Origin of the sequence: Streptomyces globisporus (assembly GCF_003501885.1) — a bacterium.
GTDB lineage: Bacteria > Actinomycetota > Actinomycetes > Streptomycetales > Streptomycetaceae > Streptomyces > Streptomyces globisporus_D.
This window is the reverse complement of record NZ_QWFA01000022.1, coordinates 1-43,041: the sequence shown is the minus strand read 5'-3', so window position 1 is coordinate 43,041 and position 43,041 is coordinate 1. Positions and strand designations below refer to the sequence as shown.

Here is a 43,041-nt window from a genome sequence, read left to right as displayed (position 1 = left end):
GGGGAGGGACACGGTGGGCTCCTCGGATGGCGGCGGGCGGCGCGGCACAACAGGACGGGCTGCGAGAGGGGTGTCTCGGTGCCAGTCCTTGCCGGGCCCGCACCGGCCGAACCCGAACCGGGGCCATCCGGCTGTACCACGTCGCCCGGCCGTCTCCGGCGCTCGCGGCTATGCAACGAAACAGCCCCCGATCGGGTGATCGGGGGCTGTTTCACGTGAAACATCCGTAGAGCGGGACCGTACGGACTACTTGTCGGCGGGCTTCTCCGACGCGCCCTTCGCGGCGACCGGCTTGCGCAGCTGGATGTTCAGCTCGCGCAGGCGGGTCTCGTCCAGCTCGGTCGGGGCGCCCATCATCAGGTCCTGGGCGTTGCCGTTGAGCGGGAAGGCGATGGTCTCGCGGATGTTCGGCTCGTCCGCGAGCAGCATGACGATGCGGTCGACGCCGGGGGCGATGCCGCCGTGCGGCGGGGCGCCGAGGCGGAACGCGCGGAGCATGCCCGCGAACTCGTGCTCGACGGTCTCGCGGTCGTAACCGGCGATCTCGAAGGCCTTGAGCATCAGCTCGGGCTCGTGGTTACGGATGGCACCCGAGGACAGCTCGATGCCGTTGCAGACGATGTCGTACTGCCAGGCGAGGATGTCCAGCGGGTCCTTCTCCTCCAGGTCGGCGAGGCCGCCCTGAGGCATCGAGAAGGGGTTGTGCGAGAAGTCGATCTTGCCGGTCTCCTCGTCCCGCTCGTACATCGGGAAGTCGACGATCCAGCAGAACCGGAAGACGCCCTCCTCGAAGTGGCCGGCGCGCTTGGCGGCCTCGACCCGGACCGCCGACATGATCTTGGAGACCTCGTCGAACTCGCCCGCGCCGAAGAAGACGGCGTGGCCGGGGACCAGCGAGAGGCGCTCGGTGAGCGTCTTGACGTCGGTCTCGGTGAGGAACTTGGCGATCGGTCCTGCCAGCGTGCCGTCCTCGCCCACGCGTACCCAGGCCAGGCCCTTGGCGCCGTGCTCGACGGCGTACTCACCGAGGCCGTCGAAGAACTTCCGGGACTGGCCCGCGGTGTCCGGGACCGGCAGCGCGCGGACGTGCTTGCCGGCGAACGCCTTGAAGCCGGAGTCGGCGAAGACGTCGGAGATGTCGACGAGCTCCAGCTTGGCGCGCAGGTCCGGCTTGTCGTTGCCGTACTTCAGCATCGACTCGCGGAACGGGATGCGCGGGAACGGCGAGGTGACCTCGCGGCCGTTGCCGAACTCGGTGAAGAGCTCGGTCATCAGCTTCTCGATCGGCTGGAAGACGTCCTCCTGCTCGACGAAGGACATCTCGACGTCGAGCTGGTAGAACTCGCCAGGCGAGCGGTCCGCGCGGGCGTCTTCGTCGCGGAAGCAGGGCGCGATCTGGAAGTAGCGGTCGAAGCCCGAGATCATCAGCAACTGCTTGAACTGCTGCGGGGCCTGCGGCAGCGCGTAGAACTTGCCGGGGTTCAGCCGCGACGGGACGACGAAGTCACGGGCACCCTCGGGGGAGGTCGCGGTGAGGATCGGGGTCGCCATCTCGTTGAAGCCGAGGGCCACCATCTTGGAGCGGATGGAGGCGATCACGGCCGAGCGCAGCATGATGTTGCGGTGCATGCGCTCGCGCCGCAGGTCGAGGAAGCGGTACTCAAGGCGCCGCTCCTCGTTGACGCCGTCCTCGGTGTTGATCGTGAAGGGCAGCGGCGCGGCCTCGCCGAGCACCTCGACCTCGGAGACCTCGATCTCGATCTCGCCGGTCGGCAGCTCGGGGTTGACGTTGTCCGCGCCGCGTGCGGAGACCTTGCCGTCGATCCGGACGACGGTCTCCTTGGTGAGCTTCGCCAGGGCCTCGTTGCCGGGGGTGCCGGGGCGGGCGACGAGCTGCACCAGACCGTAGTGGTCGCGCAGATCGATGAAGAGGATGCCGCCCAGGTCTCGGCGATTGTGCAGCCAGCCGCTCAGCCGGACGTCGGTGCCGACGTCAGAGGCGCGGAGCTCGCCGCAGGTGTGGGACCTGTACCGATGCATCGTCGTTCATCCAGTCTTCGCGGTTAGGTGGGGATTGAGCCTCCCCAGGCTACCGCCCGGGGCCGGGAGGCTTCATTTCCCTTTGCGCCGCCGCACCCGCCGCCCCCTGGGCAGGTGGCGGCCTCTCGGTGGCGTCCACCGAGCACATCTTCCTAAAGTGGGGCAATGCGCACCGAGGAAGTCCTGGCCGCGATCGCGACGGGCCTGTGGCGCTGGGACAACGCAGCCGGCACGGTCACGCTCGACGCGGAGGCGGCCCGGCTGCTCGGCCTGCCTCCCGAGCCCGGCAGCTACCGGGAGTCGGCGGTGCGCTCCCGTTTCCACCCGGTCGACTGGAACGAGATCTACGGGGTGGTGAACCTCGCGGTCGCCGAGGGCAGCCTCGCCGAAGCGCGGCTGCGGATCGTGGACGAGCGCGGTCAGGTCCTGCGTACCGTGCGCAGCCGCTCCAAGCCGGTCTTCCGGACGGACGAGGAGGCCGACAGCGAGGCCTATGTCCTCTACGGCACGCTCCAGGAGGTCGCCGAGCCGCAGCCCGGCTCCACCGACGCCGCCCACACGCCGATCACCGGTGACTGGCGGCGGTCCCGGGAGGCGTTCCTGCTGGACGCCGGGCGCGCGCTGGCCGAGGCCCGGTCCACCGCGGAGGTACTGCGGGTCGCCGGGTCCCTGTCCATGCCCGGCTTCTCCCCGGACGGCCTCGCGGTCTTCGGCTCCGCCGGGGAACGGCTGACGATCATCGGGCACCACGGGCACAACATCGGGGACGAGGAACCCTTCACCGACATGCCCCTGGACACCGACTACCCGGCCGCCGAGGTCGTCCGCACCGGCCGCGCGATCTACCTCCCCTCCCCCGACGAGTACCGCCGCCGTTATCCGGCCACCTGGCCGCTCGCCCGGCGCTTCGGGCGGCAGTCCTGGGCCTTCCTGCCCCTGGTGTCCTCCGGCCGCACCATGGGCGCCTGGATGGCCGGGTTCCAGCACCCGGTGGGCTTCTCCCCGGACGAGCGCGCGGTGCTCTCGACGGTCGCCCGGATGCTCGCCCAGGCTCTGGCCCGCGCCGGGGCCGCCGAGACGGAACGCGAGCTGTCGCTGGGGCTCCAGCGCTCGATGATGCCGACCCTGGGCCCGCAGATCCCCGGGATGACGGTGGCCGCGCGGTACGTGCCGACCGGTGGCGGGCTCCAGGTGGGCGGCGACTGGTACGACATGATCCCGCTGCCCAACGGCCGGATCGCCCTGGTCATCGGCGACGTCCAGGGCCATGACGTGCGGGCCGCCGGGCTGATGGGCCAGCTCCGGATCGCCCTGCGCGCCTACGCGTCCGAGGGGCACCGCCCGGACGCCGTGCTCGCCCGGGCCTCGCGCTTCCTGTCCGGGCTCACCGACGCGTACGAGAGCGTCGAGGGCGACGAGGAGCCCGCCGCTCCGCGCTTCGCGACCTGCCTGTACGCCGAGGTCGACCCGGAGGCCGGGACCCTGGACATCGCCCGCGCGGGCCACCCCGACCCGGTGGTGATCAGCGCCGACGGGACCGCGGTGATCCGGCAGACGGCCGGTGGGCTGCCGCTCGGGATCGAGGCGGACTCCGACTACCCCACCACCCGGGTGGTCCTGGAGCCCGGCGAGACGATCATGCTGTGCACGGACGGCCTCATCGAGACCGGCGGGCACGACATGGCGACCGGCTGGACCCGGTTGCGCCCGGTCCTGGAGAAGCCGGTGGAGGACCTGGAGCAGCTCGCCGACGCCCTGGTCCAGGCCGTGCACGGGCCGACCTCGCACTACACGACCGGGCCGCTCGCGGACCGGCGGGAGGACGACATCGCGGTCCTGGTGCTGCGACGTGAGAGCGCCCCGGCCCCGGAGACGGCGGCCCGCCGCAGCGTCCTGACCATCGCGCAGGCCGAGCCGGAGCGGATCTCGGTGGGGCGGCAGCTCGTGCGGGAGCTGCTGCACGACTGGAGCGATCCCGAGCAGGTGGACTCGGCGGTCCTGATGGTCTCCGAGATGGCGACCAACGTGCTCGTCCACACGGACGGGGACGCGCTGATGGTGGCGGAGGTCTCCGGGGAACAGGGTGAGCGGCGGCTGCGGGTCGAGGTCGCCGACGCGAGCGACGAGCTGCCGCACAAGCGGCGGCCGGGGGAGATGGCGTCCAGCGGGCGGGGGCTTGTGCTCATGGAGATGCTGGCGGATGCGTGGGGGGTGGATCCGCGGGGGGAGGGGAAGTCGATCTGGTTCGAGCTGTACGAGTCGGATGAACCGGGGGTCTTTTGAGCGGGTGAGGGACCCCGGGCCCTGGCTCTCCGAGAGCTCGGGTCCACCACCGCAAGGGTTCCGTCCTCAAGCGCCGGACGGGCTGGGGTGGGCGCCGCCCGACGGGCCTGGGCCGCTGTCCGGCGGGCTGGAATGGCCGCCCCCGCGCAGTTCGCCCAGGACGCCGAAAGCCGCCGCGCACAGCGGGACCGCCAGCAGCATGCCCAGGAGGCCGGCCACGCTGGCTCCCGCCGTCAGGGCGATCATGATCATCGCGGGGTGCATCTGGACCGTACGGCTCTGGATCATCGGCTGGAGCACATGGCCCTCCAGCACCTGGACCGCGAGCACCACCCCCAGCGCCCACAGGGCGATCACGAACCCCCGGTCGGCCAGCGCGACCAGCACCGACACCGCGCCGGAGAGGAACGCCCCCAGGTACGGGATGTACGCGCCGACGAAGACCAGCGCGCCGAGCCCCACCGCCCCCGGCACGTCCAGGATCAGCAGGCCCACCGTGATGCACACGGCGTCGATCAGGGCGATGAACGTGGTGCCCCGCATGAAGCCCTCGACGGCCTCGAACGCGCGCCGCCCCATGGCCTCCACCAGGTCCCCCGTGCCGCGCGGGGCCACCGTGTGGGCCAGGTTCACCGCCCGGTCCGAGTCGCGCAGGAAGAAGAACGTCAGCAGCAGGGCCAACACACTGGTCGCCACCAGCGAACCGATCAGGCTGATGCCGCTGAGCAGACCGCCCGCCGCGCTCGCCCCGAACTTCTCGACCAGGCTCTTCGCGTTGTCGGCCAGATCGTCGACGTCCGTGGCCCCGGCGATGTCGAAGTGGTCGACGACCCACTGGCCCGCGTCCTTCAGCGAGGCGACGATCTGGTCGCCCGAGTCGACGAGGGCGGTGACGACGATGTACCCGGCCCCGCCGACCACCGCGACGAGGGCGGCGCAGGTCAGCCCCGCGGCCAGCGAACGGTTGAGGCGGCGCGCGATGAGCCAGCGGTGGACGGGTCCGAGCAGTGCCGTGCCGAGGAGGGCCAGCAGCACCGGGGTGACTGCGGTCTTGAGGACGACGACCAGCCAGATCGCGACGGCGGCGACGCCCACGACGAGCAGGACCGCACCGCACCAGGCCGCGGCGCGGCGGGCGCTGTCGGGCAGGAGGGGCGTGGATGCGGGCACCCTCCCAGCCGATCACGGGGTGCGCCGGCGAGCCCGCCGGCGCACCCCGTACGGGTGAGGGTGCGTCACATGCCGTGGACCGCGGGGACCGTGCCCAGGCGGCCGGCCTGGAAGTCCTCGAAGGCCTGCTTCAGTTCGGCCTGACTGTTCATCACGAACGGTCCGTAGTGGGCCATCGGCTCCCGGATCGGGCGGCCACCGAGGAGGACGACCTCCAGGTCCGGGGTGTTGCCGTCCTGCCGCTCGTCCGCGCGCACGGTCAGCGAACCGCCGGCGCCGAACACCGCGGTCTGGCCCATCGCGATCGGGCGGCGCTCCGCGCCCACCGTGCCGCGCCCGGCCAGGACGTACGCGAGGCCGTTGAAGTCCTCGCGCCACGGCAGGGTCACCTCGGCGCCGGGCCGGACGGTGGCGTGGATCATCGAGATCGGGGTGTGGGTGATGCCCGGGCCCTCGTGGCCGTCGAGTTCACCGGCGATGACGCGGAGCAGCGCGCCGCCGTCGGGGGAGGCGAGGAGCTGGACCTCGCCGCCGCGGATGTCCTGGTAGCGCGGGTTCATCATCTTGTCGGCCTTGGGCAGGTTCACCCAGAGTTGGAGGCCGTGGAAGAGGCCGCCGGACAGGACGAGGGACTCCGGCGGGGCCTCGATGTGCAGCAGGCCCGAGCCGGCGGTCATCCACTGCGTGTCGCCGTTCTCGATGGTGCCGCCGCCACCGTTGGAGTCCTGGTGGACGAAGGTCCCGTCGATCAGGTACGTGACCGTCTCGAAGCCGCGGTGCGGGTGCCAGGGGGTGCCCTTCGGCTCCCCTGCCGCGTACTCCACCTCACCCATCTGGTCCATCATGATGAACGGGTCGAGGTGCCGGTAGTTGATCCCCGCGAACGCACGGCGGACGGGGAAGCCCTCGCCCTCGAAGCCGCTGGGCGCGGTCGTGACGGCGAGCACGGGACGAGCCACGGCGTCACCCGAAGCGGCCACCTTGGGCAGGGTCAGCGGGTTGTCGACAGTCACTGCGGGCATGGAAGCCACCTCCGGGCGAGTGTTCTGGAATCAATTTAGTTGAATGATGAACATCCCGCAAGGCGTCGCGCATTCCCGGCGGGCGGCCGCGACAGGGCGAGGGCCCGCGCCATCTCGGCGCGGGCCCTCGCCCGACAGAAGAAACCGCAGGTCAGCGACGCACGGTCACCGAATCCCTACCCGTACATACGGCGCATCGCGAAGTCGACCATCTGCTCGACGGCCTTGGCGTCGAAGACCATCCGGTGGTCGCCCTCCATGTCCAGGACGAAGCCGTACCCCGTCGGCAGCAGGTCGATCACCTCGGCCCCGGTGATCACGAAGTACTTCGACTCCTTGCCCGCGTACCGCCGCAGCTCCTTGAGCGTCGTGAACATCGGGATCACCGGCTGCTGCGTGTTGTGCAGCGCCAGGAAGCCGGGGTTGTCGCCGCGCGGGCAGTAGACCTTCGACGTCGCGAAGATCTGCTGGAAGTCCTCGGCGGAGAGGGAGCCGGTGGTGAAGGCCCGGACCGCGTCGGCCAGGGAGGGCGGCGACGGTTCGGGATACAGCGGCTGCTCCCCGTAGCCGCCGCCCATCTGACCCATCTGGCCCATCTGACCCATCTGCTGCTGAGCACCAGGGTTCTGGTCGTAGCCGTACATGCTGCAAAGAGTAATCGGACACATCTACGGCTTGAGGGGTTGCGCCTTATTACTGACGGGTAGCATCATCGGAGAGGTCAGCTGATAGACCTACGCCTGCCTGTCGCCCGACCCGCATCACTCCCCGGGGCGCTGTGGCGCCACTGCTATTGATTACGGAGCCTTCCCATGGGGCACTACAAGTCGAATCTCCGCGACATCGAGTTCAACCTGTTCGAGGTCCTCGGGCGCGACAAGGTGTACGGCACCGGTCCGTTCGGTGAGATGGACGTCGACACCGCGAAGAGCATCCTGGACGAGATCGCCCGCCTCGCGGAGAACGAGCTCGCCGACTCCTTCGCCGACGCCGACCGCAACCCGCCGGTCTTCGACCCGGAGACCAAGACCGCTCCGGTCCCGGCGAGCTTCAAGAAGTCGTACCAGGCATTCATGGACTCCGAGTACTGGCGTCTGGGCCTGCCCGAGGAGATCGGCGGCACCACCTCCCCGCGCTCCCTGATCTGGGGCTACGCGGAGCTGCTGCTCGGCTCGAACCCGGCCGTGTGGATGTACTCCTCCGGCCCGGCCTTCGCCGGCATCCTCTTCGAGGAGGGCAACGAGGAGCAGAAGAAGATCGCGGAGATCGCCGTCGAGAAGCAGTGGGGCTCGACGATGGTGCTGACCGAGCCGGACGCCGGCTCGGACGTCGGCGCCGGCCGGACGAAGGCCGTGCAGCAGGAGGACGGCTCCTGGCACATCGAGGGCGTGAAGCGCTTCATCACCTCGGGCGAGCACGACATGTCCGAGAACATCATCCACTACGTGCTGGCCCGCCCCGAGGGCGCAGGACCGGGCACCAAGGGCCTCTCGCTCTTCATGGTCCCGAAGTTCCACTTCGACTGGACGACCGGCGAGCTGGGCGAGCGCAACGGCGTGTACGCGACGAACGTCGAGCACAAGATGGGCCTCAAGGCGTCCAACACCTGCGAGATGACGTTCGGCGACCAGCACCCCGCCAAGGGCTGGCTGATCGGCGACAAGCACGACGGCATCCGCCAGATGTTCCGCATCATCGAGTTCGCCCGCATGATGGTCGGCACGAAGGCCATCGCCACCCTCTCCACGGGCTACCTGAACGCCCTGGAGTACGCCAAGGAGCGCGTCCAGGGTCCCGACCTGGCGAACTTCATGGACAAGACGGCGCCCAAGGTCACCATCACGCACCACCCCGACGTGCGCCGCTCGCTCATGACGCAGAAGGCGTACGCCGAGGGCATGCGCTCCCTCGTGCTGTACACCGCCTCCGTCCAGGACGCGATCCAGGAACAGGAGGCCGCGGGTGAGGACGCCAAGGCGCTGAACGGCCTCAACGACCTGCTGCTGCCGATCGTGAAGGGCTACGGCTCCGAGAAGTCCTACGAGCAGCTCGCGCAGTCGCTCCAGACCTTCGGCGGCTCCGGCTACCTCCAGGAGTACCCGGTCGAGCAGTACATCCGGGACGCCAAGATCGACACCCTCTACGAGGGCACCACCGCGATCCAGGGCCAGGACTTCTTCTTCCGGAAGATCGTCCGCGACCAGGGCGCCTCGCTCAACACGCTCTCCGAGGAGATCAAGAAGTTCCTCGCGGGCGCCCAGGGCAACGAGGAGCTGGCCCCGGCGCTGGACTCCCTCGCCAAGGCCGCCGTGGACCTGGAGGCGATCGTCGGCACGATGATCACCGACCTCACCGCGACCGGCGAGGACGTCAAGAACATCTACAAGGTCGGCCTCAACACGACCCGCCTGCTGATGGCCTCCGGCGACGTCGTCGTCGGTTACCTGCTGCTCAAGGGCGCGGCCGTGGCGGCCGAGAAGCTGCCGACCGCCTCCGCGAAGGACGTGCCCTTCTACCAGGGCAAGATCGCCGCCGCGAAGTTCTTCGCCGCGAACGTCCTGCCGGGCGTCTCGACCGAGCGCGCGCTCGCCGAGTCGATCGACAACTCGCTGATGGAGCTGGACGAGGCCGCCTTCTAGGACCTCGCAGCCGCTCAGCACATCCGACAGCGCCGCCGCCCGGAGACCGTCCGGGCGGCGGCGCTGTCGCACGATCGGCGGACCTGGGAGCGACGGGGCGGCCGATCTCGCGGTCACCGGATACCGGACCCCGGGTCCTCGTTACAGTGAAGAACATGAGTTCCCCTCTCCGGTTCGACCGTGCGCACACCGATGACCTGATGACCTTCCTGGCGGCCAGCCCGTCCCCGTACCACGCCGTGGCCAACGCCGCCGCCCGGCTGGAGGAGGCCGGCTTCCGGCAGGTCGAGGAGACCGCCGCCTGGGACGGCTCGGCGGGCGGGAAGTACGTGCTGCGCGGCGGGGCGATCGTCGCCTGGTACGTACCGGAGGGCGCCGAGGCGCACACCCCGTTCCGGATCGCGGGGGCGCACACCGACTCCCCCAACCTCCGGGTGAAGCCGCTGCCCGACACCGGCGCGCACGGCTGGCGCCAGATCGCCGTCGAGGTCTACGGCGGCACCCTGCTCAACACCTGGCTCGACCGGGATCTGGGCCTGGCCGGGCGGATCTCGCTGCGCGACGGCACGCACCGGCTGGTCAACATCGACCGGGCGCTGCTGCGGGTGCCGCAGTTGGCCGTCCACCTGGACCGCTCGGCCAACACCGAGGGGCTCAAACTCGACCGTCAGAAGCACATGCAGCCGATCTGGGGACTCGGCGATGTGGAGGAGGGCGACCTGATCCGCTTCGTCGCCGAGGAGGCGGGGGTCGACGCGGAGGACGTCACCGGCTGGGACCTGATGCCGCACGCCATCGAGCCGCCCTCCTACCTCGGCCGGGACCGCGAGCTGGTGGCCGGGCCCCGGATGGACAACCTCCTCTCGGTGCACGCCGCGACCGCCGCCCTGGCCGCCGTCGCCGGACTTGCCGACGCCGACATCCCGTACATCCCGGTGTTCGCGGCCTTCGACCACGAGGAGAACGGCTCGCAGTCCGACACCGGCGCCGACGGGCCGCTGCTGGGCTCGGTGCTGGAGCGCTCGGTGTTCGCGCGCGGCGGCACGTACGAGGACCGCGCCCGCGCCTTCGCCGGAACCGTCTGCCTCTCCTCCGACACCGGCCACGCCGTGCACCCCAACTACGCGGAGCGGCACGACCCGACGCACCACCCGGTCGCCAACGGCGGGCCGATCCTCAAGGTGAACGTCAACATGCGGTACGCCACCGACGGCAGCGGCCGTGCGGTGTTCGCCGCGGCCTGCGAGAAGGCGGGCGTGCCGTGGCAGAGCTTCGTGTCCAACAACGCGATGCCCTGCGGCACGACCATCGGGCCGATCACCGCCGCCCGGCACGGCATCCAGACAGTGGACATCGGCGTGGCGATCCTCTCGATGCACAGCGCCCGTGAGCTGTGCGGCGCTGAGGACCCGTATCTGCTGGCGAACGCGCTCACCGCGTTCCTGGCCGGCTGACCGCAAGACGCCCAACCAACCCCGTGCACATGGTTGTTGCCGGGCCGGGTACGCGAGTCGTACACCGGCCCGGACGCACCGGGTGGTCGAGGAGGCGGAATTCATGGGACTCGGAGGATGCATTCTCCTGATCGGTGCGGGCGCGATCCTGGCGTTCGCCACCGACTGGAAGATGGACACCGTCAACGTCGACCTGGTCGGCTGGATCATGATGCTCGTCGGTCTCGTCGGGGTCTTCGTCTATATGAGCATCGCGCGGCGCCGCCGGATGGTCGTGCCGCCCAGCACCACCGTCGTCCAGGACGACGAGCAGCGCTACCGCTGACGACCTGCGGCGACGACCCTGCGGGGGCCCCGATATTCTGGGACGGATCCCGCGCCCCCACCGTGGGCGCGCACCGCCCGGAAGAGGAGCCGTCCGTGGAGTTCCGGCTGCTCGGCACGGTCTCCGTCGAAACGCTCACGGGGCCGCTGCCGCTGGGGCCCGCCAAGCGCCGCAGTCTGCTCGCCGCCCTGCTGCTGTCCGCCAACACCCCGGTCTCCGTGGCCCGTCTGTCGGACTCCCTCTGGGACGACACACCGCCGCTGCAGGCCCGCGGGGTGATCCAGGGACATGTGTCGCGGCTGCGCGCCCTGTTGGTGGGCGCGGACGCGGAGGCGTACGGGGTCGAGCTGGCCACGCTCGGCGACGCGTACGTCCTGCGGGTGCCGGAGACACTGATCGACGCGCAGCGGTTCGAGGAACTGCTGATGCTGGCGCGGGAACAGCGCGGCCCGGCGGACACCGTGCTGATGCTGAAGGAGGCCCTGTCGCTGTGGCAGGGCCCGGCTCTCAGCGGGGCGTTCACCGGGCCGCCGCTCCGGGCGGCCGCGCACTCCCTGGAGGAGTCGCGGCTGGCGACGGTCGAGCACCTGGCCCGTACGTACGGGATGCTCGGCGAACACCACCGGGCCGCGGCTCTGCTGGCGGCGGAGACCGCAGCCCATCCGCTGCGCGAGTCGCTGGCCGCGGAGCTGGTGCTGGCGCTGTACCGGGCGGGACGCCAGTCGGAGGCGCTGGACCGATTCCACCGTACGAGGCGGCTCCTCGCCGACGAGCTGGGCATCGACCCGGGCCACGAACTGGCCGACGCGTACGCGCTGATCCTGCGGGGTGACGCGGGGAGCGGCGAGCCGAGACCGAGGCCCGTGGTGGCTCCGGCCGGTGTCCGGACCCCGCCCCCGACCCGTCCGGCGGCCTCGGTCGGCGCCGCGCCCCCGTCCGGTGCGGCGTCCCCGGACCCGGCCTCCGCCGGTCCATCCGGTGCCGCCGGTGACGTGCCCGCGCGCGGTCGCGGTGCGGTGGCGTCCCGCGCCGCGCTGCGCCCGTCGGCTGCCGCGCCCGCGCCGCACCCCGGAGAACCGCTCCCCGTCGACCTGCTCCCCCGGGCCCCGCGCGGCTTCCACGGGCGGGGCGCCGAACTGGCCGCGCTCACGCGGGCGGCGGCGGGCGAGGCGCCCGTCTGTCTGGTCACGGGCCCGGCCGGGGTCGGCAAGACCGCGCTGGCGCTCCAGTGGGCGCACCGCAGCGGCGCGCTCTTCCCGGACGGCCGTCTCTTCGCCGATCTGCGCGGGTTCAGCGAGGCTGGCGAGAGCGCGCTCATCGACGTCCTGCGGGAGTTCCTGCTCGCGCTCGGCGTCGCGCCGCGCCGGGTCCCGGAGTCCGCCCCGGCAGCCGCCGCGCTCTTCCGCTCCCTGACCGACCGGCGCCGGGTGCTGGTCGTCCTCGACAACGCCCGTGACTCCGCCACCGTCCGTGCGCTGCTGCCGGGCGGCAGCGACTGCGTCACGCTGGTCACCAGCCGGCACCGGCTGGAGGGGCTCATCGCCTCGGACGCCGCCCGGCCCGTCCCGCTCGACACGCTGGAGGCCGACGACGGCACGGCACTGCTCGCGGGGGTGCTGGGGGAGGAGCGGGTGCTCGCGGAACCGGTGGCGGCCCGCCGCCTCGCCGAACTCTGCGGCGGGCTGCCCCTCGCGCTGCGCGTCACCGCGGCCCGGCTGGCTGGACGGCCGCGCTGGACGCTGGCCGCCTTCGCCGACGAACTGGCCGACGAGCGGGGCCGGCTGGCGTATCTCGACGTGGACGACACAGGCGTCGCGGCCTCGCTGCGGCTGACCGTCCAGCACCTGCCACCGGAGGCCGTCCACCAGTTCGCGCGGCTCGGGCACCATCCCGGCGGCCATTTCGACCCGTACGCGGCCGCCGCGCTCGCGGGGACGGATCCGGTCGCCGCGGCGGCTGCGCTGGAGCGCCTCGCCGCCGCCCACCTCGTCACCGAGACCGCTCCGGGCCGGTGGGTCCTGCACGACCTGGTGCGCCTGTACGCGCGCGGCCTCGACCCGGCGTCCGCGCACGACGCTCTCACCGGGGTGCTCGACCACTGCATCGCCACCGCGCTGGCGGCCGCCGACACGGCGGAGCCCGGCGGCGAGCCGTGCTTCGTGCTCCCGGACGGTTACCGCCGGCCCGTCGCCGTACGGGACTTCGCCGACCGCGCGGAGGCGATGCGCTGGCTGGCGGCCGAGCGCGAGAACCTGGCCCTGGCCGCCGTGGCGGCGCGGGAGGCGGGGCTGGCGGACCGGACCTGGCGGATCATCCTGCTCCAGTGGCCGCAGGTGGTGTGGCGGGTACGGGACAACTGGGCGCCCGTGCTGGAGCTGGCCCTGGAAGCGGCTCGCGCCGGGAAGGACGCGTACGCCGAGTCGCGGGTGCTCACCCTGCTGGGCTGGGTGCTGACGGAGGAGGGCCGGACATCGGAGGCCGCCGCCGTGCTGGAGCGCTCACCGGTGCTCGCCCGCGAGGCCGGCGACCCGCTGGGCGAGGCGACCGCGCTGATCAACCTGGCCGTCGTCCAGGCCGAACTGGGCGAGCCGGCCACCGCGACGGAGAACTGCACCGGTGCCGTGGAGCTGGCCCGCGAGGAGGAGGACCGGCACACCGAGATGCTCGCGCTCCAGCACCTGGCACGGATGCAGCTCACCGCGCACCGCCCGCGGGAGGCGCTGGCCTGTGCGCGGACCGCGCTCGATCTGGGCCCCGAGCACGAAGAGGCGGTGCGCCGGTCGCTGCTGCTGGCGGTCTGCGGCGAGGCGCACCTCGCGCTGGGCGAGGAGGAGGACGGCATCCGGCTGCTGGACCGGGCCGCGCGGGAGGCGGAGGAGGCCGGTTACGACGACGGGGCCGTACGGGCGCTGGAGGCGCTGCTGCGGGTGTCGGCGCGGACGGAGTACCGCCGGCGGTACGACGAGGCGCTCCGACGGCTCACTGCCGAGGGCTGACCGGCTGACCTGCGGTTTGTCGTCGCCGCGCCGGGCATCAGCCGTACGTCAGCGGGACGGCAGCGATACGTGAGCGGCGGCGGGCAGAGTCGTTCCCGTCAGCACTTCGCGGGCAGGGCGCCTCGACCGGGCGTCCGCCTCACCGTCTCCCCGGGGGAATTTCCATGCGTACCTTCCGCAACCGCACCACCGTCCTGGCCGCCGCGACCACGGCCGCCCTCGCGCTCACCCTCACCGCCTGCGGCGACAACGGCTCCGGCACCCGCTCGGAGGGGGTGGCCGACAGCTCCGCGACCACCGCCGCGTCGACCTCCGGGTCCGGGAAGGACGCCGGATCCGAGAAGGCCGCCGACGACGCGGCGGTGACCGGCACCAAGGGCTCCACCGGCACCGCTCAGCCCGCGGGCGCGGCCAAGGGCTCCGGCGGTTCCGGAACCACCGGCGGCACGTCCGACAAGGCCGCCGTCGCCCTCTGCACGGCGAAGGGCCTGAACATCACCGCCGAGCGTCAGGACGGCCCGCCCTACACCCACCTCACGCTCTCCGCGAAGAACACCTCCGGCGCGAGCTGCGAGATGAAGGAGTACCCGCACATCCACTTCCTGGACAACGCGCGGGGCATCGTCCCGCCCGTCGCCAAGAGCAAGCCGCAGGCCCCGGTGATCCTGGAGCCCGGCCAGTCCGCCTATGTCGCGGTGCGCATGTCCGAGGGCGGCCGGAAGGAGATCACCGAGACCGTGAAGGAGTTCACGGTCACGCTGAAGGCCAACGGCGGCGGCACGGTGGTCGTGAAGTCGCCCGCCGCCGAGGGCCTCGCCGTCAACCCGCAGAAGTGGGCCACCGGTTACTGGACCACCGAACTGCGCAACGGCGCCGACGAGTTCTGATCCGTCAAGCGGTCACGAGGGGCTGTCCATCCCGGCGAGCACCAGTGCCAGCCGGGATTCGCCCTCCGCGGTGACGCGGACCGGCACCCCCCAGTCCTGCTGGTGCACATGGCAGGCCGGGTACTCGTTGGCCGGGTCGTCGTCGCAGGACGCCGCCATCGCGGAGACGTGCAGCACGCCCTCGGTGACCCCGTCCGCGAGGACCAGATCGCGCCCGAGGTCGGTCCCCGCGCCGGAGCCGTCCGCCAGCAGCTCGGGCGGGGTGGCCGAGACCAGGAGCCGGGTCGAGGGCCCGTAGCGGGTGTCCAGCTTCTGCCCCGCGGGCGCCTGGAAGACCACGTCGAGGCGGAGGGTGCCCGGGGCGATGCCGGTCGCGGTCCGCTGGGTGCGGTGCGCCTGGTCGGCGACCTGGACCGCCTCCTCGGGCAGCCGGAGGCGGGTCAGCCGGTGGCGGGCCGACTCGACGACGACGAGATCGCCGTCGACCAGCACCGCGTCGCTGGGCTCGCGGACATCGGTGGCCAGCGTGGTGACCTCGTCGGACGCCGGGTCGTACCGGCGCAGGGCGTGGTTGTACGTGTCGCTGATCGCGACGGACCCGTCGGGCAGCGCGGTCACGCCGATCGGGTGCTGCAGGAGCGCCTGGTCGGCCGCCCCGTCCCGGTGGCCGAAGTCGAAGAGGCCGGTGCCGACGGCGGTGTGGACGTGCTCGTCGCGGTCGACCCAGCGCAGCGCGGAGGTCTCCGAGTCGGCGACCCAGAGCCGCTCCCCGTCGGCGGAGACGGCGAGCCCGGACGGCTGGGCGAACCAGGCCTCGGCGGCCGGTCCGTCGACCAGGCCCTCGTTGGTGGTCCCGGCGGCGACGCGTACGGTCGCACTCTGCGGGTCGTACGTCCACAGCTGGTGCACGCCCGCCATGGCGATCCACAGCCGGTCACCGAACCAGGCGACGTCCCACGGCGAGGAGAGGTCCACCTCGCGCGCCGGGCCGCTGGTCGGGGTCCCCTGCCACCACTGGCGGCCGGTCCCGGCGAGGGTGCTGGTCACCCCGGTCGTCAGGTCAAGGGCGCGGATCGCGTGGTTGACGGTGTCCGCGACGGCGATGCGGCCGTCCGGGAGCACGGCGAGCCCCTGGGGTTCGCTGAACCGGGCCTCGTCGGGGCCGCCGTCGCTCAACCCGCGTTCGCCGGTGCCGAAGTGGCGGCGTACGGTCTCGCCGTCGGCGTCCAGCTCGACCAGGCGGTGCCGGGTGGTGTCGGAGACGAGGAAGCCGCCGTCCGGCAGGAGCAGCGCCTTGCCGGGGAAGCGCAGATGCGTGGCGACGGGCTCGGGCGCGACGTAGGGGCCGTCGCCCCGACGGAGCGTGCCCTTGGCCCCGTGCTCGGCCTCCAGCTCCTCGACGAGCTTCTCGATGGCGTGCGCGTGGCCCTCGCCCGCGTGCTGGGCGACGACATACCCCTCGGGGTCGATCACGACGAGCGTCGGCCAGGCGCGGACGGCGTACTGCTTCCAGGTGGCCAGCTCGGGGTCGTCGAGGACGGGGTGGTGGACCTCGTAGCGCTCGACGGCGTCGACGACTGCCTGGTGCTCGGCCTCGTGGACGAACTTGGGCGAGTGGACGCCGATGATCACCACGGTGTCGCGGTGCTTCTCCTCCAGCTCGCGCAGCTCGTCCAGGACATGCAGACAGTTCACACAGCAGAACGTCCAGAAGTCGAGGATGACGATGCGCCCTCGCAGGTCAGCGAGGGTGTACTGCTGGTCGCCTGTATTGAGCCAGCCGCCCTTGCCGATGAGTTCGGGGGCGCGAACGCGTGCACGTGTTGCCATGTCACCAGTCAACACCGTCCCGGCCTGCGCGCATTCCGCCGGGCCCCGGGGGAACCTGTGCCCCATGAGACTTCTCGTACGTGAGCGGCTGTTCGCCATCGGCGACGACTACTGGATCGAGGACGACGGGGGCCGGAAGGTCTTCCTGGTCGACGGCAAGGCGATGCGGCTGCGCGACACCTTCGAGCTGAAGGACGCCGACGGCCGGGTTCTGGTCGAGCTGCGACAGAAGCTGGTCAGCCTGCGCGACACGATGCTCATCGAGCGCGGCGGCGAGGAGCTGGCCAAGGTCAAGCGCAAGCGGCTGTCACTGCTCCGCAACCACTACCGGGTGACGCTGGTGGACGGTACGGAACTGGATGTCAGCGGCAAGATCCTGGACCGCGAGTTCGCCATCGAGTACGACGGCGAGCTGCTGGCCCAGATCTCGCGCCGCTGGCTGACCCTCCGGGACACCTACGGCATCGACGTCGTCCGGGACGACGCGGACACCGCGCTGCTCATCGCCGTGGCGATGTGCGTGATCGTCCTGGCGGACAAGGAGAACGAGGGCTGAGCCCCGCCCCGGCGCTGCGGCCCGTTGTTTCACGTGAAACGTGGACGGAGGCCGCCGGGGTTCCTCGGACGACGCCGGGGTGCCCTCTCAGCGCCGCCGCGGCGCCATCAGAGCGGTGACGGGAGCCCCAGGCGGCGGTCCTTCAAGGCCGGGAACTGGTCCCGGGTCGCGCGTACCTTGTCCGGGTCCAGCTCGACGGTCAGGACCTCCTCGTCCGCGCCCGCCTGTGCCAGCACCTCGCCCCAGGGGTCGACGACGATGCTGTGGCCGGCCTGCTGGATGTCGCCGTGGGTGCCCGCCGTGCCGACGGCGAGCACGTACGCCTGGTTCTCCACGGCGCGGGCCTGCGCCAGGAGCGTCCAGTGGGAGCGGCGGCGCTCGGGCCAGCCCGCCGCGACGACGAGCGTCTCGGCGCCCGCATCGACAAGCCCCCGGAACTGCTCGGGGAAACGGAGGTCGTAACAGGTGGCGAGGCCCAGGGTGGTGTCCGGCAGGGCGACGGTCACCAGCTCATCGCCCGCGCCCATCATCACCGCCTCGCCCTGGTCGAAGCCGAAGCGGTGGATCTTGCGGTAGGCGGCCGAGCGCTCGCCCTCGGGCGAGAAGACCAGGCTGGTGTTGTAGAGGGTGCCGTCATCCGCGCGCTCGACGAAGGAGCCCGCGTGGAGCCAGACACCGGCCTCGGCCGCCGCCTTCGCCATCGCCTCGTGCGTGGGGCCCTCCAGCGGCTCGGCCTCCGCCTCGAAGGCGGTGTAGGCGAACGCCCCGACCGGCCAGAGTTCGGGAAGAACCACCAGGTCGGCGCCGCGCTGGGCGACCACCAGGGACGCCGCTCGGACCCTGCGGGCCTCGACGGATTCGTCCGGGTCTACTGCGATCTGGATGAGGGAGGCGCGCACACTACCACCGTCCTGGCATTCAAGCCGTCAACACGGGCCTACGATCGTCACACGAAAGCACTGCCGGGGTGCCTGCTCGCAGCGTAACTTAGCCACCGAACCTCCCACGCAGCTCGCCGACAGTGCCGTCAGAGCCGGCCCACCCGCCAGCACTTCCTGCTCTCTCCAGCCCATGCACCGCAGAACCGCACGAGGGGTCCCGTGACCGTCCATCCCAGCCTCCAGCCCTACACCGACGCCGCGACCCACTCCATCGAGGCGATAGCCGAGCTGGTGAAGCCCCTCGCCGAGAGCGAGTGGAACCGCCGCACGCCCTGCCCGGGGTGGTCGGTGCGCGACATCGTGTCGCACGTCATCGGCATGGAGTGCGAGATGCTCGGCGATCCCCGGCCGATCCACACCCTGCCGCGCGACCTCTACCACGTGCAGAGCGACTTCGCCCGCTACATGGAGATGCAGGTCGACGTCCGGCGGCACCACACCTCCCCGGAGATCACCGCCGAGCTGGAGTACGTCCTCATCCGCCGGGCCCGCCAGATCCGCAATGAGTCGCGCAGCCCCGAGACCAAGGTCCGCGCGCCGCTGGGCGCCGAGCAGACCCTCGAAACGGCGCTGAATCTGCGGGCCTTCGACGTGTGGGTGCACGAACAGGATCTGCGCACCACGCTCGGCCAGCCGGGCAACCTGGACTCCCCCGGCGCCCTGATCACCCGGGACCTGCTGCTCCTCGGGCTGCCGAAGGTCGTCGCCAAGGGCGCGGGCGCCCCGGCCAACTCGGCGGTCGTCTTCGACGTGCACGGCCCGGTGGAGTTCCTGCGGACGGTCCGGGTCGACGCGGAGGGCCGCGGTTCGATCGACGGCGCGCCGTCGCTGGGCCCCGCCGTGACGCTGTCGCTGGACTGGGAGACGTACGTCCGCCTCGCCTGCGGCCGGGTCCGTCACGCGGCCGTCGCCGACCGGATCAAGGTCGAGGGCGACCAGGAGCTGGCCACCGCGATCCTGGACAACTTCGCCGTGACCCCGTGACCCGGTTACCGCTTCACGGGCACGTGCCCGCGCCCCGCAGTGAGGGCTACGCGGGCACGTGCACGGCCTCGACGCGGCTGACCACGTGGTGCTCGCGCTCCCTGAGGGCCGCCCGTCGGCGCAGCCGCAGGATCTGGGCGGCGCCGAACGCCTCCAGGACGAAGACCGAGGCGAACGCGATCCGGTAGTTGTCGCCGGTGGCGTCCAGCAGGACCCCGACGGCCAGCAGGGTGGTCATCGAGGCGACGAACCCGCCCATGTTGACGATGCCGGAGGCGGTGCCCTGGCGCTCGGGCGGATTGGCCGGGCGGGCGAAGTCGAAGCCGACCATCGAGGCCGGCCCGCAGGCGCCCAGCACCAGGCACAGGACGATCAGCAGCCACATCGGCGTGTGATCGGCCGGGTAGAAGATCGCGGACGCCCAGAGCAGGGCCGTCGTCGCCACCGTGCCGAGCGCGATCGGGGTCCGCGCCTCGTGGTGGCGGGCGATGATCTGCCCGTAGACGAGCCCCACCACCATGTTGGACAGCACGACCAGGGTGAGCAGCATGCCCGCCGTGCCGCGGCTCAACTCCTGCGCCTCGACCAGGAACGGCATCCCCCACAGCAGCAGGAACACCATCGCCGGAAACTGCGTGGTGAAGTGCACCCACATCCCGAGCCGGGTCCCCGGCTCCCGCCAGGCGGCGGCGATCTGCCGGCGGACGTACGCGGCCCCGGCGTGCTCGGCGGGCGGCGGCTCGTGACCCTCGGGGTGGTCCTTCAGGAAGAGCAGGAGCAGCACCAGCACCACGACGCCCGCCAGCGAACTGCCCACGAACGTCGTGGTCCAGCCGTAGCTGTGCAGCGCCCGCGCGATGAACAGCGTCGAGACGAGGTTGCCCGCCATCCCGAACAGCGCGGCGACCTGCCCGATCAGCGGTCCGCGCCGGGCCGGGAACCAGCGGCTGCCGAGCCGCAGCACGCTGATGAACGTCATCGCGTCGCCGCAGCCGAGCAGGGCGCGTGCGGCCAGCGCCATCCCGTACGAGGGGGAGAGCGCGAAGCCGAGCTGCCCGACGGTGAACAGCACGACGCCTATGGTGAGGACCTTCTTGGTGCCGAGCCGGTCGACCATCAGCCCCACGGGTATCTGCATGCCCGCGTAGACGAGGAGCTGGAGGATGGAGAAGGTGGAGAGCGCCGAGGCGTTGACGGCGAACCGGTCGGCGGCGTCGAGCCCGGCGACGCCCAGGCTCGTCCGGAAGATGATCGCGACGAAGTAGACGGCGACGCCGATGCCCCAGACCCAGGCGGCACGCCGCCCGCCGGGCGGGTCACCGGGCAGGGAGAGCGTGGGGGCGGCCGAGCTCACCTGTCCTCACCCCGCACCAGCTCCCGCACCCGGCCGACATGGCGGCGCACGACCAGGGCCGCCCCGTCGGCGTCCCCGGCCCGGATCGCCTCCAGCAGCTCACCGTGCTCGGTGACGTTGGCCTCGATCCTGCCCGGGTGGGCCTCCATCACCGCCACGCCCATGCGCAGCTGACGGTCGCGAAGCTGGTCGTAGAGGCGCGAGAGGATCTCGTTGCCCGCGTATTTGACGATCTCGGCGTGGAAACAGCGGTCCGTGACCGCCACTGCCGCCAGATCGCCGGCCTCCGCCAGCTGCCGCTGCTCCTCCAGAAGCTGTTCCAGACGCTCGATCAACTGCGGGGACGCGGGCACGGCCCTGCGCGCCGCGAACTCCTCGACCAGCAGCCGGGTCTCCACCACGTCCTTGATCTCCTGTGCGGAGACGGCGAGGACGAGCGCGCCCTTCTTCGGGTAGAGCTTGATCAGCCCCTCGACCTCCAGCCGCAGCAGCGCCTCGCGCACGGGCGTCCGCGAGACCCCGACCGCGTCCGCCAGATCCCCTTCGGTGAGCAGCGTCCCGCCCTCGTAACGCCGTTCCAGGACGGCTTCCTTGATGTGCGTGTAGACCCGCTCGGCGGCGGGCGGGCGCTTGAGGGAGGAAGGCGTGGAGCGTACGGGGGCGGAGGATGCGGCAGGCATGCGCACAGCATAGATACAACATGCACGCATGGGGGCCGGCGTCCGGATTCTGGACCTCCGGCACGGGCCGGAAGGGCCGCGAGGCATGGCGCGGCAAAGGCTGCCGCGCGCCGACGACCCAGGGGCAAGCTCGCGCAAATTCACCCGTTCGGTAACACATCCATTGCCCCTCCTCAGGCGTCTCATCCACCGAGCGGCACCCTTATGTGGCCGCATATCAGGGGCATTTGGGAGCGTTCAGTGAAAATCGGCATCAAGCGCATCAATCGCGTCACCGTCACGGCCACCGTGACGCTCACCGCCGGTGCGGTGCTCGCGGGCAGCGCCCTCGCCTCCACGGCACACGCCGCCACGCCGCCGACTCCGAAGATCGTCGCCAAGGGCGGCTTCCTGATGAACGACGGCACCGGGAAGACCCTCTTCACCAAGTCCGCGGACACCCGCCGGGCCACCGGCTCGACCACGAAGATCATGACGGCGCTGGTCGTCCTGTCCCAGAAGAACGTGAACCTGAAGTCCAAGGTCACGATCCAGAAGGCGTACAGCGACTACATCGTCTCGAAGAACGCCTCGTCGGCCCGGCTCATCGTCGGCGACAAGGTGACGGTGGGCCAGCTCCTCTACGGCCTGATGCTCCCCTCCGGCTGCGACGCCGCGTACGCCCTGGCCGACAGGTTCGGCTCCGGAAAGACCCGTGCCGCCCGGGTGAAGTCGTTCATCGGCAAGATGAACTCCACGGCGAAGAGCCTCAAGCTGAAGAACACCCGCTTCGACTCGTTCGACGGCATCGGGAGCGGCAACAACTACTCCACTCCCCGTGACCTGACGAAGATCGCCGGCAAGGCGATGAAGATCTCCACGTTCCGTTCGATCGTCAAGACCAGGTCGACGAAGCAGAAGGTGACCACGAAGAGCGGTGGCTACCGCTACATGTCGTGGAGCAACACCAACAAGCTGCTCGGCAGCTACAGCGGCGCGACCGGCGTCAAGACCGGCTCCGGCCCGACCGCCAAGTACTGCCTGGTCTTCGCGGCGACCCGCAAGGGCAAGACGGTCATCGGCACGGTGCTCACGTCGTCCTCCGAGGCGAACCGCACCGCCGACGCGAAGAAGCTGATGGATTACGGGTTCAAGAAGTAGGGCCTTCGACCCCGGCCGGGCGAGAAGCCGGTGAGCCGGCAGACGATGGCCGGCTCCGCCGCCTCGCCGGGCTCGCGCGGTCGCCGCGCGAGCCCACGCATCACGGGTTCACCGGCCGATTCTTTGCCATGTCCGCGTACATCCTTGCGGGCCGCTCACGAGTCTCGTATCGGGGCCTGTCCATCTCCTTGCCCCTCAACGCAGTCGCGAACTCGGAGCGTTCATTGATATCGAGCCACAAGACCCGCCCCCAGGCCGGCCACAAGGGCCGCGGCAAGCGCCTGCGCAACTCTGTCGTCGCAGCCGTCGTATCCGGTGGCGTGATGCTTGGGGTCACGCCCCTCGCGTCGCCTGCCCAGGCCGCTGCCGCCCTGCCGACGCTCAGCGCCAAGGGCGCGTTCCTGCAGGACAGAGCGACCGGGGCCAAGAAGTACGGCAAGGCCGCCGACATCAAGCGACAGATGGCCAGCACCACCAAGGTCATGACGGCCGCCGTGGTCCTCAACACCCCCGGCGTCGACCTGTCCCGCAAGGTGACCATCTCGCAGACCTACCGCGACTACGTCACGGCCCAGGGCGCCAGCACGGCGGATCTGAGGACCGGCGACAAGGCCACGGTCCGTCAGCTGCTCCACGCCCTGATGCTTCCGTCCGGCTGCGACGCGGCGTACGCACTCGCCGACACCTTCGGCGTGGGCTCCACCCGGGCCGCCCGGACCAAGCAGTTCATCGGCCAGATGAACGCCAAGGCCGCGTCGCTCGGGATGACCAACACCAAGTTCGACTCGTTCGACGGCATTTCGGCGGCCGGGGACAACTACTCGACCCCGCGCGATCTCGCGCAGCTCGCCAGCTACGCGATGCGGGGCTCGACCCTGCGCGGCATCATGAGCACCACCAAGTACGTGGCCCCCGTGACAACCAGCACCGGCGGAACGCGGACGTACACCTGGTACAACACCAACCAGCTGCTCGGCTCCTACAGCGGCGCCGTCGGCATCAAGACCGGCACCGGCACAGCGGCAGGTCCCTGCCTCCTCTTCGCCGCCACCCGGGGCGACAAGACGTACGTCGGCGTCATCCTGAACGGCACCGACCGCTACAACGACGCGGCCAAGCTGCTCGATTACTACTACGGTTCCACCACCGCGTCGACCATGAAGCTGCGCACGCTGCCCCAGGGCGCACAGCGCGACTGATGCGGCACCGGACACGACCGAAGGGTGCGGCCACCGGCGGTGGCCGCACCCTTCGTCCGTCTGTTCCTCAGGCCCAGGTGATGAGCCGCTTCGGCTGCTCCAGGATCGCCGCCACATCGGCCAGCACCTTGGAGCCCAGCTCGCCGTCGACCAGGCGGTGGTCGAACGACAGCGCCAGCGTGGTGACCTGACGCGGCTTCACCTTGCCCTTGTGGACCCACGGCTGGAGCTTGATCGCGCCGACCGCCAGGATCGCGGACTCGCCCGGGTTGAGGATCGGCGTACCGGTGTCGACGCCGAAGACGCCGACGTTGGTGATGGTCACCGTGCCGCCCGCCATCGCCGCCGGGGACGTCTTGCCGTCCCGGGCCGTGGTGACCAGCTCGCCCAGCGCCTCCGCGAGCTGCGGCAGCGTCTTGTCGTGCGCGTCCTTGATGTTCGGCACGATGAGACCGCGCGGGGTGGCCGCCGCGATGCCCAGGTTCACGTAGTGCTTCTGCACGATCTCCTGGTTCGCCTCGTCCCAGGCGGCGTTGACCTCGGGGTTCCGCTTGATCGCGACGAGGAGGGCCTTGGCGATGATCAGGAGCGGGTTGACCCGCACCCCCGCCATGTCCTTGTCCTCCTTGAGCTCGGCCACGAGCTTCATCGTGCGCGTCACGTCGACCGTGACGAACTCGGTGACGTGCGGCGCGGTGAACGCGCTGCCCACCATCGCCTGCGCGATGGCCTTGCGGACGCCCTTGACCGGGATACGGGTCTCCCGGGCGGAGTCGGGGACGGCGGCGGGGACAGCGGCCGCCGGGGCCTCGGGGGCCACCGGGGACGCGACCGCCGCCGGGGCCTCGGCAGCGGCCGGAGCCGCCGCCGCGTGGACGTCCTCGCGGGTGATGATGCCGTCCTTGCCGGTCGGCACCACCGTCGCCAGGTCGATGCCCAGGTCCTTGGCCAGCTTGCGGACCGGGGGCTTGGCGAGCGGGCGGCCCCCTGCCGGAGCACCGGCCGGCACGGGTGCCACCGGGGCGGGAGCCGGCGCCCCGTGCCCGTTCAGCTCGGCCTGCACCGCCGCCGCGACGGCGGCGGCCTCGGGCGCGGCGGCCGCGCCCTTGCGCGGGCGGCGCTTGGTGGAGGACTCGGCGACCCCGTAACCCACCAGGACCGGCGTGCGGCCCTTCGGCTCGGCCTCGGCCTCCGGCGCCTCCACCGGCTCCTGGGCCGGAGCGGCGGCGGCCGGGGCGGGCGCTTCGCCGCTGCCCGGGGCCACGTCGATCGCGATGATCACCTGGCCGACATCGACGGTCGTGCCCTCGGGGAAGCGCAGCTCGTGCACCACCCCGTCGAACGGGATAGGCAGCTCGACGGCCGCCTTCGCCGTCTCGACCTCGCACACGACCTGGCCGTCGGTGACGGTGTCGCCGGGCTGGACGAACCACTTGAGGATCTCGGCCTCGGTCAGTCCTTCGCCCACGTCGGGCATCTTGAACTCACGGAAGCGAGCAGACGTTTCGGTCATCGTCGTCACGAACCCTCTCCTCAGAACGCCAGCGAGCGGTCGACGGCGTCGAGCACCCGGTCAAGCCCGGGCAAGTACTCGTCCTCCAGCCGGGCCGGCGGGTAGGGCACGCTGTAGCCGCCGACCCGCAGGACGGGGGCTTCGAGGTGGTAGAAGCAGCGCTCGGTGATCCGGGCGGCGATCTCCGCACCGGAGCCGTAGAAGACGGGCGCCTCGTGGACGACCACGACCCGGCCGGTCTTCTCCGCCGACTTCTGGATGGCGTCGAAGTCGATCGGGGCCATCGAGCGCAGGTCCAGGACCTCGATCGACTTGCCCTCCTCCTGGGCGGCCGCGGCGGCCTCCAGGCAGACCTTGACCATCGGCCCGTACGCGACGAGCGTGAGGTCGCTGCCCTCGCGGGCGGTCACGGCCTTGTGCAGCGGGCCGGGGATGGACTCGGTGTCGACCTCGCCCTTGTCCCAGTAGCGCCGCTTGGGCTCGAAGAAGATGACCGGGTCGTCGCTCTGGACGGCCTGCTGCATCATCCAGTACGCGTCGCTCGCGTTGGACGGCGAGACCACCTTCAGACCCGCGACGTGCGCGAAGAGCGCCTCGGGGGACTCGCTGTGGTGCTCGACGGCGCCGATGCCGCCGCCGTAGGGAATGCGTACGACGACCGGCAGCTTGACCTTGCCGAGCGCACGGGCGTGCATCTTGGCGAGCTGCGTGACGATCTGGTCGTACGCGGGGAAGACGAAGCCGTCGAACTGGATCTCGACGATGGGGCGGTAGCCGCGCAGGGCCAGGCCGATCGCCGTGCCGACGATGCCGGACTCGGCGAGCGGGGTGTCGATCACCCGGTCCTCGCCGAAGTCCTTCTGGAGCCCGTCGGTGATCCGGAAGACACCACCGAGCTTGCCGACGTCCTCACCCATGATGAGGACCTTGGGGTCGGTGTCGAGGGCGAGGCGGAGCGACTCGTTGAGCGCTTTCGCGATGGACATCTTTTCCACGGCCATGGCTACTTGCCCTCCTCGGCAGAGTCGGCGAACGATGCCTGGTAGGCGGCGAACTGGGCGCGCTCCTCGTCCACGAGGGAGTTCCCGTCGGCGTAGGCGTGCTCGAACAGGGCCATCGGCTCCGGGTCGGGCATCGCGCGTACCGCTTCCCGTACCCGCTTGCCGAGGGTCTCGCTCTCCTCGTCCAGGGCGGTGAAGAACGCCTCGTCGGCGTGGCCGGCCTTCTCCAGGTACGTCCGCAGCCGCAGGATCGGGTCCTTGGCCTCCCAGGCGGCCCGCTCCTCGTCGGCCCGGTATTTCGTCGGGTCGTCGGAGGTGGTGTGGGCGCCCATGCGGTAGGTGAACGCCTCGACGAGGGTCGGCCCCTCGCCGCGGCGGGCCCGCTCCAGCGCGGAGCGGGTGACGGCGAGGCAGGCGAGGACGTCGTTGCCGTCGACGCGGACGCCGGGGAAGCCGAAGCCCTGGGCGCGCTGGTAGAGCGGCACACGGGTCTGGCGCTCGGTGGGCTCGGAGATGGCCCACTGGTTGTTCTGGCAGAAGAAGACGACCGGGGCGTTGTAGACCGCGGAGAACGTGAACGACTCGGCCACGTCGCCCTGGCTGGAGGCGCCGTCACCGAAGTACGCGATCACGGCGGAGTCCGCACCGTCCTTGGCGACGCCCATGGCGTAGCCGGTGGCGTGCAGCGTCTGCGAGCCGATGACGATCGTGTACAGGTGGAAGTTGTTGCTGTTCGGGTCCCAGCCGCCGTGGTTCACGCCGCGGAACATGCCGAGCAGGTTGGTCGGGTCGACCCCGCGGCACCAGGCGACGCCGTGCTCCCGGTAGGTCGGGAAGACGTAGTCGTCGTCGCGCAGCGCGCGGCCACTGCCGATCTGGGCGGCCTCCTGGCCGAGCAGCGAGGCCCACAGGCCCAGCTCGCCCTGACGCTGGAGGGCGGTCGCCTCGGCGTCGAAGCGGCGGGTGAGCACCATGTCCCGGTACAGGCCGCGCAGCTCTTCCGCGCTCAGGTCGATGCTGTAGTCCGGGTGCTCGACGCGCTCGCCCTCGGGCGTCAGCAGCTGTACGAGCTGGGGCTCGGCGCTCTGCGGCTTCTTCGCGGCGCTGGTCCGCTTGCTGGCGCGTCGCGGTTTACGCGCGGCGGCAGTGCTCTCCACGGTCACGTGCGTGCTCCTCCGTCGGTCCGGCCCCCGGGGTCTGCCGGGAACCAGTGCGGCTCGCCTGAGTCCGGAGCCGTGCACGGGGTGGGTGCCGGTCGGGCCGGGATCAGGCGTGACAGGTGCCCCGGCGAGCGCCCTGTCATAGGCACGTTACCCAGTGCATCGCATAACTGCGAAACCCTCTCTGACCTGCGATTTTGCTTGGATTTCCAAGTAAATCGAAAAAAACGCGAAGCGCTGCTGGTCAGGGCACTGGAAACAGCCTTGCAGGCCGCCGGAACAACGGCACGTTATCCCGCGGATCAGCGCCAGGGAAGAGCGGAGGGGAGGCGAGTATGTGAGACTGCGATCGTGCGCGAAGATGGAAAAATCACGGTATTTCTGCTCGACGATCACGAGGTCGTCCGGCGTGGCGTCCATGAGCTGCTCGCCTCCGAACCGGACATCGAGGTGGTCGGCGAGGCCGGTACGGCCGCGGACGCCCTGGCGCGGATCCCGGCGACACGGCCCGATGTGGCGGTGCTCGACGTGCGGCTGCCGGACGGCAGCGGGGTGGAGGTGTGCCGGGAAGTTCGTTCCCAGGACGAGAACATCAAATGCCTGATGCTCACCTCGTACGCCGATGACGAGGCGCTTTTCGACGCGATCATGGCAGGCGCATCGGGTTATGTGCTGAAGGCGATCCGCGGCAATGAACTGCTGAATGCCGTACGGGACGTGGCGGCCGGAAAATCCCTGCTGGACCCGGTGGCGACCGCCCGGGTGCTGGAGCGGCTGCGCGACGGCGGCACCGCCAAGGGCGACGACCGGCTCGCGGGCCTCACCGAGCAGGAGCGCAAGATCCTGGACCTGATCGGGGAGGGGCTGACCAACCGCGTCATCGGGGAGCGGCTGCATCTCGCCGAGAAGACCATCAAGAACTACGTCTCCAGCCTGCTGTCCAAGCTGGGCATGGAGCGCCGCTCGCAGGCCGCCGCGTACGTCGCCCGGCTCCAGGCCGAGCGCCGCTGAACCGCCCCGGGCGGCGGGACTTTGGTCCCGCGCCACCCGGGGCAGGCGACTCTTACGCGGCCCCTACGCCCGGGGGACAGTGGAAGCCATGTCCTTCGACTCCCACGGCTCCCCCCGCGAACGCCGCGCGGTCGGCACGATCGAGCGGACCGGGCCGGCCGAGCCCCTCGATCTGCTCGGCCGGGTCCCCTACGGCCGCCTCGCGACCAGCATGCGGGCCCTGCCGTTCCTGGCGGTGGCCCGGCACATCGTGAGCGACGGCCGCATCCTGCTGCGGATGCACCGGGGTTTCGGCCACCACGAGGCGTGCAACGGGAGCGTCGTCGCGTACGGGGCGGACAACTACAACGACGCGGCATCGGGCGACGGCGGCAACCTGTGGTCGGTGCAGTTCACCGGGCCCGCCGAGATCGTGCACCTCTGCCCCGAACAGGAGGAACTGTTCGGGGCGGCCCCTGTCAGCGTCAACGGGGAGCCCTACGCGCCGGCGTACCTCCGGGTCGATCCGCACTTCGTCACGGACCACACGCTGGACTTCTGAGGCAGCGCTCCTTTAGCGCACCGGTGAGCGTGACCGCAAGTCCGCAAAGTGGCCACGCAGAGTGATCTAACATCTGGTAAGTGCCGCGCTCATATGTCACTCGTCCACCTGTTCCCCCGGTCGGCGAGGTGCTGCGCCGTTACCCCGGCGTGGGCGAGCCGCTCGCCTGCGAGCCGATCACCAAAGGCCTGCTGAACCACGGATACCGCGTCTCCACGACAAGCGGTTCCTACTTCCTCAAGCACCATCTCGACAAGAAGCACCTGGACGACACCAGCGGCGAACGCGCCGCGATCGTGCGCCAGCACCGTGCCACCCAGCGCCTGCAGTCGCTCGGCGTGCCCGTCGTGCCGCCGCTGACGGACACCCGGGGCGACACCGTCACCATGATCGGCGAACGCTGCTACGCCCTGCACCCCTGGGTGGAGGGCCTCCACCGGGTCGGCGCCCAGCTGACCCTCGCCCAGTCGCGCCGGCTCGGCACGCTCCTCGGCACCGTGCACACCGGCCTGGAGCAGGTCATGGCCCCGCGCGACGGCCCGCCGCGCGCGAGCCCGCCCGCCCGGCCGGGGCACCGCAGCCCGGACGCCGCCGACACCTTCGCGCTGATCGACGACCTGCTGGCGGCCGCGCGCGGCCAGGACGGCCGGGACACCCCGCGCGACGCCTTCGACGAACTCGCCGTACACCGGCTCGTGGAGCGCCGCGCCCTGCTCGAACAGCACGCCCACCGCCGCCCGCCCACGCCGGAGGGGCCCGCCACCGGCTGGGTGCACGGGGACTTCCACCCGCTGAACCTGCTCTACCGGGGTGCCGACCCGGTCGCGATCGTGGACTGGGACCGGCTGGACGTACAGCCGCGCGCCGAGGAGGCGGTGCGGGCGGCGGCGATCTTCTTCGTCCGGCCGGCCGGGGAACTGGACCTGGCGAAGGTACGCGCCTACGCCCGGGCGTACCGGCGGGCCGCCGGGGCGGGGGGCGGGGAACTGGCGGCCGCGGTGCACCGGGTGTGGTGGGAGCGGCTCAACGACTTCTGGATACTGCGCTGGCGCTACCGCCTGGACGACCGCAGGGCCGACCCGCAGTTTCCCGCGGTGTCGGCCCTGGCGGTGTGGTGGACGCGTGAGTACGAGGCGGTGTGCGCGGCCTTCACGGAGTGAGGAGTGGTGTGGGGCGCGCACGAGCCCGGCGTACGCCACTGGGGCGCGCGCCGGGCTCATGCGGTGGTGCGGTGTGCCCGACTACGGCGTGGTGGCACCGGCCGCCGTCTCGCCGGGCGTCGTCCCCGTACCGCCGTCCTCCCCGCCGGCCCCGCCCTCGACGACTCCGCCCGGCGTGCCGGGGTCGGGTGTCGGGTCCGTGGGCTCGCCCGTGGGCTCCCCGGTGCTGCCCTCGTTGGTGGAGCCGTCCGACGTGCCGCCGTCCGTGTCGGTCGGCGTCGGGGACGGGCTGAACGTCGGCTCGCTCGGGGTCGGGTCCGGGGTGAACGGCGGCGGGTTCGGCTCGGTCTGACCGCCGCCGGTGGTGTCCGGCTCCTCCGGCTCCTCGCTCTCCTCCTCGGTCGGCTCCTCCGAAGGCTCGTCCTCGGACTGGCTGACCGAGGGGGACGGGGTGACCGGGCCCTTCTCCTTGTCGCCGTCGCCCTGCGCCGCGTTGAGGGCGAAGGCGACGCCCGCGCCGATCGCGATCAGGGCCAGCAGAACGAAGAGCCACATCTTGCCGCGCCCGCCGGAGCGCCGCTGCCCGCCGCCGTCGTACCCCCCGTCGTCCGGGTTGTACGGGGGCAGGATCGGGCCCTGCGAGGTGTCCCCGTGCATCGGGTGGCCCGTGCCCATCGCGCGGGTGGAGCCGGTCATCCCGTGCGGCGGGGTCTGACCGCCCTCGTGCAGCACGACCGGGCCGGTGTTCCAGGTGCCCGTGTGGCCGCCCTGCACCTGGAGCATCTGCAGGCTGTACTGAACGAGCCCGCGCATCTCCTCGGCGCTCTGGAACCGGTCGTCCGGGTCCTTCGCCAGCGAGCGCATCACCATCCCGTCCAGCTCCGGCGGCACCACGTCCGAGACCTCGGACGGCGGCACCGGGATGTCCTGGACGTGCTGGTAGACCACCGAGAGCGGGGTCTCGCCGGTGAACGGGGGCCGCAGCGCCAGCAGCTCGTAGAGCAGGCAGCCGGTGGCGTACAGGTCGGACCGGTGGTCGACGGCCTTGCCGAGCGCCTGCTCGGGGGAGAGGTACTGCGGAGTGCCCATGACCATGCCGGTCTGCGTCATCGTCGACTGCGCGCCGTGCAGCGCGCGGGCGATGCCGAAGTCCATCACCTTGACCGCGCCGGAATCCGTGATGATCACGTTGGCGGGCTTGATGTCGCGGTGCACGATGCCGTGCTGGTGCGAGTACGCGAGGGCCTCCAGCACGCCGGAGACGATGATCAGCGCCTGCTCGGGCGGCGGGGCCTCGGCGGTCAGGAGCAGATCGCGGATGGTGCGGCCCTCGACCAGTTCCATCACGATGTACGGGACGGTCTGGCCGCCCACGACGTCCTCGCCGGAGTCGTACACGGCGACGATCGCGTGGTGGTTGAGGCCTGCGACGGACTGTGCTTCGCGGGTGAAGCGGGCCTTGGAGACCGGGTCCTCGGCCAGATCGGAACGGAGGAGCTTCACCGCGACCGTGCGTCCGAGCCGGACGTCCTCCGCCGCGTAGACCTCTGCCATGCCGCCCCGGCCGAGCCGGTGGGTCATCCGGTAACGGCCGTCACCGACGACGCCGCCGACGCCCCAGGAGTCGGTGCCATCCGAAACTCCGCCGCCGTTTGCTTCGGAATCGGGTGCCATCAGTCCTCGCCGTCGTATCTGTCCGCGCGTCCGCGGGTTCTCACGGTGCCTTGCTGCATTGCCACGTCACGCTACAGCCTCCGCCGGACACCCCGGTTCCGCTCCGGCAGGATCATCGGACCCCCCGGCGCGTCCTCCCCATGAATTTGATGCGATTCCTGTAACGCTTCCGAGACGCTTCTTGTGCGTAGGGTCACGGAACGGGCACCCGGCTTGACGTGTCGGACCCCTACGGCAGACTTGGCGCGTAATCGCGTTGTACGGGAACCGCGCCGCACGCAATCACGTCAGACAGAAACACGTCGGACAGAGAAACCGCGTGCGACCGCGCGCCGCCAAGGGGGATGCAAGTCATGAGCCAGGACGGCGCACAGGGCCGCTATGCGGGCGGGGCGGTCGCGGGCGGCCGCTACCAGCTGCGCGACCTGCTCGGCGAGGGCGGGATGGCTTCCGTCTACCTGGCCTACGACTCCGCTCTGGACCGCCAGGTCGCGATCAAGACCCTGCACACCGAGCTCGGCCGTGAGCAGTCCTTCCGCGAGCGCTTCCGGCGCGAGGCGCAGGCCGTCGCCAAGCTCCAGCACACCAACATCGTCTCCGTCTTCGACACCGGCGAGGACGAGCTCGGCGGTGCGCTGATGCCGTACATCGTCATGGAGTACGTCGAGGGGCAGCCGCTCGGCTCGGTGCTGGCCGCCGACATCCGCCAGCACGGCGCGATGCCCGCCGACAAGGCCCTCAAGGTGACGGCGGACGTGCTCGCCGCCCTGGAGACCAGCCACGAGATGGGCCTGGTCCACCGGGACATCAAGCCGGGCAACGTGATGATGACCAAGCGCGGCGTCGTCAAGGTCATGGACTTCGGCATCGCCCGCGCCATGCAGTCCGGCGTCACCTCGATGACCCAGACCGGCATGGTCGTCGGCACCCCCCAGTACCTCTCCCCCGAGCAGGCCCTCGGCCGCGGCGTCGACGCCCGGTCCGACCTGTACTCGGTCGGCATCATGCTCTTCCAGCTGCTCACCGGCCGGATCCCGTTCGACGCGGACTCGCCGCTGGCCATCGCGTACGCGCATGTGCAGGAGGAGCCGGTCGCGCCCTCCAGCATCAACCGGTCGGTCACCCCGGCGATGGACGCCCTCGTGGCCCGCGCGCTCAAGAAGAACCCGAACGAGCGCTTCCCCAGCGCCGCCGCGATGCGCGACGAGATCGCCCGCGTGCTGAACGCCTCCGGCGGCCAGACCGGCGCCCCGATGATCGTGTCCGGCGGCGGGCCCGCCAACAGCGGCTCCGGCGTCGGCTCGGCGGTGTTCCCGCCGGTCGACCAGAGCGCTCCGGCGCCCCAGAGCGTCCAGACGCCGTACCAGCCGCATCCGCACCAGCAGCCGGGCCCGTACAGCCGGCCCACCCCCGCGCCGAGCTACGGCTACCCGCAGTCCGGCCAGGTCCAGGGCTACCCGACCCCGGGCCCGCTGTCCCACCAGACCCCGCCGCCGTACTCGATCAGCCCGCAGCACGCCACGGCCGTCGGCACCACCGACCGCGGCGGCTCCAAGCGGAACATGCCGGTCATCGTCGGCTCGATCGTCGTGGCCCTGCTGGCCGTCGGCGGTCTGATCACCGCGATCGCCCTCCAGGGCGACGGCAAGGACGACGAGGCGGGCAAGGGCGGCGAGACGGGCACCGAGCAGGTGGAGGGCTACCGCCCGCCGGAGCGCAACCGCACGATGAAGGAGACGGAGTGCTCGAACGCCTCCGAGGACTCCAACGACCCGAAGAAGGTCCGCGCGCCCAACTTCATCTACAAGGACATCCAGTCGGCGAAGGCGTGCGCGGCCGCCGCAGGGTGGACGGTCAAGGAGATCGAGGAGCCGGGCAACACCTACGCCGACGGCCAGGTCGTCGGCCAGTTCCCGTCCTCCGGTACGGCGGTCCCCGAGCGCGGCGCCCACTTCGAGCTGAAGGTCTCCACCGGGAAGCCGTCCTGAACCACCGGCAAGCCGCCCTGACCACCGGTAGGCCGTTCTGAAACGTCGGTGTCCGAAGGTGATCGTTACGGTTCGCGGATCTTGCCGGATCTTCGTCATGGACCGGTACGTGGACCGGTAACAGACCCCTGATTTCCGGATACCGCATCCGGGATGCCGGATGGGGAGGCCCGTGTGACGCTGATCTCATGGCTCCAGGACTCCCGGCCGCATGGTCGTCGAGGTGTGCGATCTGTCTGCTGGCAGCGGCCGGAGCGGCGCTGGGGCCGACGGCCGGCTCCGCCCACGGTTCCTCGGCGCCCGACGGTCCGCCGTCCGTCACCGCCACGGCACCGGGGACGTCGAGCCCCTCCGCCACCGCGTCCTCGCCCCCTGTCCCCTCGGGCTCCGCGTCGCCCTCGGCGCTCCCTTCCACGCTGCCCCTGCCGTCCGGCATCCCGGCTTCCGGTACGTCGGGGCCCGGACCGGCCCCGTCCTCCCCGGCGGCGACCGCGAACGGCGCGCAGCCCCCCGGCGGAGCCGGTTCCGGGCCCGGGGCCGACGCACCTGAGCCCTCTTCCTCCCCTTCCGCTTCGCCCGACGTATCGGGGTCGACCGCCCCCCTGGCCGGGCGCGAGGCCGGGGCAGGCAAGGCGCGTCCCGGGCGTTCCCTGTCGCCGATGGAGCTGGCGCGGGCCGATGACCCCGTCGAGGAGGACCCGCCGGAGGAGACCGACGAGGGGATTGCGGACCCTGTCGACCTGCCTGCTTCCACCCCGCCGCCCGACGCGTTCAGCGATCCGGGACAGCGATCCGGGCAGGCGCTGGACGCCGCTGCCGTACGGCGGGTGCAGGAGGTCTCGCTCGGTACGGGCATCGCCCTGGTCGGGCTGGGACTCGGCTTCCTCGCGTTCCGTATGCGCCGCGCCAACTGACCGTCACATGGCGCTCGTACGGAGCGCAGCGCCCCTCCGGTCCGGCTCCGACGAGACTTGCCAGGACGAACATACTCGGTATACATACTCAGTATGTCCATTCGCCACGGCCTGCTGGCCCTGCTGGAGCGGGGCCCTCGTTACGGGTCCCAGCTCCGCACCGAGTTCGAGTCGCGCACCGGCTCCACCTGGCCCCTGAACGTCGGGCAGGTCTACACGACGCTCAGCCGTCTGGAGCGCGACGGCCTGATCGTCCAGGACGGCTCGGACGACGCCGGGCACGACCTCTACGCGATCACCGACGAGGGCCGCACCGAACTGCGCAGCTGGTTCGAGACCCCCGTGGACCGCACCAGTCCGCCCCGTGACGAACTGGCCATCAAGCTCGCCATGGCCGTGGGGGCGCCGGGCGTCGACATCCGGGACGTCATCCAGGCCCAGCGCCACCACACGCTCAAGGCGATGCAGGACTACACCCGGCTCAAGGCCCAGGCCCTGGCCGACGTCCCCGCCAACCGGGACGAGGTGGCCTGGCTCCTCGTCGTGGAGCAGCTCATCTTCCAGGCGGAGGCCGAGGCCCGCTGGCTCGAACACTGCGAGTCCCGGCTCGTCCGCCTCGCCGAGGCCGCCGCCACCGAGCCCTCGGCCGAGCCCGGCCCGGCGGCCACCCGCGGTCCGGCCCGTGCGCTGGCCGACCGGACCCGCTCCCAGCGCTGACACCGGCGCCGCCGCTTTTGCCCGACCCAGACCATTCCTGGTTCGTCACCAGTTGTTCCTAGGGGGAACCCGTCATGCCCGCGTCCGCAACCCCGTCGCCCCCGTCGTCCTCCGGGACGCCCGGCGGCAGCCCCGTACTCGAACTGCGGGCGCTGACCCGTACCCACGGCTCCGGCGTCGCGGAGGTGCACGCCCTGCGCGGGATCCACCTCTCCGTGTACCCGGGCGAACTGGTCGCCGTGATGGGCCCCTCCGGCTCCGGCAAGTCCACCCTGCTGACCATCGCCGGCGGGCTCGACACCGCCACGAGCGGCCAGGTGGTGATCGAGGGCCAGGACCTCGCCGCCCTCGGCCCCAAGGGGATGGCCGCCCTGCGCCGCCGCAGCGTCGGCTACGTCTTCCAGGACTACAACCTCATCCCCGCCCTGACCGCCGCCGAGAACATCGCGCTGCCCCGCGAACTCGACGGCGTCTCCGTGCGCAAGGCCCGCAAGGAGGCCCTCGCCGCGCTGGCCGAGATGAAGCTCGAAGCGATCGCCGACCGCTTCCCCGACGAGATGTCCGGCGGCCAGCAGCAGCGCGTCGCCATCGCCCGCGCCCTCGTCGGCGACCGGCGTCTCGTACTCGCCGACGAGCCGACCGGAGCGCTCGACTCCGAGACCGGCGAGGCGATCCTCGCCCTGCTGCGCGCCCGTTGCGACCAGGGGGCAGCGGGCGTCATGGTGACCCATGAGCCCCGGTACGCGGCCTGGGCCGACCGGGTCGTGTTCCTCCGGGACGGCTCGATCGTCGACCAGACGGTGACCACGGAGGCCGACTCCCTGCTCGCCGCCGGAAGCGCCGAGGCCACCGCGTGAGCCCTCTCCCCGGCTGGCTCGCAGCCTTCCGCATAGCCCGGCGCGACGCGGCACGGGCCAAGGGCCGCAGCGCCCTGGTCGTCGCGATGATCGCCCTGCCGGTCCTCGGCGTGACCGCCGCCGACCTCACCTACCGCAGCGCCCTGCCCACCAAGGCCGAGGAGCTGACGGCGGAACTGGGCTCGGCCGACGCCCGGTTCATGGCCACGAGCGTCGGCCCGGTGAAGCTCCAGCAGATGCCCGACGGCATCAACTGGACCACTCCCGAGGGCGCCCCCGACCCGACCCCCGAGGAGCAGGCGAAGCCGGTCGACGTGCCGGCCGCCTTCCCGGAGGGCTCGCGATCCCTGACCGAGCGGAGCCTGCCCGCGTCGGTGACCACCCGGCACGGCATCGCCGACACCGAGATCAGCGAACTGCGCATCTCCGACCCGATGCTCCGCGGCCGCATCGAGCTGACCGAGGGCGCCTACCCGCTCAAGCCGAACGAGATCGCCGCGACCTCGGACTTCGTCGAGGCGGCCGGGCTGTCCATCGGCGACCGCGTCACCGTGCGCGGCCCCGAGCAGACCTACACCCTCACCGGCACGGTCGAACTCCCCGCCGACCTGCGGGCCGACGCCCTCTACGCGCTCCCCGGCTCGGTCATCGCCCCGTGGCAGAAGGCGGCCGACCGCGACGAGTCGATCCTGCCGCCCCAGCCGAGCGATCCGTACTGGCTCGTGAAGGGGCCGGCCGGGGCAGGCGTGACCTGGCAGGACATCCTCGCTGCCAACGAGGGGGGCGTGGTGGTCAAGTCCCGCCAGGTCGCCCTGAACCCGCCGCCGGACTCCGAGGTCCCGATGTCCTCGATGAGCAGCGGGTACTCCACCGAGACGGAGACCACCGCCGCGGTTCTCACGGTGGCCGCCATGGCCGTCCTGGAGATCGTGCTGCTGGCCGGTCCGGCGTTCGCCGTGGGCGCGCGGCGGTCACGCCGCCAGCTGGGCCTCGTCGGCTCGTGCGGCGCCGACCGGGGCCAGATCCGGGCCGTGGTGCTCGCGGGCGGCGCGGTACTCGGCGGGGTCGGGGCGGCGGCCGGGGTCGGTGCCGGGTTCGGCCTGACCGCCCTGTTCCGCCCGATGATCGAGGACTACACGGGCAACCGCTTCGGCGAACTGACCGTACGGCCCTGGGAGATCCTCGGCATCGCCGCGCTCGGCCTGGTCACCGGTGTCCTCGCGGCGCTCGCCCCGGCGATCGTCGCGGGCCGCCAGTCGGTCCTGGAGTCGCTCACCGGCCGGCGCGGCACCCGTCGCAGCTCCCGCGTGCTGCCCGTGATCGGCGTCATCGCGCTCACCGCGGGTGTCGGCGTCGCTGTCTGGGGCGGGGTGGCCGGAGACACCGCCTTCGTCGCCGGCGGTTCCGTCCTGGCCGAACTGGGGGTGCTCGCCTGCATCCCGGTGATCGTCGGCTTCCTCGGCCGGCTCGGCCGACGCCTCCCGCTGACGCCCCGGATCGCCCTGCGCGACGCGGCCCGCAACCGTGGCCGCACCGCTCCCGCCGTCGCCGCCGTGATGGCGGCCGTCGCGGGGAGCGTCGCCATCGCCACGTACACCAGCAGCAACGCCGCCGAGCAGGCGTACGACTACGTACCCAACATGACCCCGGGCACCGTCGCGCTGGCGGCCTCCGACATCGGCGCGGACGCCGAACTCCCCCGCTCCCGGGCGGCCGTCGAGCAGAACTACCCGGTCAGCGGCAAGCCCGCCGACTTCGGGCGGGTCTGGGCCGGCAGCGACTGCTCGGTCTACTACGAGGAGGAGAACGGCTGTGGCACCCTCGAACTCGTCAAGCCCACCGGCAAGGGCCACAGCTGCCCGCTCAAGGGCAAGGGCGCCAAGGAACTCGCCCTGCGGCTCTCCGCCGACGAGCACAAGCGGATGATGAACTCCCCGGCCTGCATGGACGAGAACTACACGATGGTCTCGTTCGGCACCGGTGAACACAAGATCGTCATCGGGGGCGCGGACGTCCTCGACACGTACGTGAAGCTCGACGACCCGGCGGCGGCGAAGGCCCTCTCCGAAGGCACCCCCGTCCTGCTGAACTCGGCGTACGCGAAGAACGGCGAGGTCACCCTCAAGGCCACCCACCTCTACAACGACCGGGACAAGAAGAACCGGGTCCAGCACCCCGGCAAGGCCCGCACCACCACGGACCGGCTGAAGGTGTACGTCGCGCCGGACCGCTTCGCGGCGACCCCCGGCATCCGGATGGTCATGCCGGAGAAAGCCGCCGAACGGCTCGGGCTGCACGTCGAGGACTACGGCAGCTTCTACGCGCTCGGCCGCGACGCCACGGACGCCGAGACCCAGGCGGCCTACGCGGCGATCGACCAGGCCGGAAACCGTGCGTACCTGATGAGCTCGGACGAAGAGTTTCGGAGGCACGACGACACCGACACGATCCTGCTGGTCCTCGCCCTGTTCGCCGGTGTGGTGACCCTGGGCGCGGCGGCCATCACGACCGGGCTGTCCAAGGCCGACGCGGAGGCCGACCTCACCACGCTCAGCGCGGTGGGCGCGCCCCCGGGCGTACGGCGCTCGCTGTCCGGCTTCCAGTGCCTGGTCGTCGCCCTGACCGGGGTCCTGCTGGGGACGGTGGCGGGGCTCGTCCCCGCGATCGCCCTGCGGTTGACCGACCTGCGCGCGGCACTGTCGGAGATGCGCGAGGACCCGATGCAGTCGGCGTACACGCCGATCGTGATGCCGTGGGAGACGGTCGGGCTGCTGGCCCTGGTCGTTCCGGTGCTCGCCGGTCTGCTGGCCGCCGCTCTCACCAGCTCCCGGCTGATCCTGGCCCGGCGCGCGGGCTGAACGGCGCGTCCGGGGCTCTCGTAGGGGTTCCGGTGCCCCCGAAGACGGTGGATCTTCCGTTTTCGGGGGCACCAACGTGGTGTACGGCACGTGTGCGAGACAATGGCGGCATGGAAATGCCGAGGAATGACCGGTCGCAGGAGCACCCGCAGGTCCTTGTTGTGGGCCAGGACGGAATGGCTATCGGCGGCGGTGCCAGTGACGACGAGTCGCGCGAGGTCCCGGTGACGGAAATGGTGGAGCAGCCCGCGAAGGTCATGCGCATCGGCAGCATGATCAAGCAGCTTCTGGAGGAGGTCAGGGCGGCTCCTCTCGACGAGGCGAGCCGGGTCAGGCTGAAGGAGATCCACGCCAGCTCCGTGAAGGAGCTGGAGGACGGTCTGGCGCCCGAGCTGGTCGAGGAGCTGGAGCGGCTCTCGCTGCCGTTCACCGAGGAGTCGGTGCCCTCCGAGGCCGAGCTGCGGATCGCGCAGGCCCAGCTCGTGGGCTGGCTGGAGGGCCTCTTCCACGGCATCCAGACGGCGCTGTTCGCCCAGCAGATGGCCGCCCGCGCCCAGCTGGAGCAGATGCGCCGCGCGCTGCCGCCCGGTATGGCCCACGAGGACGAGGAGGGCGGCGCGGACCCGCACGGCCCGATCCGCTCGGGCCCGTATCTGTAAATCCGCATCCGTTCCCGATCCGGGCCGAGCCCGGATCGGGAACGGTCCTGATCAGCCGGCCGACGGCGCCACCAGCAGCACCTTGCCCATGTGCGCACTGGACTCCAGCACCCGGTGCGCCTCGGCGGCGTCCGCCATCGGCAGCGCCCGGTCCACCACGGGCTTGACCACCCCGCCGCCGATCAACGGCCACACGTGCTCGCGTACGGCGGCGACGATGGCGGCCTTCTCCTGGAGCGGGCGGCCCCGCAGGGAGGTCGCGGTGACGGCGGCCCTCTTGGTCAGCAGGGCGCCGATGTTCAGCTCACCCTTGGCACCGCCCTGGAGACCGATGATCGCGAGGCGGCCGTTGACCGCGAGCGCCTGGACGTTCCGGTCCAGATACTTGGCACCGATGAGGTCCAGGATGACGTCGGCCCCCGCTCCGGCGGTGTTCTCCCGGATCTCCTCGACGAAGTCCTGCTCGCGGTAGTTGATGAGGATGTCCGCCCCCAGCTCGGCGCACCGGGCGAGCTTCTCGGGGCTGCCCGCCGTGACCGCGACCCGGGCGCCGACCGCCTTCGCCAGCTGGATCGCCATCGTGCCGATGCCGCTGGAGCCGCCGTGCACCAGGAAGGTCTCGCCGGGGCGCAGGTGGGACACCATGAAGACGTTGGACCACACGGTCGCGGTGACCTCGGGCAGCGCCGCGGCCTCCACCAGGTCGACGCCCTCCGGTACGGGGAGGAGCTGGCCGGCCGGAACGGCGACCTTCTCCGCGTAACCGCCGCCCGCCAGCAGCGCGCACACGGCGTCGCCGACCGCCCAGCCGGTCACCCCGGGGCCGAGCGCGGCGATACGGCCCGCGCACTCCAGTCCGGGGTAGGGGGACGCGCCGGGCGGCGGGTCGTAGAAGCCCTGCCGCTGGAGCACGTCGGCACGGTTCACAGCGCTGGCGACGACCTCGACGAGGACCTCGCCGTCACCGGGTACGGGATCGGGCACCTCGGCCCAGACGAGCGCCTCGGGGCCACCGGGTTCGGGAATCGTGATCGCATGCATGGCCGCGAGGCTACTCCCGCCGTGCTCGCCCGGGCGGACGCCTCGTCGGTCAGGGTCGCTGGTGCGGAGGCATCGGGTGCTTCGGCACCGCGGCCGAACTGGGGCTCGCCCTCACGATGGTGATGACCCGGTCCGTCAACTGCAGGGGGCTGGCCGCCGGATCGTCGTAACCGAGCAGCCGGTGTCCGCGCAGCACACTGACGACCAGGTCCTCGGTCTCCCGTACGTTCTTGCCCACCTCGGCCTTTATGACCGGCCGTTCGACGAGATCGAGGCCGCTGCCCTGCTGGATCAGGTCCTCCATCACGGTGCCCGCGCTCGGGCTGAGGACGGAGAGGCCGAGCAGCCGTCCCGCGGCGCTGGCGCTGGTGATCACCGCGTCCGCGCCGGACTGCCGGAGCAGGGGCGCGTTCTCCTCCTCGCGGACCGCCGCCACGATCTTCGCTCCGCGGTTCAGCTGGCGCGCGGTCAGCGCGACCAGGACGGCGGTGTCGTCGCGCTGGGTCGCGATGATGATCTGACGCGCCTTCTGGAGCTCGGCGCGCAGCAGCACATCGCTGCGGGTGGCGTCACCGAGCACACCGGTGAAGCCCTCGGCGTTGGCGGCCTCGATCACTTTGGTGGCCGGGTCGACGATGACGATCTGGTCCTTCGACAGACCGGTGGCGCAGAGGGTCAGAATCGCCGAACGGCCCTTCGTGCCGAAGCCGACGACGACGGTGTGGTCTCGCAAGTTGGCTCTCCAACGCTTCAGCCGGAAGTCCTCCCGGGTCCGCTCCGTGAGGACCTCGAGAGTGGTACCGACCAGGATGATCAGGAACATCACGCGCAGCGGTGTCACGAGCACCACGTTGATCAGTCGCGCCCCGTCGCTGTACGGCGTGATGTCGCCGTACCCGGTGGTGGAGAGGGTGACCGTCGCGTAGTAAATCGCGTCGAGCAGGTCGACCTCACCGTCGGCGTTGTCGTTGTAGCCGCTGCGATCGAGCCAGACGATCAGCACGGTCGCGGCCAGCACGAGCAGCGCCATCAGCAGGCGCTTGGCGACCTGGCGGGCCGGCCCGAGGGCCACCCGGCGGGGGAGCATCACCCGCGTCGGTACGACCACTTCGTCGGCTCGCCTGGCCATCGCATCGTGGCCGGGAAGTTTCACGTGAAACACCCTTCCGTCCACGGCGTCGCCGGGGCCCATGGGAGATCCAGAATCTCCACCTCGGTGCCGGACCGTACCCCGCCCGGCGGCACCACAGCCAGTCCGTCCGCCGCGGCGATCCCCCGCAGCATCGCGGGCCCGTTGTAGCGCAGCGGCGCGACATGGTCCCGGCCGCCCGCCCGGCCCGGGCGGTGGACCACGGGGACGAGGCGGGTGTCGTGCGGATGGCCGGGCACCTCGGCATGGACGAGGGCCCGGTACGGGTCCTGGGCGGCGCGGCCCGCGATGCCCGCGAGCAGCGGCTCCGCGAGCGTCAGCAGACCCGATACGGCCGCGAGCGGATTGCCGGGCAACCCGACGAGATACGGCCCGTCCGGGGGCCCTTCCGCCTGCCCGGAGGCCCGCAGCCGGGCCAGCAGCATGGGGTGGCCGGGGCGCACCGCGACCCCGTCCACCAGCAGTTCGGACCCGAGGGCTTCGAGGACCGGGTGCACATGGTCGACCGGGCCGGCGGCGGTGCCCCCGGTGGTGACGATCAGGTCGGCGTCGGAGGAGCTGAGGGCGTCGCGCAGCGCCCCGGCGTCGTCCCCGAGCCGGCGAGGGCCGGAGACCTCGGCGCCGAGGGCCCGCAACCAGGGGCCGAGCATGGGGCCGAGGGCGTCCCGGATCAGCCCGTCGTGCGGCAGACCGGCATTGAGGAGTTCGTCGCCGAGGACGAGGATGTCGACGCGCGGGCGGGGCACGACGGGCAGCGCGTCGTACCCGGCGGCCGCGGCGAGGCCCAGCACCGCTGGGGTCACGACCGTCCCGGCCGGAACGAGCTGCTCGCCCGAGCGGCATTCCTGGCCCCGAGGCCTGATGTCCTGCCCGGTGACCACGGACCGCCTGGCGTGCAGCAGGCTCCTGGCCTCGTCGACGTGGGCGTGCTCGCTGCGGATGACGGCCGTGGTGTCGGGCGGTACGCGGGCGCCGGTGGCGATCCGTACGGCGGTGCCGTCGGGCAGCGCGGCGGCCGGGCCGCGTCCGGCGAGGAGCCCCGCCCCGGCCTCGAACGCCCAGGGGCCGGGCCCGGCGACGGCCCAGCCGTCCATGGCCGAGGTGTCGAAGGACGGCAGATCGGTGAGCGCGCCGAGCGCCTCGGCCAGCACGTGGCCCAGCGCACGGTCGAGCGGCACCCGGATCGTCGCGGGCGGCCCGCCCCGCCCAGCCCGGGCCGCAACCGCCCGCGCCCGGCCCCAGGACGGGGGTGGGGGCGAGGTATTTGCGGGGTCGCCCGGGGAGGGCCGATCGGGGA

The 43,041-nt window shown here is 71.6% G+C and carries 34 protein-coding genes; 19 read left to right on the top strand and 15 right to left on the bottom strand.

Features of this window, described 5'->3' with window-relative positions:
- Positions 1 to 246 precede the first annotated feature (246 nt).
- On the bottom strand, positions 247 to 2,040 hold the full coding sequence (gene aspS, locus D3105_RS06155) for an aspartate--tRNA ligase (protein ID WP_065482488.1): 1,794 nt from the start codon (positions 2,038 to 2,040) through the stop codon (positions 247 to 249).
- A 165-nt stretch (positions 2,041 to 2,205) separates the two neighbouring features.
- Here aspS and D3105_RS06150 point away from each other — a divergent pair, with 165 nt between their 5' ends.
- A complete protein-coding gene (locus tag D3105_RS06150) occupies positions 2,206 to 4,323 on the top strand; it encodes an ATP-binding SpoIIE family protein phosphatase (protein ID WP_118900724.1) in 2,118 nt (705 codons plus the stop codon).
- 66 nt (positions 4,324 to 4,389) lie between these two features.
- Here D3105_RS06150 and D3105_RS06145 read toward each other — a convergent pair whose 3' ends face one another.
- The 3 genes from D3105_RS06145 to D3105_RS06135 all read right to left on the bottom strand — a co-directional run bounded on the left by D3105_RS06145 (position 4,390) and on the right by D3105_RS06135 (position 7,159).
- Entirely contained in the window at positions 4,390 to 5,493 is a 1,104-nt protein-coding gene (locus D3105_RS06145; protein ID WP_118900722.1) for an AI-2E family transporter, read from the bottom strand.
- A 65-nt stretch (positions 5,494 to 5,558) separates the two neighbouring features.
- A complete protein-coding gene (locus tag D3105_RS06140) occupies positions 5,559 to 6,515 on the bottom strand; it encodes a pirin family protein (protein ID WP_118900720.1) in 957 nt (318 codons plus the stop codon).
- Between the two features lie 176 nt (positions 6,516 to 6,691).
- Positions 6,692 to 7,159 (bottom strand): SseB family protein, encoded by a 468-nt coding sequence (locus D3105_RS06135; RefSeq protein WP_006125898.1) that lies wholly within the window; start codon positions 7,157 to 7,159, stop codon positions 6,692 to 6,694.
- Positions 7,160 to 7,327: 168 nt separating this feature from the next.
- Here D3105_RS06135 and D3105_RS06130 point away from each other — a divergent pair, with 168 nt between their 5' ends.
- The 5 genes from D3105_RS06130 (at position 7,328) to D3105_RS06110 (ending at position 14,816) form a co-directional block, all read left to right on the top strand.
- Positions 7,328 to 9,154 (top strand): acyl-CoA dehydrogenase, encoded by a 1,827-nt coding sequence (locus tag D3105_RS06130; RefSeq protein ID WP_109197531.1) that lies wholly within the window; start codon positions 7,328 to 7,330, stop codon positions 9,152 to 9,154.
- A 155-nt stretch (positions 9,155 to 9,309) separates the two neighbouring features.
- Positions 9,310 to 10,608, top strand: coding sequence for a M18 family aminopeptidase (locus D3105_RS06125; protein WP_118900732.1), 1,299 nt, complete (start codon positions 9,310 to 9,312; stop codon positions 10,606 to 10,608).
- Between the two features lie 103 nt (positions 10,609 to 10,711).
- Entirely contained in the window at positions 10,712 to 10,933 is a 222-nt protein-coding gene (locus D3105_RS06120; RefSeq protein WP_118900730.1) for a DUF6458 family protein, read from the top strand.
- 95 nt (positions 10,934 to 11,028) lie between these two features.
- A complete protein-coding gene (locus tag D3105_RS06115; protein WP_118900717.1) occupies positions 11,029 to 13,929 on the top strand; it encodes an AfsR/SARP family transcriptional regulator in 2,901 nt (966 codons plus the stop codon).
- Positions 13,930 to 14,093: 164 nt separating this feature from the next.
- Positions 14,094 to 14,816, top strand: a complete 723-nt coding sequence (locus D3105_RS06110) for a DUF4232 domain-containing protein (protein WP_118900715.1) — start codon at positions 14,094 to 14,096, stop codon at positions 14,814 to 14,816.
- Between the two features lie 12 nt (positions 14,817 to 14,828).
- Here D3105_RS06110 and D3105_RS06105 read toward each other — a convergent pair whose 3' ends face one another.
- Positions 14,829 to 16,646: an NHL domain-containing thioredoxin family protein gene (locus D3105_RS06105; protein ID WP_118900713.1), complete on the bottom strand. Its 1,818-nt coding sequence runs from the start codon at positions 16,644 to 16,646 to the stop codon at positions 14,829 to 14,831.
- Positions 16,647 to 16,710: 64 nt separating this feature from the next.
- Between D3105_RS06105 and D3105_RS06100 the strand changes: the two genes are divergently transcribed.
- Entirely contained in the window at positions 16,711 to 17,202 is a 492-nt protein-coding gene (locus D3105_RS06100) for an LURP-one-related/scramblase family protein (protein WP_118900711.1), read from the top strand.
- Positions 17,203 to 17,309: 107 nt separating this feature from the next.
- On the opposite strand, the gene D3105_RS06095 is transcribed toward D3105_RS06100, so the two are convergent.
- Positions 17,310 to 18,101: a carbon-nitrogen family hydrolase gene (locus D3105_RS06095; RefSeq protein WP_118900709.1), complete on the bottom strand. Its 792-nt coding sequence runs from the start codon at positions 18,099 to 18,101 to the stop codon at positions 17,310 to 17,312.
- 201 nt (positions 18,102 to 18,302) lie between these two features.
- Here D3105_RS06095 and D3105_RS06090 point away from each other — a divergent pair, with 201 nt between their 5' ends.
- A complete protein-coding gene (locus D3105_RS06090; protein WP_118900707.1) occupies positions 18,303 to 19,127 on the top strand; it encodes a maleylpyruvate isomerase family mycothiol-dependent enzyme in 825 nt (274 codons plus the stop codon).
- 46 nt (positions 19,128 to 19,173) lie between these two features.
- Here the strand turns inward: D3105_RS06090 and D3105_RS06085 are convergent, their stop codons facing one another.
- Positions 19,174 to 20,481, bottom strand: a complete 1,308-nt coding sequence (locus tag D3105_RS06085) for an MFS transporter (protein WP_118900705.1) — start codon at positions 20,479 to 20,481, stop codon at positions 19,174 to 19,176.
- Positions 20,478 to 21,161 carry a GntR family transcriptional regulator gene (locus D3105_RS06080; RefSeq protein WP_118900728.1) on the bottom strand — a complete coding sequence of 228 codons (684 nt, stop codon included), beginning with the start codon at positions 21,159 to 21,161 and terminating at the stop codon, positions 20,478 to 20,480. Before D3105_RS06080 ends, D3105_RS06085 begins: the two co-directional genes overlap by 4 nt.
- Positions 21,162 to 21,401: 240 nt before the next feature.
- On the opposite strand from D3105_RS06080, the gene D3105_RS06070 reads away from it, so the two are divergent.
- Both D3105_RS06070 and D3105_RS06065 read left to right on the top strand, forming a co-directional pair.
- Positions 21,402 to 22,301: a D-alanyl-D-alanine carboxypeptidase family protein gene (locus D3105_RS06070; protein WP_118900703.1), complete on the top strand. Its 900-nt coding sequence runs from the start codon at positions 21,402 to 21,404 to the stop codon at positions 22,299 to 22,301.
- A gap of 323 nt (positions 22,302 to 22,624) precedes the next feature.
- The gene (locus D3105_RS06065; protein ID WP_118900726.1) at positions 22,625 to 23,500 is read left to right on the top strand and encodes a D-alanyl-D-alanine carboxypeptidase family protein; all 876 of its coding nucleotides are present in this window, start codon (positions 22,625 to 22,627) and stop codon (positions 23,498 to 23,500) included.
- Between the two features lie 67 nt (positions 23,501 to 23,567).
- On the opposite strand, the gene D3105_RS06060 is transcribed toward D3105_RS06065, so the two are convergent.
- The 3 genes from D3105_RS06060 to pdhA are packed head-to-tail and all read right to left on the bottom strand — an operon-like array spanning position 23,568 to position 27,177.
- Positions 23,568 to 25,022, bottom strand: coding sequence for a dihydrolipoamide acetyltransferase family protein (locus tag D3105_RS06060; RefSeq protein ID WP_118900701.1), 1,455 nt, complete (start codon positions 25,020 to 25,022; stop codon positions 23,568 to 23,570).
- Between the two features lie 11 nt (positions 25,023 to 25,033).
- The gene (locus D3105_RS06055) at positions 25,034 to 26,014 is read right to left on the bottom strand and encodes an alpha-ketoacid dehydrogenase subunit beta (protein ID WP_118900699.1); all 981 of its coding nucleotides are present in this window, start codon (positions 26,012 to 26,014) and stop codon (positions 25,034 to 25,036) included.
- Positions 26,015 to 26,016: 2 nt separating this feature from the next.
- Positions 26,017 to 27,177: a pyruvate dehydrogenase (acetyl-transferring) E1 component subunit alpha gene (gene pdhA, locus D3105_RS06050; RefSeq protein ID WP_075265370.1), complete on the bottom strand. Its 1,161-nt coding sequence runs from the start codon at positions 27,175 to 27,177 to the stop codon at positions 26,017 to 26,019.
- Between the two features lie 348 nt (positions 27,178 to 27,525).
- Between pdhA and D3105_RS06045 the strand changes: the two genes are divergently transcribed.
- The 3 genes from D3105_RS06045 to D3105_RS06035 all read left to right on the top strand — a co-directional run bounded on the left by D3105_RS06045 (position 27,526) and on the right by D3105_RS06035 (position 29,886).
- A complete protein-coding gene (locus D3105_RS06045; RefSeq protein ID WP_030806973.1) occupies positions 27,526 to 28,185 on the top strand; it encodes a response regulator in 660 nt (219 codons plus the stop codon).
- An 88-nt stretch (positions 28,186 to 28,273) separates the two neighbouring features.
- The gene (locus D3105_RS06040) at positions 28,274 to 28,726 is read left to right on the top strand and encodes a pyridoxamine 5'-phosphate oxidase family protein (protein WP_118900697.1); all 453 of its coding nucleotides are present in this window, start codon (positions 28,274 to 28,276) and stop codon (positions 28,724 to 28,726) included.
- 128 nt (positions 28,727 to 28,854) lie between these two features.
- Positions 28,855 to 29,886: a phosphotransferase gene (locus D3105_RS06035; protein ID WP_118900694.1), complete on the top strand. Its 1,032-nt coding sequence runs from the start codon at positions 28,855 to 28,857 to the stop codon at positions 29,884 to 29,886.
- A gap of 81 nt (positions 29,887 to 29,967) precedes the next feature.
- Here the strand turns inward: D3105_RS06035 and D3105_RS06030 are convergent, their stop codons facing one another.
- Complete coding sequence (locus tag D3105_RS06030; protein WP_118900692.1) at positions 29,968 to 31,560, bottom strand: protein kinase domain-containing protein; 1,593 nt, start codon at positions 31,558 to 31,560, stop codon at positions 29,968 to 29,970.
- A 353-nt stretch (positions 31,561 to 31,913) separates the two neighbouring features.
- Between D3105_RS06030 and D3105_RS06025 the strand changes: the two genes are divergently transcribed.
- The 6 genes from D3105_RS06025 (at position 31,914) to D3105_RS06000 (ending at position 39,553) form a co-directional block, all read left to right on the top strand.
- Positions 31,914 to 33,548: a protein kinase domain-containing protein gene (locus D3105_RS06025; RefSeq protein ID WP_118900689.1), complete on the top strand. Its 1,635-nt coding sequence runs from the start codon at positions 31,914 to 31,916 to the stop codon at positions 33,546 to 33,548.
- Between the two features lie 659 nt (positions 33,549 to 34,207).
- On the top strand, positions 34,208 to 34,462 hold the full coding sequence (locus D3105_RS35200) for a hypothetical protein (RefSeq protein WP_240646819.1): 255 nt from the start codon (positions 34,208 to 34,210) through the stop codon (positions 34,460 to 34,462).
- A gap of 93 nt (positions 34,463 to 34,555) precedes the next feature.
- Positions 34,556 to 35,179 carry a PadR family transcriptional regulator gene (locus tag D3105_RS06015; RefSeq protein ID WP_118900684.1) on the top strand — a complete coding sequence of 208 codons (624 nt, stop codon included), beginning with the start codon at positions 34,556 to 34,558 and terminating at the stop codon, positions 35,177 to 35,179.
- A gap of 74 nt (positions 35,180 to 35,253) precedes the next feature.
- Complete coding sequence (locus D3105_RS06010; protein WP_118900682.1) at positions 35,254 to 36,036, top strand: ABC transporter ATP-binding protein; 783 nt, start codon at positions 35,254 to 35,256, stop codon at positions 36,034 to 36,036.
- Positions 36,033 to 38,894, top strand: a complete 2,862-nt coding sequence (locus D3105_RS06005; protein WP_118900680.1) for an FtsX-like permease family protein — start codon at positions 36,033 to 36,035, stop codon at positions 38,892 to 38,894. The genes D3105_RS06010 and D3105_RS06005 overlap by 4 nt, the downstream gene beginning before the upstream one ends.
- A gap of 110 nt (positions 38,895 to 39,004) precedes the next feature.
- On the top strand, positions 39,005 to 39,553 hold the full coding sequence (locus D3105_RS06000) for a bacterial proteasome activator family protein (RefSeq protein ID WP_006125928.1): 549 nt from the start codon (positions 39,005 to 39,007) through the stop codon (positions 39,551 to 39,553).
- 51 nt (positions 39,554 to 39,604) lie between these two features.
- Here the strand turns inward: D3105_RS06000 and D3105_RS05995 are convergent, their stop codons facing one another.
- The 3 genes from D3105_RS05995 to D3105_RS05985 form a co-directional block, all read right to left on the bottom strand.
- Positions 39,605 to 40,594 carry an NAD(P)H-quinone oxidoreductase gene (locus D3105_RS05995; RefSeq protein ID WP_118900678.1) on the bottom strand — a complete coding sequence of 330 codons (990 nt, stop codon included), beginning with the start codon at positions 40,592 to 40,594 and terminating at the stop codon, positions 39,605 to 39,607.
- 49 nt (positions 40,595 to 40,643) lie between these two features.
- Positions 40,644 to 41,786 carry a potassium channel family protein gene (locus tag D3105_RS05990; protein ID WP_118900676.1) on the bottom strand — a complete coding sequence of 381 codons (1,143 nt, stop codon included), beginning with the start codon at positions 41,784 to 41,786 and terminating at the stop codon, positions 40,644 to 40,646.
- A partial coding sequence (locus tag D3105_RS05985) for a molybdopterin molybdotransferase MoeA (RefSeq protein WP_240646818.1) occupies positions 41,744 to 43,041 on the bottom strand: 1,298 nt, incomplete at its 5' end. The genes D3105_RS05990 and D3105_RS05985, both read right to left, overlap by 43 nt.

Coding starts and splice junctions, on each gene's coding strand:
- aspS (WP_065482488.1), bottom strand. CDS start 2,040: ATGCATCGGTACAGGTCCCACACCTGCGGCGAGCTCCGCGCCTCTGAC.
- D3105_RS06150 (WP_118900724.1), top strand. CDS start 2,206: ATGCGCACCGAGGAAGTCCTGGCCGCGATCGCGACGGGCCTGTGGCGC.
- D3105_RS06140 (WP_118900720.1), bottom strand. CDS start 6,515: ATGCCCGCAGTGACTGTCGACAACCCGCTGACCCTGCCCAAGGTGGCC.
- D3105_RS06135 (WP_006125898.1), bottom strand. CDS start 7,159: ATGTACGGCTACGACCAGAACCCTGGTGCTCAGCAGCAGATGGGTCAG.
- D3105_RS06130 (WP_109197531.1), top strand. CDS start 7,328: ATGGGGCACTACAAGTCGAATCTCCGCGACATCGAGTTCAACCTGTTC.
- D3105_RS06125 (WP_118900732.1), top strand. CDS start 9,310: ATGAGTTCCCCTCTCCGGTTCGACCGTGCGCACACCGATGACCTGATG.
- D3105_RS06120 (WP_118900730.1), top strand. CDS start 10,712: ATGGGACTCGGAGGATGCATTCTCCTGATCGGTGCGGGCGCGATCCTG.
- D3105_RS06110 (WP_118900715.1), top strand. CDS start 14,094: ATGCGTACCTTCCGCAACCGCACCACCGTCCTGGCCGCCGCGACCACG.
- D3105_RS06105 (WP_118900713.1), bottom strand. CDS start 16,646: ATGGCAACACGTGCACGCGTTCGCGCCCCCGAACTCATCGGCAAGGGC.
- D3105_RS06100 (WP_118900711.1), top strand. CDS start 16,711: ATGAGACTTCTCGTACGTGAGCGGCTGTTCGCCATCGGCGACGACTAC.
- D3105_RS06080 (WP_118900728.1), bottom strand. CDS start 21,161: ATGCCTGCCGCATCCTCCGCCCCCGTACGCTCCACGCCTTCCTCCCTC.
- D3105_RS06065 (WP_118900726.1), top strand. CDS start 22,625: ATGCTTGGGGTCACGCCCCTCGCGTCGCCTGCCCAGGCCGCTGCCGCC.
- D3105_RS06055 (WP_118900699.1), bottom strand. CDS start 26,014: ATGGCCGTGGAAAAGATGTCCATCGCGAAAGCGCTCAACGAGTCGCTC.
- D3105_RS06040 (WP_118900697.1), top strand. CDS start 28,274: ATGTCCTTCGACTCCCACGGCTCCCCCCGCGAACGCCGCGCGGTCGGC.
- D3105_RS06030 (WP_118900692.1), bottom strand. CDS start 31,560: ATGGCACCCGATTCCGAAGCAAACGGCGGCGGAGTTTCGGATGGCACC.
- D3105_RS06025 (WP_118900689.1), top strand. CDS start 31,914: ATGAGCCAGGACGGCGCACAGGGCCGCTATGCGGGCGGGGCGGTCGCG.
- D3105_RS35200 (WP_240646819.1), top strand. CDS start 34,208: ATGGAGCTGGCGCGGGCCGATGACCCCGTCGAGGAGGACCCGCCGGAG.
- D3105_RS06015 (WP_118900684.1), top strand. CDS start 34,556: ATGTCCATTCGCCACGGCCTGCTGGCCCTGCTGGAGCGGGGCCCTCGT.
- D3105_RS06010 (WP_118900682.1), top strand. CDS start 35,254: ATGCCCGCGTCCGCAACCCCGTCGCCCCCGTCGTCCTCCGGGACGCCC.
- D3105_RS06000 (WP_006125928.1), top strand. CDS start 39,005: ATGGAAATGCCGAGGAATGACCGGTCGCAGGAGCACCCGCAGGTCCTT.
- D3105_RS05995 (WP_118900678.1), bottom strand. CDS start 40,594: ATGCATGCGATCACGATTCCCGAACCCGGTGGCCCCGAGGCGCTCGTC.
- D3105_RS05990 (WP_118900676.1), bottom strand. CDS start 41,786: ATGGGCCCCGGCGACGCCGTGGACGGAAGGGTGTTTCACGTGAAACTT.